Source organism: Flavobacterium sp. WC2416 (genome assembly GCF_041200095.1).
In the GTDB taxonomy this organism is placed as follows: Bacteria; Bacteroidota; Bacteroidia; order Flavobacteriales; family Flavobacteriaceae; genus Flavobacterium.
Genome location: NZ_CP165626.1, coordinates 2,595,216 through 2,652,886, shown reverse-complemented (window position 1 = coordinate 2,652,886; position 57,671 = coordinate 2,595,216). Strand labels below are relative to the sequence as shown.

The window sequence follows — 57,671 nt, the reverse complement described above, 5'->3', positions numbered from 1 at the left end:
GGTAGACGGAGACCGAATATATTCAGGTTCTTATAAAGAATTTGGGTATTGGTTTCGTAAAGGCGGTAAGATGCAATATGTTTCGCTATCGAAAGGGAACAAAGTATTTGATGACAAGAATAATGAAGAAATTTGGAAGATAATTAAATTTAAAGGACAAATTTATTTTCAGTCATTTAATAGTCTTTTCCTTTTTGACGGAAAAGCAATCAAGCAAATAAAATTTCCTTTTTTAGCTTCTTATTGCTTTGTTGTAGACAATCAACTATTGATAGCATCAGTAGAGAAAGGGATTTATAAAATGAATCAAGGGATTATTCAAAAAGTGAATGAATGGTCCATTTTAGAAAATAATGTAATCCATGCCATTCAAAAACACGACGGCAAGATCTATTTTTTTACTAAAAAAAATGGAGTTTATGTATTAGAAAATAATACTCTTATTCCATGGAAAAATGCATTAAACACGATGCTGAAATCAGCAAATATAAATGTGGCTGAATTCATTAAAAATAATAAATTAGTAATTGGTACCGCAAGTAAAGGAGTTTTTATTTTTGATTTAAATGATGGTTCTTATACAAACATCAATAGAAATAATGTATTGATGAATAATTCTATTTTGAGTATTGGCCACGATAAAGAAGATGATCTTTGGTTAGGCTTGGATAATGGAATTGCACATATCGAAGTCAACTCACCTGTATCTATTTTTTATGACAGCTCCGGTATTCTAGGATCGGTTTATTCTGTTGCCAGTATTCCAAAAGGGTATTTAATGGCTTCTAATCACGGGGTATACAAATATGTTGACAAACAGTTATCGCTAATTCCCAATTCAGAAGGTCAAGCATGGAATATTAGTAAAATCAATAATAAATTCCTTATTGGTCATAATGAGGGGACTTTTATTTATGAAAATGATTCCTTTTATAAATTGAGTTCTATAAATGGAGGTTGGAATATGACCAATAGTAGCATCAATAATTCTTTTATTCAAGCTACTTATAGCGGTGTGGTAATTTACAATGATGTTAACGATTTAAGCAAACATATTGTAGTGAAGGGAGTATTGAAACCAATTAAATATGTTGCGCAGAATAGAAAAAATGAAATATGGGCCGCTGATAATAACAGAGGTCTTTATCGAATAGTCTATAATGATGCATATGAAACACTAAGTGTAGATAATGTAACACAACTGAGTAAGATAACGAATGATTTTGGGGTTAAAATAGTGGAATTCCGTAATGAAATTCTTTTTTTAATACATCATACTTGGTATACGTACAATTCAATTACTAATCAATTAGAAGAAAACGAATTATTTAATGTGAATTTTAAAAACGTTTCTGATATAGTGACTATTGATGAAAATCATTTTATGGTGCTTAAAGATGGCCTTTTGTATCACATTTTTGCTAATAAAAATAAGTTTATTTGGAATATAGTTCAAGAAAAATATTACAAAGGTAAAATCATTAATGACAATTTGAATGTGTTTAAGAGTAATGATAATTATCTATTAAATTTAGATGATGGTTTTATAAAATTGCAACTAAAATACAATAATAAACCGATCCCAAAAATCAAGGTAGAAGCATTTAATGTAGATCAATTAGTAGTCAATAAATCAAAGATTGATTATAACTCAGAATTAAAACTGCATGTAATTTCAGGTATATATGGAGCAAATAAGCCTAGTCTATTTTATAAAATTAATGATTCAAAAGAATTTTTAGGTGTAAAAGAAGGAACGATCGTTCTTAATAATTTGGATAGTGGTGATTATGAAGTTTCTGTTTATAATCATGACGGTTTAAATTATAATAAAGTGGCTGAGTTTAATTATGAAGTAGCTAAGCCATGGTATTATTCTTTTTGGATGATTCTATTGTACCTTATTGTAATTAGTGTCATTTTATATGTGTATTATAGATGGAATAAAATTAGATACATTCAAAAATTGGCTTTAAGAGAAGAAGAGTTAAAGCATCAAAAGAAAATTCTTGAAATGGAATTGAAAGCGGAGAATGAGCTAAACAGTCAAGAGTATGAAAAACACATTCTAGAATTAGAATTGCAATCTAAATCATCAGAAGTTGCTGGAAAATCACTTTCGATAGCTAAGCAAAGTGAGATGATTGAAAAAATTCAAGGGATTTTAAATACGGAAACCGATATTAATAAATTAACGAGTGAAATTAAAAAGGCGATAAAAATTAACGCAGTTAATAAACATGAATGGGAAACTTTTGAAACTAATCTCAATCAGATTCATAATGAGTTTATAATAAATCTTTCTAAAAAGTTTCCAATTCTGACACCTAAAGATATCAAGCTTTGCATTTACTTAAAAATGAACCTTTCTTCAAAAGAGATCGCTCCCATGATGAATATTTCATATAGAGGGGTTGAATTACACCGTTACCGTCTTAGAAAGAAATTGAACCTTGTTCAGGATGAAAATCTATCCAAATTTTTATTAATGATATAAAAACAACTCTATTTTTATAGATAGTTTATTATTTACATTATTTTTTTACGGAATTACAACTCATCATTACTACATCATAACGATGTAGTCGAGTACTCATTTTCCTTGACAGCCTCTTTATAGCGTTGATTTGTTAGTTGTTTCTTTTCATTTGATGTGGCTATGTAGTAATTCCTTTATAGTTACTATAACGTTGTAATTATCTAATTTGGCTCCACTAACTTTAACAAATTATTAATACATGAGAAATTTTATTTTGAGCTTTATAGCACTCATCCTACTTCCAGCTTATATGTCTGGTCAAGTAATTAAGGGAAAAGTATTAGATAAAAATGGAATGGGAATACCAGGAGCAATTGTGGTATCTTCAAGTTCAAATACTGATACTGATTTTGACGGAAATTTTAATATCAATGCCAAAGTAGGCGAGACATTAAAAGTGACCATGTTGGGTTTTGAAGCTGTTTCTATAACTGCTACAGCTGCCCCAATGACTATAACACTGTTGGATTCCAAAGACACTGCACTAAAAGAGGTAGTAGTAATTGGGTATGGAACTAGAAAAAGATCCGATAATACTTCGGCAACTACTTCAATAAAGGCAGAAGAAATTTCGAAAACTAAAGTATTGAATGCATCACAAGCTATTCAAGGTAAAGCAGCAGGGGTGCAAGTTATTGCTTCTGATTTGCCTGGTTCAACTCCAACGGTTGTGATTAGAGGTTTAGGAACTGCTTTAGGAGGAAGATCTCCTTTGTATGTTGTTGACGGAATGCCAGTAGAAAACATAAATAATATTAATACAAATGATATTACTTCTTACGATATTTTGAAAGATGCATCTGCATTAGCAATTTATGGTAATAGAGCAGCAAATGGGGTAATTTTAATTACAACAAAAAAAGGGAGTGGAGAGAAAGCAACTGTTGAATTTGAATCTTATGCCGGTTTTAGAAATGCATTAAAGAATGTAAAAATGGCGGGTAGCAACAAGTATTCTTATTATTCTAATGTAGCTTTGGGAAATACTACTTTCTCACAAGACCAACCAACTAATACGGATTGGTACAAAGCAATTACTAGAACAGGATCATACACACAAAATAATGTTTCAGTTTCAGGTTCATCTGAAAATGTAAAATACTTTTTTAGCTTGGGTCACTATGATGAAAAAGGAATTTTGGATGGATTGGATTATAATAGGTTGACTTTAAGAAGTAACAATGATTTCAAAATTTCTAAAAGAATCAATTTATCTCAAAATTTCAGTGTAGGATTTACGCATTCAACTCCAAAACCGTTATCAGCATTTACAAATGCGTATAAGCAATCACCAATCGTTCCCGTGTATTTTCCTTCTGGACAATATGGTGTACCATTTGTTGGTTCAAACGGCTTTGCTTCTACAAGCGGATCTGCGTTTAATAATGTAGGTAATCCAGTTGCTCAATTAAACTTTTTTGATGAACAACAAAAAAGTATCACCATGCAAGGTGGTTTAAAACTGGATGTCGAGTTACTTAAAGGATTGAAATTTACTTCTCAGTTTAATGCGGAATATTATACTTGGAAAAATTACAATTATGAAGACACTCAAAAAATTTGGTTGGCTGCTGATCCAACACGAGTATCAAGTACATATTCTTCTACGGCAAATATTAATTTATTGACTAAAGAAAATGAAGATTATTTCAATTGGAATTTATCAAATTATTTAGTGTATAATAAAGTAATTGGAGAACATGATATCGAATTAATGGCTGGTGTGGAGCAATCATCAAAAGGCGCAAGAGAACACATAAAAATCTCAAGAAAAAATGTGAATGCAAATGAAAACTATTGGTCTTTATCCGGAGTTGATTATGCAGCTAACGTAACTAGTTTGACTGATGTTGTCAATAATGAAAGAAGTTTGTCTTCTTATTTTGGTCGTTTCCAATATAAATTGATGGATAAATATTTAATAACAGGTACAATAAGAAGAGATGGTTCTTCACAATTTGCCAAAGATTATCGTTGGGGAACTTTCCCATCCGTAGGATTAGGTTGGATTATATCTAAAGAAAGTTTTTTAGCTGATGTTAAAGGAATTGACATGTTAAAATTACGTGGAGGTTGGGGTAAATTAGGAAACCAAAATGTTCCATTGAATAATCAATCTTTTGCTTCTGGTTTAGACAGTTATTTAGGAGGTTCTATTTTATATCCAGGTGTAAGTGTTGATTCTCAAGTTGACCCTAGTTTATCTTGGGAAATTACGGAGGAAAAAACAATAGGTTTAGATTTTGAGTTTATGGACCGCAGATTAAAAGGAGCCATTGATTTATATGATAAAAAAACTAACAATGTAATTTTAGATACTAAACCTTATTTAACAGCAGGTGTAGGTTCTACCTCTCCAGCACATGTAGGTGCGGTTTCAAACAAAGGGTATGAATTATCATTACGTTGGGATGACAAAATAAATGATAATGTATCGTATTGGATTGGTGGTAACTTCTCAAATAATAAAAATGAGTTGACTAGTTTAAGTAACCCTAATTTACCTGATAAAATTGGTGGAGGTTTAGGAAATGGACAATGGACAAAATTATTGAATAATTCTTCAATAGGACAACCATTAGGTAGTTTCTTCTTGTATGAATATGCTGGTTATGATGCTAATGGACAAATGCAATATTTAAAAGCCGATGGTTCAATTGTTAGCCAAGGATTATTAAGTATTGAAGACAGAAAATACGTTGGTTCAATATTACCAAAATCGACCTACGGAATTTCATTGGGTGTAAATTATAGAAACTTTGATTTCTCAGTTGATGGATACGGAACTAATGGAAGTAAAGTATACAATGGTAAAAAAGCACAACGTTTTTCTGGTGAAAACATTGAAAATGTTTTGGCAACAGATTTCTTTACTGTTAATAATACTGCAGCTGTAAATCCAGCTCCTTTCAATCAAGTACCAGTAGCTTCTACTTACTATATGGAATCAGGTGATTTCTTCAGAGTAAATAATATTACTTTAGGATACAAACTACCTATAAAAAGTGAGTTTATTAATTCAGCCAGAATTTACTGCAATGCAATAAATCCTTTTATCACTCAAAAATTCTCAGGATTTTCACCTGAATTGAATGGTGATGGAGATCCTTACGGTTCGCAAGGCGTTGAACTAGATGCTTATCCTGTTTTGAGATCTTTTGTAATAGGTGCTAATTTAAAATTTTAATAAAATGAAAAAGATATATATATCAGCATTTGTCCTTTCGGCATTAATTTTCTCTGGATGTACTAATGATTTTTTAGATACAAAGCAAACAGAAACCATATCAACTACAGATTTAGCCTTGTTTAATAATGATGCTGGAGCTCAAGGTTTTGTCACGGCTATTTACAGTAAATTCACAGATTGGAACATGAGTTCTTTCTCATGGATAGGGCTATCAAGTATCACATCTGATGATGCGGACAAAGGTTCTTCTCCAGGAGATACAGGATCAGATAAAGATTTAATGGATGCATTAACTTACAACTCATCAAGTGGTTCAGTTGAAGAAGTGTTTACAGCTAATTATCAAGGTATTAATAAATGCAACCAGGCTTTATCCTTTCTTCCTCAATTAGACCAAGCCGATGCTAATTTGAGAGCTCGATTAATGGGTGAAGCCAAGTTTTTAAGAGCATTTATGTACTTTACTTTAGTAAAAACATACGGAGGTGTTCCAATTGTGGATCATTTACCAAATCCTTCTTCAGAGGAAGATAGAGTAATGCAGTTAACTCGTCGTAGTACAACAGAAGTTTATGCTTTTATTGTGAGTGATTTAACGGATGCTATTGCTGTTTTGCCTGCAAAAGGGACCTATAGTGCTTCTGAAAAAGGAAGAGCTTCTATAGGGGCTGCTTATGCTTTGTTATCTAAAGTGTATTTGTACCAAAAAGAATGGCAAAAAGCTTTGGAAAATGCAAATTTAGTTGTGGGATATAGCTTGGCAACAGATTATGCTTCACAATATAAAATCACAGGAGAAAATGATTCGGAATCTATTTTTGAAATTCAAGGAACTGGTTCGACTCCAGCCAAAGGAATTCAAGGATATTCTGCTACCCAAGGCGCTCGTGGTGCTGGTGGATGGGGTTGGGGATTCAACACGCCTTCAATGAGTTTAGTGAATGCTTATGAAGTAGGTGATGTTAGAAAAAATGCAACAATCATTTTTGCAGGAACCACTTTGTATGATGGTAGAGTAGTGCCACTAACCGTTGAAAATCCAAGATACAATTACAAAGCGTATTCTTCGGCTTATACTGATGCTTGGGATTCTGATGTAAATATTAAATACTTAAGATATGCCGAAGTTTTATTAATAAAGGCAGAGGCTATGAATGAATTGGGGCAAACGGCGACTGCAATTCCAATTTTAAACCAAATTAGAAATAGAGCAGGTTTAGCTAATACTACTGCCGTTTCTCAAGCAGATGTTAGAACTGCTATTTGGAAAGAAAGAAGAGTTGAGTTGGCTTTTGAACATGATAGATTCTATGATCTTGTAAGAACAGGTCAAGCAGCAGCTGCATTTGCTATTGATGGGAAAACATTTACTGTAGGTAAAAATGAACTTTTCCCAATGCCTCAAAAATTTATTAGTGAAGCAAATGGTTTATCGACTCAAAATCCTGGGTACTAATTTTTTAAAATTGTAATTATGAAAAAAAATAAATTTATATATTTTCTTGCCTCAATTGTTGCAGCTCCATTTTTTGTAAGCTGTGCTGGAGATAGCTTAGATACAGTTAATAGCCCAATTGCCTATGAAGCAATTGGTGGCTATGATAACTCAGATGATATTGCTGCAAGTAACTTACTTGTCAAATTAAGTTTTGATGATAATTTAACTGATAGTAAAAACAATATTACTGGATTAGTTGGTAAAAACGTTGGGTACACTCAAGGAATAAAAGGGAATGCCTATAATGGTTCAAGCTCTGAAGAGCGTTATGCAATTGGAAATGCTACAACTGCAATTACATCTTTAAACAATTATACAATTTCATTTTGGATGAATACGGCTAATACTGTTGATCCTGGAACTCCAGGTCAAGGTAAAGGGGCACAAGGTATTTTTTCTATTGTAAGACCACTTGAATTTTGGGGTGGAATTAATGTTTTTATGGAAAATCCTGATGGCGCTTTCCCAAACAGAATCAGATTAAAATTAGGTGTTGAGAATGGAAGAGCTGGAGTTGCTTGGAGAGGGCAAGGCGCTATCATGAATTTAGACAATAGTTTGAACCAATGGGTCCATGTTGTATTTAGTTATAATGCTACAAATAGTACAATTTCGGCCTATGTAAACGGTGAATTAGCTACTAATTTATCTGGTTTTGCTTATGCGCCTTCGGCTGGTGTTGCAGGTGTTGCTACATGGTATGCTGATAATCCAGGAAGTTTGGACAATATGAATAATGCTCCTAAATACGGAAATTTTGAAATGGCAGGCACCAATGGTAAAGTTGTTTTTGGAACACACCAATTTGAAACTACGCCTGCACTTAATAATGGTTCACAACAAGATTGGGCTACTAGTTATGCAGGATTAATGGATGAATTCAGAATTTATAATGTTTCCCTTTCTAATAATGATGTGAAAGCATTGTACTTGTTAGAAAAAGACAATAGATAAAAAATCAGATAAACCTCTAGTTTTTTAAACTAGAGGTTTAATTATTAATCCTATTATTTTATTACGATGAAGATTTCATTATGTTTAGTAGCCCTGATTAGTCTTTTTAATTCTTGCTCGTCTTCTAGCCCAGATACAAAAGGTGGTACGGGAACTCCATTACCTACTACTCCTACAGCACCTATAACTGCTTTAACAGATACGGAAGTTTTAGACCAAGTTCAAAAAGATGCCATAAAGTATTTTTGGGATTATGCTGAACCCAACTCAAAATTAGGAAGAGAACGATATCATACAGACAATCCTAGTTTCGAAGCAAACAAAGTCACAACTGGAGGTTCTGGTTTTGGGTTAATGTCATTGATTGTTGGAATTGATAGAGGTTTTATTCCAAGAGTTGAAGCCGTAACTAGAATGACTACTGCAATGGATTTTCTTGATAAAGCGGATCGTTTTCATGGAGCTTGGGCACATTGGATGGATGGAGCAACTGGTCACGCAATTTCATTTGGTAATAAAGATGATGGTGGTGATATCGTTGAAACAGCTTTCCTGTGTCAAGGATTGATTGCTGTAAGAGAATATTTTAAAAACGGAAATACCCAAGAAATGGCATTATCGGCCAAAGCTGATAATTTATGGAAAGGGGTAGAATGGAGTTGGTATACTAATGGAGAAAACGCCATGTATTGGCATTGGTCTCCTACCTATCAATGGGAAATGAAATTCAAATTAGAAGGGTATAACGAATGTTTGATTGCTTATATTCTCGGAGCAGCTTCACCTACTCATCCAATTCCTGCCGCGGCATATCATGAAGGATGGGCAAGAAGCGGAACTATTGTAACTGGAAAAACACAATATGGAATTCCTTTAATCTTTAAATACAATACGGTTTCTGGAAATGCAGGTCCTTTGTTTTGGGCACAATATTCTTACTTAGGATTAGATCCTTCTCAATTATCGGATCAATATGCAAACTATTGGGATTTGACTCAAAATCAAGCTAAAATTATTTATACTCATTGTGTTACTAATCCAAAAGGATGGAAAGGGTATTCAGATAAATGCTGGGGGCTTACCGCTAGTTATTCTCGAAATGCTGATGGAACAACCGGCTATTCAGCTCATGACACCGATAATGATTTAGGAGTGATAACACCAACAGCAGCGCTTTCATCATTTCCTTATACTCCAACAGAATCCATGAAGTTTCTACATTATTTATATGATGAGAAAAAATCAGATTACGTAGGAATTGCAGGACCTTATGATGCATTTTCACCGAATTACAACTGGGTTACACCGCGTTATTTAGCGATTGATCAAGGAACGATTGCTCCCATGATTGAAAATTACCGTTCGGGTTTAATTTGGAAATTATTTATGAATGCTCCAGAAGTAAAACCCGGCTTAGAAAAATTAGGATTTCATTCGACTAAATATAATTTTTAAAGAATTATGAAATATAAAATTGTATTAATTGCCCTTTTATTTTCTTTTATAACGTATGCCCAAAAAGATATAAATGGAATACTAAAAACCGAAATCGTGCAAAAACACGAAATGGGTTACGCCTTACATATTCCAGTGAATACAAAAGAGAAAAAACCATTAATCATTTTTCTTCATGGTTCAGGTGAAAAAGGAACGGACATTGAAAAAGTAAAAATTCATGGGCCTTTTAAATATTTAAAAACACATGATTTAGACGCCTATGTTTTAGCTCCGCAATGTCCTGAAAATGAAGAATGGGACAATGAAGTATTGTATCGATTGATTTTAAAAATTGAAAAAGAAAACAATATTGATCCAAACCGAATATACCTTACGGGATTAAGTTTAGGTGGTTGGGGATCTTATAATCTCGCGTTTGCACATCCTAATCTATTTGCTGCTCTAGTTCCAATTTCGGGTTTTGTCGATTTAATTCAATTAGAACAGGCTTGCACGATTGCAACTATTCCCACTCATATTTTTCACGGTTTAATGGATGATGTTGTAAATCTAGATTATGCAATTGCAATTTATAAAGAACTAAAAAAATGCAATGGAAATGTAGAGCTAACCATTTTTGATGATTCAGGACATGATAGTTGGTCTCGAGTATATGACAACAAAGAAATTTATGATTGGATGTTCCAACAAATAAAAAAACAATAAGAAATGAATAACAAATTTATCATAGTGTTTTTGTGTTTTTCAGTCTTTGGCTTCAGCCAAAAAAAGGGAAATAAAAAAGCAGAAATTATTAAACCAAAAGCAGAGTTTGTTGCCGAATTAATGGCAAAGATGACTTTGGATGAAAAAATAGGGCAATTAAACTTACCCACTTCAGGCGATATTACTACTGGTGCGGCCAATAGTTCCAATGTTGCTAAAAATATTGAAGAAGGTAAAGTAGGCGGTTTATTTAATATAAAATCGGTTCAAAAAATCAAAGAAGTTCAAAAGATTGCTGTTGAAAAAAGCCGACTAAAAATTCCATTGCTTTTTGGAATGGACGTTATTCACGGGTACGAAACCACTTTTCCTATTCCACTTGGATTGTCTTGTACTTGGGACATGAAGTTGATTGAAAGAAGTGCTCAAATTGCAGCACAAGAAGCAAGTGCCGATGGGATTAACTGGACTTTTTCACCAATGGTTGATATTTCACGTGATCCACGTTGGGGAAGAGTTTCTGAAGGTTCTGGTGAAGACCCATTTTTAGGAAGTGCTATTGCAAAAGCAATGGTCCAGGGATACCAAGGAAATAATTTAGCAAACAACAATACTATTTTATCTTGTGTAAAACATTTTGCTTTATACGGAGCTCCTGAAGCGGGTCGTGATTACAATACGGTCGATATGAGCCGAATCAAAATGTACAATGATTATTTTCCTCCTTACAAAGCGGCGATTGATGCTGGTGTAGGTTCTGTAATGGCTTCTTTCAACGAGATTGATGGAATTCCAGCTACAGGGAATAAATGGTTGATGACGGATGTATTGAGAAAACAATGGGGCTTTAAAGGTTTTGTAGTTACTGATTTTACAGGAATTCCAGAAATGATTCAGCATGGTATGGGTGATTTACAAACCGTATCAGCACTAGCACTAAATGCTGGAATTGAAATGGATATGGTAGGAGAAGGTTTTTTAACTACTTTGAAAAAATCATTAGACGAAAAGAAAGTAAGTTTAGCACAAATTGACAACGCCGTTAAATTGATTCTTGATGCAAAATATGATTTAGGTTTGTTCCAAGATCCATATAAATATTGTGATGTAAATAGAGCAAAAACAGAAATTTTTACCAAAGATCACAGAGCCGAAGCTAGAAATACAGCGGCACAATCCTTGGTTTTACTTAAAAATCAAAATCAATTACTTCCATTAAAAAAGACTGGAACCATTGCTGTTATTGGCCCTTTGGCTGATGCCAAAGAAAATATGGCAGGAACTTGGAGTGTAGCTACCAATATGGAAAAATCTATTTCTCTTGTTGCAGGAATTAAGGAAGTAACAGGAAATGCGAATGTGCTTTATGCTAAAGGAAGTAATCTTGATTATGATGCAACATTTGAAGAAAATGCAACCATGTTTGGTAAAACCTTGCACCGTGACAATAGAACAAGTGCGGAGTTATTAGCAGAAGCTTTAAAAATAGCTAGTCAATCGGATGTGATTGTTGCGGCTCTAGGAGAATCTGCTGAAATGAGTGGAGAAAGCAGTAGCCGTACTAAACTGGAAATTCCGCAAGCTCAAAAAGACTTATTGCAAGAATTACTTAAAACTGGAAAACCAGTTGTTCTGGTATTGTTTACAGGACGTCCCTTGGTTTTAGTACAAGAAAACGAAACTGTTCCAGCTATTTTAAATACTTGGTTTGCGGGTAGCGAAGCTGGTTCAGCAATTGCCGATGTTTTATTTGGTGATGTAAATCCTTCAGGGAAATTATCAGCAACATTTCCTAGAAGTGTAGGACAAGTGCCTATTTATTACAATCAAAAAAATACAGGAAGACCTCTTGGTAATAAAGAAGGAAAGTTTGAAAAATTCAGATCAAATTATATTGATGAAAGAAACGAACCTTTATATCCTTTTGGTTTTGGATTGAGTTATACCACATTTAAATATTCAAATTTAAAAATCTCATCGGAGAAAATGAACGTCAATGATACGGTAAAAGTAAGTGTTGACGTTACTAATGACGGAAATTACGATGGAAAAGAAGTAGTTCAATTGTACATTAGAGATTTAGTGGGTTCAGTTACCAGACCCATAAAAGAGTTAAAAGGATTTCAAAAAATATTCCTTAAAAAAGGAGAAACACAAACAGTGACTTTTGAAATATCAGAAGAAACATTAAAATTTTATAATTCCGAATTGCAATTTGCTGCTGAGCCGGGTGCTTTTGAGGCTTTTGTAGGTACAAATTCTGATACGGATATGAAAGTTGTTTTTGAGTTGAATAAATAGTTTGGTTTTTATTTTACTTGGTTTACCCTTCAGTTTAAGTACTGGAGGGTTTTTTTATGTAAAATTGTATGCTACTATCTGTTACTTATAAGGTAAGAATTTGCTATTTTAGCAATTCTAAAAACGTTACTAAATGAAATACTATTTCTCTTTTTTCCTTCTGTTTGCGATGAGTTTACTTCACGCACAAAGTATTCAATCTCCTTCCAATAAAATAACTTTAAATTTTAAACTTGCTGGAAATGGACAACCTGCTTACTCCGTTAATTATAAAAATAAGACAGTTATTCTTGAAAGTATTCTTGGAATAAAATTAAAAGAAAAACCAGCTTTAGACGCTAATTTTGAAATTACAACATCTACAAAAGCAACATTCAATGAGACTTGGCAACCCGTTTTAGGAGAACAAGCCAATATCGTTAATCATTACAACGAACTTACAATAGCACTAACTCAAAAAGGAACCAATGTAAAAATGAATATCATTTTTCGAGTTTTTGATGAAGGAGTCGCTTTTAGATATGATTTTCCAAGACAAAAAGAATTGAATTATTTCATCATTTCTGATGAAGAAACACAGTTTAATTTAACTGACGACAATAAAGTTTTTTGGATTCCTGGCGATTTTGACAGTAATGAATACGAATATAATGAAACCAAATTATCTGAAATTGATAATACCAAAATTAATATGAACAATGGAATTGGTGTAAAATCTATTCCAGGGAAATATATGGTTCAAACGCCATTGATGATGAAATCTCCGGCAGGATTATATCTCAATATTTTTGAAGCAGCAGTAGTGAATTATCCTGTGATGCATTTAAATGTGGATGTAAACAATTATAAATTAACATCTCAATTAGTTCCTAATGCGATTGGAGATAAAGCCTATTTACAAACGCCATGTGTATCGCCTTGGAGAACGATTATGGTGAGTGACGATGCAAGAGATATTGTGAGTTCCAAAATGATTTTAAACTTAAATGAGCCTTCAAAAATTGAAGATACTTCATGGATCAAACCAATGAAATATGTTGGAATTTGGTGGGAAATGCATGTAGGTAAATCAACTTGGGATTATGCAGGTTCTCAAAATGCTACCAATTTTGCCGATGCTCCCAAAGCGTCAGGAAAACATGGAGCGACTACTGAAAATACAAAAAGATATATTGATTTTGCTGCTAAAAATGGTTTTGATGGTGTTCTGGTAGAAGGATGGAATGTAGGTTGGGAAGATTGGAATGGAAACTGGAAAGAGGAAGTTTTTGATTTCACTACGCCTTATCCTGATTTTGATATAGCTGCTATTTCGGCTTACGCCAAATCTAAAAACGTGAAAATGATTATGCATAATGAGACTTCAGGTTCAGTTGCTAATTTTGAACGTCATTTAGATCGTAATTTTGAGAACATGGTGAAATACGGTTATCCAGCGACCAAAACGGGTTATGTGGGTAAAATTATTCCTCGCGGAGAATTTCACGACGGACAAACCATGGTGAATCATTTTAATTATGTTGCACGACGTGCCGCCGATTATAAATTAATGGTCAATTCACATGAATCATCACATCCTACAGGTTATGGTAGAACCTATCCTAATTATGTGGCTGCCGAAGCCGCTCGTGGAACGGAGTTCAATGCGTGGAGTATCGGAAATCCTCCAATGCATGAAACAATTTTACCATTTACAAGACTTCTAGGAGGTCCAATGGATTATACTCCAGGAATTTTTGAAATAAAAATGAGTTATTATGACAAAAATAAAACGGAACAAGTGCATACAACATTAGCAAAACAATTGGCTTTGTATGTGACTATGTATTCTCCAATTCAAATGGCAGCCGATTTGCCAGAGAATTATGAAAAATATCCCGATGCATTTCAGTTCATCAAAGATGTCGCTGTAGATTGGGATGAAAGCAAATACCTTGAAGCAGAACCGGGTGATTATTTAACGGTAGTCAGAAAAGCAAAAGGGAAAGAATCATGGTTTCTAGGTGCAATTACTGATGAAAACGCTAGAAAATCAACAATTAAACTTGATTTCTTGACTCCAGGACAAAAATACAAAGCAACAATCTACGAAGACGCAAAAGATGCCGATTGGAAAAAAAATCCAATTGCTTACAAAATAAAAACAATGGAAGTTATGAGTAAATCTAATATCAATTTGAACTTGGCTCCAGGTGGAGGAACTGCTATTAGTTTTGAACCAATAAAATAAAAAAAAACCTGCAATATTTAAAGTAATCAGGATTTTAAAATTCGGAACCTATTTTGAAATTAACTTAACTATTTATGAAAAAAACAACTTTATTAGCGCTATTATTAATTGGAAGTTCGGCTCTATATGCTCAAAAAACGGATGAACAAGTTCTAAAAGAAATTTACAAATCAGCATTAACAAATTCTAAATGTTATTCTTGGTTGGATCATTTGTCTAACTCAATTGGTTCCCGTTTATCAGGATCTGCAAATGCAGAGAAAGCAGTTTTGTATACTAAAGGGGAAATGGAAAAAATGGGTTTTGACAAAGTCTATTTGCAAGAAGTAATGGTTCCTAAATGGGTAAGAGGCGAAAAAGAAACCGCTTATATTTTAGATAATAAAACAAAAACTACGGTGCCTATTTGTGCTTTGGGTGGTTCTATAGCTACTGCTTCAAATGGACTAACTGCAGAAGTGATTGAAGTACATTCTTTGGAAGAATTAAAAACATTGGGAACAGAAAAAATAAAGGGCAAAATTGTATTTTTCAACAGACCCATGGATAATGAACAAATAGAATCGTTTCATGCGTATTCTGGTGCTGTAGATCAAAGGTACGCGGGTGCTAAAGAGGCTTCAAATTTTGGTGCTGTTGGGACCATCGTACGCTCCATGAATTTGAGATTAGATGATTTTCCACATACAGGAGCTCAGAGTTATGGTGATATTCCAAAAGCGCAATACATTCCAACCGCTGCAATAAGTACAAATGGAGCTGAATTATTAAGTAAAACACTGAAGAATAACCCAAAACTACAATTTCACTTTAAACAATCTTGTAAGCAGTATGATGATGTTTTGTCGTATAATGTAGTAGGAGAAATTACTGGTATGGAGCATCCAGAAAACATTATGGTTGTTGGAGGTCATTTAGATTCTTGGGATTTAGCTGACGGTTCTCATGATGATGGAGCAGGAGTAGTGCAAAGTATGGAAGTGATGAATATTTTTAAAAATCTAGGATATAAACCAAAAAACACGATGCGTGTTGTTCTTTTCATGAATGAAGAAAATGGTTTACGAGGAGGAAATAAATATGAAGAATTAGCTCAAAAAAACAAAGAAAACCACATATTTGCTTTAGAAAGTGATTCAGGTGGGTTTAGTCCAAGAGGTTTTTCATTAGAATGTGATGCCGTAAATTTTAAAAAAATCGCCAGTTTCACTACTTTATTCGAACCATACTTAATTCATAGTTTTGTAGAAGGACATAGTGGATCTGACATTGGTCCATTAACTTCTAAAAAAATAGTAAAAGCAGGTTTAAAACCAGACTCACAACGTTATTTTGATTACCATCATGCAGCAAATGATAAATTTGATGCAGTTGATAAAAGAGAATTAGAACTGGGAGCAGCAACAATGGCTTCTTTGATTTATTTAGTAGATCAAAATGGAATTGTAGAATAGTTTTAAGTTATAATACTAAATGCCACAAGTTGATTCTTGTGGTTTTTTTATGTTTTAAAATAAATTAAGGTTTTTCTTTTTTGTGAATGCCATCACCTAATAAAAGAGAGAGAGTTTTTAGGCTCTCAGTACGTTCAGCAATTAGTTTTATGATACTGATGAACGGAATAAACAAAATCATTCCCGCAGCGCCCCATAAAATGCCACCAGCTGTAATCATTAAAATGATAACAAGTGTATTTATTTTTAAACGGCTGCCTACGGCAAAAGGGAATATTACATAGGCTTCCAAAATTTGAACTATCGAAAAAACAAGAATAACACCTAATGGATACCAAATAGAGTTAAAGGTAATCCATGAAATCGCTATTGGTAATAGTGACGAAATCATTATGCCGATATAGGGGATAAAAGTAAGAATAGAGGCTATGAAACCAAACACGAAAGGGTGAGGGATTCCAATAATTGCAAGCCCAATACTGTTTAAAAGCCCAACGATTAGATACACTAAAGCCATTCCTTTTATAAAATTATAGTAAGCACTGATGGTTTCAACTAGGACTTCATGAACGGTTTCTTTTTTGTCAGATGGAAAAATTTGGTATAATACTTCAGCTAACATGCTACGATGATATAGAATAAGGGCTGAAAAAACGGGTATTATTAAAATAAAAAAAGCATACCCTGATAAGGAATATAAAATAGTTTTGAATGCTGAAAAAGTTTCTGATCCAGAATTATTTATTGCGTTTTTAAAAAAAATAGTCTGTTCTTCTGTAGTGATGCCGAAATGTTCAGAGGTGTAAACACTAACTTGAGCTAATGCTTCTAGTAACTTTATTTTAAACGGCTCCCATTCGGTTAAAAATTCATTTATTTGTAAAAAAAGCAGGTATAAAATGCCACTGCTTATAAAGAGCACCATAAAGATTGCGATTAGGATAGCAATCGTTTGACTCATTCCCTTATGTTCCATCCATTTACAAACGGGATAAAGAATGAAACTAATCAATAATGAAAAACTAAGGGGAATGAATAGTGTTTTACCAAAATAAAGAATAACACAAACGAGTACAACGGATTGTAATATCTTGGTTGTAGAAAATTTCCAACTGGTAGATCCTGTATTTGGTATTTTAGAAATTGGTATCATAAAAACACTTGAATTTTAAAGTTAGAGTTTCTTTTTTTACACAATTCCGTTTTTATAATTACTAAGAATAGTACAATATACTGCTATTAATCAGGAAAAGTTATAATAAATTTGGCTCCTTCATCTATTTTACTTTCTAAAGCGATATGACCACCTAGACTTGTTATATGGTTGTAAACTAAATATAATCCAATACCATTACTGTCAAGATTTGTGTGAAATTTTTGGTGCAAGCCAAAAATCTTATCTTTTACTTTATCCATGTCAAAACCTATTCCATTATCTGTAATAATCAATTGTTTTACTCCATTATCTAAATTAGAAGAGATAGTAATAACTGGTGATTTATCTCTTTTACCATATTTTATAGAGTTGGTAATTAAGTTTAAAAAAATGCTTTTTAAATAGGCCTTATTAAAATTAACTGTTTCAAAATTTGAAAAATCAATATTTATTAATGTCAATGAATTTTGAATTAATGAATTAATGGAAAGCAGTACTTCTTGTAAAGAGTCGTTTAAATTTATTTTTTCAATTTTGGCAATGAGATCATTTTTTTTGTCCAAAATTTTAACATAATCATTTAGGGTATTTTTTAACCCATCGGATGTTGTTTTTAGTATTGAAATTAATTCAAGTGTTTCGGAATTTGTTATTTGTGAAGTATCCAAAAGTTCAAAAACGGAAAGTAAATTATTTACAGGTGATCTTAAATCATGTGCAGAGGTATAAGTAAGCTGTTTGTAATCTTCATTGATTTTTGTTAGTTCTGCAATATGGATGTTTCGTTCATGTTCAATTTCTTTTTTGTAAGTTATGTTTTTTGCTATTGCATAAACTAATTGATCATGGTCTATAGGTAAAGACGTCCATAACAACCAAACGATTGTCCCATTTTTAGTTAAATACCTGTTTTCGAAATTGAATAATGGAATTTTCTTTTTTAGCTCATTTCGAGCCGATTCAGTACTGTTTTTGTCATCAGTGTATACAAAATCATTGATAGGTCTTGACAGTAATTCTTCTTCAGTATATCCTAGTAATTTAGAAACGGCAGGGTTTATCCTCTTAAAAAAACCATCATAACCAGCGACACATAATAAATCAGGAGACGTATCGAAAAAAATCTCAAAATTTTTGAATGTTTCTGGGTCATGATTTACCGCTTTTCCTTCAGCTCGTATCATTTTGTTTAATTTTTTATTTTACAGAATTTTTTATAAATTAAAACTAAAACCATCTTTTAATATTACTAAAGTAACAATTATAAATTAAATAGCACCCAATTTATGAGCCAAAACTATTATAAAATAAGGGTTTTTGCTTATTTTAGAGTATAAATACCTATAGATTTAAAATAAAAAAGGAGATTGTTAGAATTAACAATCTCCTTTTTTTAAGCTAAACAACTTTAATTATATTTTAAAAATCCCTCCAAAAGCAATTAGTCTTTGAAAAAAGAAAAAGTCTTGTGAAGCACGATCTTCGGCACTTTGTGTTGTACGAATATCTTGCATATTTATATAACCACCTTTTAATTCTCCCTGAACATAAAAATGTTTGAAAAAAGTGACATTTAAACCTGCTTTCAATGAAGTTCCATATCCTGAAACATGAAAATCATCGTGGCGTTCTTTACCTAATAGTGTTGTATTCGTTTTGGGATATAATAAACCTACACCAACACCTTCAGTTAAATTTACTTGGATTTTATCAGTATTCCCTATTTTAAATAATGATGAAATATCATCATGTCTTGAAAATTCAGTGTTCACATAATTCAAACCATCTGTATGTTCATACATCAAGAATTTTTCAGTCATTACTGTTGGAGTATTGTTGTACGTCCCATCAAACTCTGATCCAGTTGCGATTGTTCCAGTCACATTTACGGTTTGATCTTGTGTCATAACATACTTCATATGGTCCACACCAAGAGCAATGCTATAATGGTCATTAATGAAATACCCCATTCTGAAATTCGTTTGAGGAATAGTCATTCTTGTAGGATTAATATAGTCCACATGCCATCCTTTTGGTTTGTCATGTGCAGTCATGTTATCCAAAGTAAAATTGTAATCTTTACCTCTAAAATTCACATCCGATTTGGTGTAGCTCTCTCTATTTCCTCCCCATGACACAAAGAATTTTCCTTTGTTGTGAGCAGTATATTTATCTTGTATTTTAATTTCTTCTTGAGCGTTTGCTATATTACAAAGGCATAAAGCTAAGAATGCTGTATATAAAAATATCTTTTTCAATGCGTGTATTATAAAAATTAAAATTTATTAACCGTTTGTCTAATAGCGACTAACTTGGTCATTAAAGCTTCAAAATAATCTAAATGTAACATGTTAGCACCATCACTTTTTGCATTTGCTGGATCAAAATGAGTTTCAATAAAAATACCATCTACACCTACAGCAATTCCTGCTTTGGCAATCGTTTCAATCATGTCTGGTCTTCCACCAGTTACACCAGCAGTTTGATTGGGTTGTTGTAAAGAATGTGTTACATCTAGTACTGTCGAAGCATAATGTTGCATAGTAGGAATTCCTCTAAAATCAACAATCATGTCTTGGTAGCCAAACATAGTTCCACGATCTGTAACCATTACGTTCTCATTATTGCAATCCAATACTTTTTGTACTGCATGTTTCATGCTTTCTGGACTCATGAATTGTCCTTTTTTCAAGTTGACTACTTTACCAGTATTGGCAGCAGCCACAACTAAATCCGTTTGACGTACTAAAAAAGCTGGGATTTGTAAAATATCTACATACTGAGCTGCCATTGCCGCATCCTCATTTGTATGAATATCAGTCACAGTTGGAACTCCAAAAGTCTCCGAAACTTTTCTTAATATTTTCAATGCTTTTTCATCACCAATTCCTGAAAAACTATCAATTCTAGAGCGATTCGCTTTCTTAAAAGATCCTTTAAAAACATAAGGAATTTGTAATTTATCAGTGATACCAATCAGTTTTTCAGCAATTCTCATAGCCATTTCTTCGCCTTCAATGGCACAAGGACCAGCTAATAAAAAGAAGTTTCCGCTATCAGTATGCTTAATTTGTGGGATATGTTGTATGTTCATTTGAGTATGATTTTTTAAAGTGCAAAGGTAGTTATGATTTACGATTTAGTCTTTACTTATTAACATTTTTTATAGAGAATAATAGTATGTTTTGGAGCTATTTCCTGCTATACGCTTGTATCTTCTTGTTTTTAAAGAAAAAACAAGAAGGATACCGCTTCTATCAGGGCTAGGGGAGTTGTTTATTGATTATTTTTCTTCAATCCAAAGCCAACTGGAACTTTCAAAATTCCTTTTTCATAAATGTTCATATACAATAGAATAGGTTTTTTTAAACCATCCCATTTTACTTCATATACATCAAGAAATCCTGCACCCATTTCGCTTCTTTTTGTTGGGAATGGACAACAACTTTCTAATTTACTAAAGCTTATTTTTTCCCCTTTTGGTCCAGTTAAGGCATTCAAAAAACGTTCTTGATTGATGGTTTCATTTCGCGTGCTATAATAAAATACATTGATCGGATAATCTTTATCATATCCGTATTTTTTGTCTTTACTATACTCGGTAATTACAAAAGTATTATCAGAGGTTAATTTTGGAATTGGGGCATTATCATCAACGTTTTTCAAAGTTGACTTGGTACTTACACATGAAATGGCAAATGATACTAATGCAAAATAAAGCAGGACTTTTTTCATGATTGTGATGAAATTAGATTCTTTTAAATTTATTGTAGTACAAATATACTGAGAACTATATAGGGGATTACTACTACAATAAATATTTGTGATGAAATTCTTAGAATTGTAAATAGTAGAATCCTTACTTTTGCATCAAAATAGAATTAATTATGGGTATCTTTTTTCAAACTTGGCCTTGGTACATATCTGGTTTTTTAATTGGATTGATCATGCTATGTTTAACTTATTTTGGTAAATCGTTCGGAATGTCATCTAATCTTCGGTCAATGTGTACGATATTAGGGGCAGGGAAGCGCACTGCTTTTTTTGACTTTGACTGGAAATCACAGCGATGGAATTTAGTTGTAGTTTTAGGTGCTATGTTAGGTGGCTTTGTAGCAGTACATTTCATGAGTGATCCATCAAATGTTTCAATTAACCCAAAGACTATTGAGCAATTAGCTCAACTAGGAATTGATGCTCCAAATGGGAAGTTAGTTCCTGATTCACTCTTTGGCCCTCAAGTTTTTCAATCACCCAAAAGTATCCTGATTCTTCTTATTGGTGGTCTACTTATTGGTTTTGGTACTAGATATGCCGGTGGATGTACTTCTGGGCATGCTATTTCGGGATTGAGTAATTTACAAATTCCTTCTTTAAAAGCAGTTATTGGTTTTTTTGTTGGTGGTTTAATTATGGCTTATTTTATATTCCCATTAATTTTTTAGAAAATGAAAGTATTAAAATATTTATTAGTTGGTTTTGTATTCGGAATTGTATTAACAAAGTCGGAAGCCGTTTCTTGGTACCGAATTTATGAAATGTTTCAGTTTCAATCTTTCCATATGTACGGAATCATTATGGTCGCAATTGGTACGGGTGTTATTGGTATCCAAATTATAAAAAGAAAAAACATTAAAGACATAAAAGGGAGGCCAATTGAAATTGTAGATAAAGAACCGGGATCAATCCGCTACTGGGTTGGTGGTATTTTATTTGGATTGGGTTGGGCATTAGTTGGTGCTTGTCCAGGACCTATTTATATATTATTAGGAGCTGGTTTTTGGAGTATTCTTATTGTGCTTTTTGGCGCTTTATTTGGAACGTATTTGTATGGCGTTTTTAAAGATAAATTACCTCATTAACATTTATTATAATTGCATTATTGATAGCATTTTCTATAAAAAGGGAATGCTATTTTTTTTATTTAATTTTAAAATTCCCACTACAATCAAATATTGAGCAATTAGATAGGTTATCATAATGAAAAATGAACTCATTACTATAGGGGTATAAAACTTATTGAACGCCAAAATACTATCTGAAGTTACAAAAGCGATTGCACCAATCAAAATGTACCAGTTGCCTGGTTCTTCCCAGTTCAAAAAACCTTTAAAGGCAAATAAAAGCATGGTAGAAATAACTAGAGCATACACAAATACAGGTATTGTTAAATCACCTAGATTGGGTAGTAGAATAGAAATCATAATGATTAAGTACATTATAATTGTAGTAACTCCAATCCAGAATACCGCTTTATTTTTTCTGTTTTTATATCTTAATTGTTTATTAAATAGTAATATATAGATAATATGTGAGATTAAAAAAGCAATTAATCCTACTATGAAAAATAGTTCGTCACGATCTGCAAAAAGGAGAATGATATCTCCAAACCATGAAAAAGTTAATGCTGCTAAAAGGTATTTTTTAGAAGAAAACGCTCCACTAAAATAAACTCCTAAAATAAGAAACGGAAGCAAAAGGGGTTTCATAAACCAAGCAATTGATTCTTGATCAACAAGGAGAAGGAGTAAATAAACAATACTTAAACCCAAATATCCAATTAATAATTTATTATTTTTCATGTTATGAGTTTATAAGTTAACAGATACAGCACTTTTTATTTTGAAATCAAATAGCGTAAAATAAATTGCTATTCCCAATGAAAATAGGAGGTAAGTAATTATTATATAATTACCCATAGGTAAAATAGAATTTAGTCCAAACCAATCTCCAAAGTAAATTAAAATCCCAAGACCAAATAACAATCGGAAGGTTTCCCAATAGATTGAAAATCTATTTTTATCCATTAATTCCGTATAGCTGAAAATAGTTATAAAAATAAAAAATCCATAAATAAAGATATTGGGCAAACCTATTTGGGCTATATTGTTAAATAAATAGCTAACAAATAGTAAAGTAATCAGTGCTTGAATAATAGACCAACTAATTAATTTAGTTGAGTTCTCGGCACCATATTTTTTAAAATTATAAACATCTGATATTTTTTTTACTGGATATTTTTCTTCAAAATGCTCTGGTCGCCAGCCAGTGGGTTTAAACCAAATTGTCAATTTGTCTTTCCAGCTTTCGGTACGCCAAGCATCCATAATTAATAGTCCTAAATGTTGATAATTTATTCGAATAGGGTTCCAAGTTCCGGCTGGTCTAGTTATTCCAAAAACGGGTGGTACTTCGTCTAATTCTTCTTGAAAAGTACCAAACCATTTGTCCCAAATAATAAAAATTTGTGAATGATTTTTATCAAGATATTCTGGATTTATAGCGTGATGAACTCGATGATGTGATGGAGTTACAAGGACATGCTCTAAAAACCCCATTTTTTTAATATGTTTTGTGTGGTACCAAAATTGTAAAAATAGTTGAATAGGTAGTGTTATTGCAATTACTTTAGCAGGAACGCCCAGAAGTGCTGCTGGAATAAGTATAAAAGTAAATAGATTAATAAAACTGGAAACCGTTTGACGTAAAGCACAAGCTAGGTTAAACTCCTCACTACTATGATGTATAGCATGTTTATTCCAGAAAAAATTTACTTGATGTGACAATCGATGTGTCCAGTATCCATAAAAATCGATGACAATAAAAGCTACTAAATAGGTTGCAATAGTATTTTCAATATGATAAATAGCTATTTTTGAAACGATCCATTCATAAGAAATAAAAGTAATACTAAGTCCTAATACATCTTTAACTGCGTTTGTAATTCCGGAACTAATACTGGAAACGCTGTCCATTAATGGAACATGATTCTCCCCTTTGTATAAATCATACATTTTTTCAATAATAATTAGTACCAAAAAAAGAGGCATCGCAATGATTAATATTTTACCATATTCTTCCATAAAAAAAAACGTTCTATTTTATTCAAATATAGAATAAAATAGAACGTTTAATGAATTATCGTTAAATAAAAAGCTATTTAATTGCCTTATTGTTTGAAATCAAACAATTTCAGCACTTAATCCTGCTTCTAGTAATTGTGTACATTGTGGTTTCAATTTATCAATAGGTCCTGTTTTCACAGTACATTTCCCATTATAATGTACAATTAAAGAACATTGTTCCGCTTGTTCAGGTGTATGTTCACAAACACGCATTAGAGTGTCGATTACATGGTCAAAAGTATTTACATCATCATTATACACGATAATTTCGTTGTTTAATGTAGGTGCTTCTTTTCGACTTACTTTTTCTCTTATTTTTTCTTTAGTACTCATTTTGTAGGTTTTTTGTACTTTCGTTATTAATAAAACTAATACTAATTTACGTATTTTAATGAAACCCAGTTATTTCTTTCAAATTTTTTAACATAAGTTAACCCTTTTTCTGTACATGAAGCATCTATAAAAGGGATGTCTTCCGTGTAAAAACCACTTAAAAGAAGGGTTCCTTTTGGATTTAGACAATCTACGTACGCTTGCATATCGTTCAACAAAATATTTCGATTGATATTGGCAATGATTAAATCATATTTTTTTCCTTCTAATAATGAAGCTTCACCTTCATAAACTGTAATGTGTTTGCAGTGGTTGCGCTCTGCATTTTCAATAGAATTCAAGTAACACCAGTTATCGATATCTATTGCATCGATAGGTTGCGCCCCTTTCATTTCAGCAAGAATTGCTAAAATAGCAGTTCCACATCCCATATCTAGGGTTTTCATACCAGTTACGTCAATTTCTAATAAATGTTGAATCATCATATGTGTAGTTTCATGATGACCTGTACCAAAACTCATTTTTGGTTCAATTAAGATATCAAATTCAGCATCCGTTTTTGGGTGAAAAGGTGCACGTACATGACAGTTTCCTTCTACATCGATAGGTTCAAAATTCTTTTCCCATTCCTCATTCCAGTTAACTTGATCTATTTCTTCAAAGGTATAGTCAATTTCAAATTCTTCCGATTTTAAAATATTGATGTTCTCCAGAATCATTTCATCCCATAAATCTTTTTGTACAAAAGCGGATATACCAGATTCAGTTTCAGTAAAACTTTCAAAAGCAGTTTCACCTAACTCTGCAATTAATATTTCTGAACCCAATTCTTTTGGTTCAATTGTAAAATGGTATCCTATATAAATATTTGACATGTTTAATTTTTTTGCAAAGGTAGTATTTCTCTTTTTATGGAATTATATAAAAATAAAAAAAGCGGTAAAATACATTTTACCGCTTTTTTAATATGTTAATTTTATTTTAGATTGCATTTACAATTGCAACAAAATCATCAGCTTTTAATGCAGCACCACCAATAAGACCACCGTCTACATCTGGTTTAGAGAAAATTTCTTTTGCATTTTCTGGTTTAACGCTACCTCCATAAAGGATTGAAACATCTTCAGCAATATCACTTCCGAAAGCTTTGCGAACCGTTTCTCTAATGAATTCATGCATTTCTTGTGCTTGTTCTGGTGAAGCAGTTTCTCCAGTTCCTATTGCCCATACTGGCTCATAAGCCAAAACAACATGTTCCCAATCTTTTGCTTCGATTTGGAACAATCCATCTCTTAGTTGGTTTTCAACAATGTTGAAATGGTTTTGAGATTGACGATCTTTCAATTCTTCTCCAAAACAGAAAATAACCATCATGTCATGCTCCAAAGCAGTATTTACTTTACTTGCAATTAAAGCATCCGTTTCATTGAAAATAGCTCTACGCTCAGAGTGTCCAAGTATAACGATATCTACACCAACACTTTTTAACATATCTGCTGAAATTTCACCTGTAAAAGCGCCACTTTCTGCTTGATGTACATTTTGTGCAGCAACGTCGATATTAGTAAACTGTAAATGATCAACTGCTGAAGCTAGGTTTACGAATGTAGGAGCTACAATAACTTTAGCATCTGTATCAGTAGGTATTTTAGCAATTAATTCATTCAATAAATCTTCTGTTTGCTCTGCATTTTTATGCATTTTCCAGTTTCCTGCAACTATCTTTTTTCTCATTTTAGTTTGTATTATATTTCAATATTTGTTTTTAGTTCTTTATTGTGTAACGTTTATTTTAATTTAGCTAATGTGGCATTGATTTTATCAAAATCAGTTTCAATTGCTCGGTATAAAACTATTTTTCCTGTTTTGTCAAGGATAATATATCTTGGAATCCAATCTAAATCAATAGCATTTCCAAAAACACCTTTCATTTGATCATTAGCCATATAATGATCCCCTTTAAGTTCGTGTTTTTCAATTCCTGCGATCCATTTATCAGCTGTTTTGTCCATTGAAATGAATATGTAGGCTACATCAGGATTTTTGGCTTGTAATTCTTTTATTTTTGGCATTGCTTTTACACAGTCACCACACCAGGAAGCCCAAATTTCAATAACTACCGTTTTTCCTTCCGCTTTTTTGATTATATCTTGAAAAGCTACTTGGTTTCCTTCTGGAGTTAATAATGTTTCAGATAATGCTTCTTTTGTAAATTCCGTTTTTTGTGCATTTGAACATGAAAATGTAGCGAATGCAACGAATAGAGCCAGTATTTTTTTCATTAAATAAAAATTTTAGTAAAGTTAAACAAACAATTGGAAAGTAATATATAGAATATCATTTTTTGAAAATAGAATTTGAAATTACAAAAACAATATCGATATAGTTAGTAAAAATAACAAAATAGACACAAAACGATTGAAAAAAGCCACGATGATTTGAGTTCATACGTGGCTTATTCGTTTTTTTTTCAGAATTAGTTACGGAACAAAAATTTTATAAATTCCTGTATTTTGATTGAATTCAAAATCAGAATTCTTTATGGCAACTTCATTAAATTCGGTGTAACTACAACCATCACTTATTCTGGATGCATCTACATATAAACTAAAAAGTGCTTTTTCTTGTATTGTAATAGAATAATTTATTTTTTCTGTTTTCCAACCAATAGTATGGATACTGATGATGTTTTGTCCGTTTTCCGCAATAAATGTAAAAGGCACTTTGCTATTGTTTGATAAGTCAATTATTGTAATTTGATTGGATTGATACGTTCCATTTGTGAATAGATTTTCTCCTGAAGTTTTATTTACAATTTCAAAATTAAAACCACTTGGTGGAGTGAAACATAATTTTCGATTTGATTCTAATTGATTGGTACATCCTACAAATACAACCATTAAGACTAGCAATAAAATTTTAAATAAATTTTGCATAAATTATTTTTTTTAAAGAATCAAATTAATAGCAATTTGTAAAACCTATATTATTACAACTTTAAATCTTTAATATCATTATAATGCACTTTTTGTTTGATAGTTCCTTTTTCAAGAATTACAATACTAGGATTTGCTCTTTCAATTGTTTTTAAGGCTATTGCGTCACATGTATAAAAGTCAAATTGAAGTCCGTATTTTTTCTTTGCTTTAGCAATTTCTTCTAAAGAGGAGTTCGTCATCCCTATTACTTTATATCCTTTAGCAGTAGCTTCTTGATTTAACTTTTCTAGTTTTACCATACCACCTTCTTCAGCTGTAATTAAATCATAAGTAACAATCATCAATAATTTAGGTTCTTGTAACAATTCTTCTTTATAGTCTGAATCGTCTTTCATCATCGTAAAATCATGAATAGGAGGAACGTAACCTTCAGTGATAACTTTGTCTTTTCTATCAACAAATTCAGCTCCTTCAGGCAGATTCATCAAATCATTTTCTGAGAATTCTTTGTCAACACCATTCACTTTGTATATAAAAGTCATTTCCACAACGGATTTTGGAGCGCCTTCTGGAATTTCCATTCCTTTTTCAATATTGTTTCCTACTTTATAAGGTCGGAAATCAATAATAGGCAAGTGATTTAGTACCCAAACCGCCATCAGCATGCATAAAAGAATACTTGCATAGGCAATAATATTTTGTATGCTATTTTGAAATAAAGGTTTTACTAGTCGTTTGTTGATGAATAAAATTAATATAAAAAACAATAAAACAATATCCTTAGCAAATGATTGCCATGGAGTTAAGTGTAGTGCGTCACCAAAACAACCACAATCCTTCACCACATCATAATAAGCAGAATAGAATGTTAAAAAAGTAAAAAACACAATCATAAGAAGCAAACTCCAAATAGTAAACTTTGATTTATATCCAATGAGTAACATGACACCCAAAACCACTTCTACAATTACTAGAAACAAGGCCAAACCTAAAGCAAATGGCACTAAAAAAGGCATGTTAAATACAGGTTCACTAAAATATTCGGCTAATTTATAAGAGAAACCTACAGGGTCATTTAGTTTTATTAATCCTGAAATAATAAATAGTAATCCTACGAAAATCCTAGAGAATTGAGTAATTAAGTTTTTCATTATTTTCCTTTAAAATTCATTAATATAAGTGCAAAAATCGAATAGTTAATCATATCTTGATAATTGGCATCAATTCCTTCAGATACGATGGTTTTCCCTTTATTATCTTCTATTTGTTTTACTCGAAGTAATTTTTGTAAAATTAAATCGGTCAAAGAACTCACACGCATTTCACGCCAAGCTTCACCGTAGTCATGATTTTTGGCTTCCATTAATTCTTTGGTTAATTTAATTTGGGCATCATATAATTCGGTAGCTTTTTCAACATTCAAATCAGGTTGGTCGACTACGCCCAATTCTAATTGAATTAATGCCATTATCGAATAGTTGATAATTCCTATGAATTCACCGGTTTCATCTTCGTCGACTTTACGGATTTCATTTTCTTGTAAACTTCTAATTCTTTGTGCTTTGATGAAAATTTGATCGGTTAATGATGGCAGTCTTAATATGCGCCAAGCACTTCCATAATCTTTCATTTTATTGATAAATAGTGATCGACAAATTGCGACTATGTTATCATATTCTTGAGAAGTATTCTTCATTATTGATGTATATTTGTCTAAAATTTTCTCAAAAATAGGGATAAAATTTAAAAAAAATTAGCGTTTAAAGTTTAAAGTTGCAGGAATGCATCCGTTTTATTGGTCAAGATCATTAAACTTTAAACTAGAAACTTTAAATAAAGAAGTAATGACAATAAATTGTAAAGGGCAACTGATTGATTTAGCGCATCCAAAAGTGATGGGAATTTTAAATGTAACGCCTAACTCTTTTTTTGACGGAGGAAAGTACAATGATGAAAATGAAATACTTTCTCAGGTTAAGAAAATGCTAAATGAGGGGGCTACTTTTATAGATATTGGTGCCTATTCTAGTAAGCCTAATGCGGAGTTTGTTACTGAAGAAGAGGAAATTGCCCGAATTGTTCCTGTCATTCAATTAATTTTAAAACAGTATCCAGAAACGTTACTTTCTATTGATACTTTTAGAGCTGGAGTTGCAAAGGCTTCTCTAGAAAATGGTGCTGCACTTATTAATGATATTGCCGCAGGCAACCTAGATGAAAAAATGTTTGAAGTTGTAGCAGAGTATAATGTTCCTTACATCATGATGCAAATGAGAGGTACACCTAAAACGATGCAAACCATGACAAGTTATAATGATATTGTCAAAGAAATGCTTTTTTATTTTTCTGAAAAAATTGCCAAAGCTAGAAGTTTTGGAATTAATGATTTAATTATTGATCCAGGTTTTGGTTTTGCTAAAACATTGGAGCAAAATTATGAGGTGATGAAAAAAATGGAATTATTTCAAATGTTAGATTTGCCATTATTGGTAGGAATTTCTAGAAAATCTATGATTTATAAAGTATTAGAAACAACTGCTAATGAAGCTCTAAATGGAACCACTTTTCTAAATACAATTGGACTGACAAAAGGTGCAAATATATTGAGAGTTCATGACGTAAAAGAAGCGGTTGAGTGTGTGAAATTATATGAAAAATTGAATTTTTAAATATGAAATATTTAAGCCTGATTGTTGTGTTTTTATTTCTTTCGTGCGGAAACAAAGAGGATATCTTATTGCCAAAATCGAATGTTACGATCGTAAAGGATGTGCAAGATCATTCACCTATTTATATTTTTTTTAGAACTAAAGATAAAGACACTCTAGCCGAGGTCAATAGAAAAAACAGTATTATCACTACCAATTGGATTCTGAATATAGACAAGCGTTTGCCTTTACGAATCGTGATTCCGGAGGTTATGAAACTACAAGACAAAAAACGCAAAGAAAAAGCACATAAAAATGAAAAAGCCGAAAACTACTATTCCTATGCAGATAGTATAGGTAAAAATATGGCTTTTATTCCTTTTACAAATGTGTATTATAAAATAACGAAGCCTTTGAATGGAGGTTTAATATTGAATTTTAAAAAGCAATCAGATTCTATCTTAATTGATAATCTTATAATGAAAACAAATGAAGTTGTAGATTATATACATAGTATTAATTACGCAGTAAATCCAAAAATTATTTTAGTTTTCGATAAAAACATGAGTTTTGAAGAATATTTACAAATTAAGATTTTGATAAAAGAATTAGACACTTTTAATAAAGAAGTGCCCCAAGAATTCATCTACTAAACTTCAAACTTTAAACAAAGAAAACTTGAAACTAAAAACTACTGATGATGATACGGTTCATTTCTTAAAATCGTAAACCCACGGTACAATTGTTCGATAAAAAACAAACGAACCATTTGATGAGAAAAAGTCATTTGCGAAAGCGAGATTTTACCTTTTGCAGAAGCATAAACGGTATCCGAAAAACCATAAGGTCCTCCAATAACAAAAACTAATGTTTTTACACCAGAATTCATTTTCTTTTGCAATTCCTCTGAAAAACCCACACTAGAGAAGTTTTTTCCATTTTCATCCAATAAAATAAGTTGGTCTGTTGGTGCAATTTTGGACAAAATTAATTCCCCTTCTTTTTCTTTCTGTTGGCTTTCCGATAAATTTTTTACATTCTTGATATCCGGAATAATATCTAAATCAAACTTGATGTAAAAAGACAAACGTTTCGTGTAATCGTCAATTAAAGATTGTAATGCTTTGTTATCGGTTTTGCCAATGGCGATGAGTTTGATATTCATTTTTGATTTTTTACAGGATTACAAAAGTAATCAATCAAGATTTTTGAGTTAAGCTAGTTTTATTTTTTCTAAAATGATTTCATAATGTTCCACTATAGGGAAAGGATCATAATAATGATGTAGTAGCTTTTTCCATTCTAAATATTGTTCAGATTGTCTAAAAGCAATAGTATGGTCTTCTAGTTTCTCCCAATCTACCAGTAGTAAATATTTATTTTCTTGTTCGATACATTTTCTTAAACTGTGTCCAAGATAGCCATCTATTGCGCTAATGTATTGACCTGCAATTTTGAAATCATGTTCAAATTGTTTTTCTTCTCCTTTTTTTACATAAAGAATTGCCGTTTCTAAAATCATATTTTATTTAATTAGAAGGAAAATTAGCTTCAAAGGTTTTAAATCGTAAATCTAAATCTGATATTAATTGTTTTTTTAATTGCTCGTCTTTTATAAAACTATAATAGATACTGTTATATACATATTGTTTGATATTGACATACGAAACTTGCTTGTAACGTTTGGCAAGTAACACATATTGTTCCGTCATGTTTGTTCGAAGAATACCAGCATCGTCAGTACTGATTACAATTGGAACTCCAAATTCTTTATACAATGTTATAGGATGGCGACTGTCTTTTACTTTTAAAATAAATTCATTGCTCACTAAGTTAATTTCGATCGCAATGTTATTTTTAGCCATATATCGTAAAAGTTCATATGATTTTTCTTCATAGGCCATATCTACACCATGACCTATGCGGTAGGCTCCCGCTGTATATACAGCATCTCGAATATGCCAAGTTAAATCTTCAGGTTGAACTAATCCTAAGGTAAGTTCACCTGCATGCATGGAGTATTTTACTGTTGGGAATTGAGAATGACAATACTTAAACATCACCATGTGCAACCAATAATCTTTCATTGCTGTTTCGCCATCTTCAGGTGAAACGATATTTACACCTGCCATTAGCGAACTCGTATCAGCTGAAATGAAAGCAACTACTAAATTTTTAAAAAGGTCAACGGGTTCCATAAAGCGCAATACAAAGTTTTGGTAACGCATGGTGAAACGATCATCGTCAATTTTAAGATCATTATGCAATTTAGCGACAAAATTGGTGTTGAAATCTTCGGCATAAACGGCAGCGTCCCTTTGTAATAAAGTTCCATAAATGGAATCGAGTAGTTGGGTAACTCCAGCTTCATCTCTATTTATAGCCAGTGCTCTTAATTTAGCATTAAAATCAGTTAGATCGTCCGTGTTTATATTGGAAGGAATAGTTGAAAGTTGGGTTTCAATATAACTTACATTTTCAGTAATAGCTCTATTTTTTAGTTCTAATAATCCTTGTCCAAAATTACCTACTATTGCGGGACTAAATTTACCGAAAGATTCAAAAAATAATTTATCAGAAGGGTAGTCAACATGATTGTAGTCCTTCACGGACCATTTTTCCATTATTTTTTGTTTGTAGCTATTCAATTCTCCGCGACTTTTTAGTGTAGAAAAAAGTTCCCAGTTTCCAGTTGTAGGCTTTTCTTTTAGAACTTGCATAGTTGCTGTATTTAAGTAAAAATCAGCTGATATGGCATCTTCTAATAAGGGTTCGGCATAAATTGAGCCACTATAATGGTGATGTAAATCCCCACCTTTTGGCATCTGAGAAAAGAAAGCGGTCAATGCGGCTTCATTGTTTCTAATTTTTTCGAAGTATTGATTTACTGAAGATTGTGAATATCCAATATTAAGTATAACTGAAAAAATTAATGTATATAATAACTTCATAGCGTTTTTTTAAGATATAACCTTGATTTATATATTAACAAACTAGAAACTCATTGTTTTTAGTTTACTTTTTTTGTTCAAAATTGAGACAAATATAAGTTATAAATAGAATAAAAAAAACCGCTGATAAATACATGTTAGCAGTACATTTTGTTTTATTAAAAGAATAAAACAAAATGTTTCTAGCTATTTTAAAGTTTAAAAATTTAAAATGAAACGTTAAATAGTGTTGTCATTTTTAAAATTCACATTAAAAGGGGGTGTTTTATAATTTTTATCCAAATAGTTTTCTGGAATTGTGGTTTTATTCCCGTCTCTTGCTGCACGATAATGTGGAGACATAATTTCAATGTTTCTTTCATTGCAAACATCTTGAATGTTTTGGTGCAAATTAGAATAGATAACTGCTTGTTTATTAGGTTCTTTTATGTATGCATTGATTTCATACGAGACATAAAAATCATCTAAACTAGTTTGTAATACAAAAGGTTTTGGTTCTTGTAATACAAACTCTGTTTTAGAGGCAGCATCTATTAAAGCTTGATGCATCTCTTTCCAGAGTACATCATAACCGATGGTAACAGTCGAGTGGATAATCAATCCTTTTTCAGGAGCATCACTACTGTAATTTATAGTATGACTACTCATTACAGTTGAGTTTGGAATAGAAATAATTTCATTTTTTATGGTTCTAATTCGGGTTACCAACAATGATTTTTCGATAATATCCCCCACGACTTCGCCAATTTTAACTCGGTCTCCAATTTTAAATAATCGCATATAAGTAAGGATTAAACCAGCAATGATATTCGAAAGCGATCCTGCTGAACCAAAAGTAAATAAGAAACCTAGAAAAACGGAAACCCCTTGAAAAACGGGAGAATCACTACCAGGCAAGTACGGGAAAATTACCACTACCATAAAAGCAAAAACGATTACTCGTACAATTTGATACGTAGGGTTTGCCCAATCGGCATAAAAACCAGGTAGTTCTAAATTTCCTTTTTCGATTTCATTTTTTAGAAAATGAATTCCTTTTAAAACATATCTAAATACAAAAATGATAACTAGTATAGTAATTAAATTAGGAAGATAATTCCAAAAACCTAAAGCTATTTTTTTAAGAGGATTTAGTATATAACCAAAAAGAGTAGCTGCGAAATCTTTTGTCCAAGGAAAAATTCCAAAAAGTATAGGTAAAGCAATATAAACTAATAATAAGATGAGAACCCATTTTAAAGTGGTGTTAACGTTCAATAAAGCATTTACTTGCTGTTTAGCATCAAATAGAGTGAAGTTTCGGATCTTAATTCCTTGAATGCGTTTGTTTTCTTCGTGTTCTATTTTTTGTGCAGTCCAGCGAAAAAACCTTCTTAAATTTGATATTAAAAAAAACATTATTACTAAAACTAAAAGTGCCAATCCAATTTCTTTTGCTAAAGTCGACACACTAGTTTCACTTTTATACAGAGCTAAAGCTTTCTTGATAATGTCTTGATATTTTTTTGCCAATTCTAATTTGGTACTGTTATTCCAAATCGCATCATTTTCAGAAACGCTAATAATAATACCTTCTTTATATACTAGATCTATAGTGGTTTCGGCATCAACAATTTTTATTGAGTCACCCTTAAATCTAAATTGATCAGAGAGATTTTTAATTCGAACACTTATGGCATCTGCTCTGTCTTTTGCCGAAAAGCTTCCCAATTTACTATAAATAGTGAATAAGGTATCGTTGAAAAATCCAGTTACTGGGTATCCTTTTGCGGTTAAGCGCAAAGAATCAATTTGAGCTTTTTTTTCGGCAAGCCTTTTATATTCTTTCGTATTTAATACTTCTAATTCTTTTTGTAGCGCTTCTTTTTTTAAATTATCGGTTGTTTTTAATGATAAAAGCTGTGTCTCTAATTCTGATTTTTTAATGGAATCACTGACACGCTGTCCTTCAATTATTGCCAATTTTTCATTGAAATTTTTAATTATGGAAGTGTTTAACGAATCATTCTTTTTATTGATACTATCTTGTTGTGCTACTGTTTTTTGAGCAAAAAGAACCACAAAAAAACTTAGAATAAGAGTTTTTACGGTGATGGATAGTGCTATTTTTTTTTAGATCGAAACATAAAATAATTTGATTGGAAAGTTATGACTTTTATACAAATAAACAGTTTTCTTTTAAAAGTAGTATATCTGCTTCAAGTTTCATTTCCATTTTTGCTCTTTCAAATGCTTGTTTAGAATTATAAAAACTAGATTTTTGAATCGCTGTATTGCTATTTTTAGAAAGAATTTGAAAACATTTTTGGAGTCTGATCATTACTTCAATGTTTGATGCACCATCGCGGGCTATAGGTCTAAACGCATCTTCAAATAAATCGGATAGTTCTAATTGAGGAACAGCAATACGATCAAAAAGGTCTTCTTTAACTGGAATTGTTTCTTTAACGGAATTCCATAAGGAGAACAGTCTAATGTGGCTACTTATGATTTGAATTGCCGTTCCTGGATCATTGACAGCAGGTGAAAGAGCTCGACTAGCAATCTCAGTTAAGGTGATTAAACCAAAACGGGGGTCTTGGTCAAAATAACGCATATTACCAACCGTAAATGCATTTTTTATAGTATTGTAGTCTATTTTTTCCTCTTTGTTTTTTAAAGCAATAAATAACAAGGGCTGATTTATGGAAACGAGTTTTCCAGGGATCGCATTTATAGTAAAAACGGCGTCCATCTTTTTGGCTATTTTTTGCAATTCAGACATGTTAATTTGTTGAACGTAGCCTGTTAGGTCGCTATACAAGGCTTCCCCTTTGCTTTTTGAAGGATGGACTGCAATTCCGTTTAGAGTAGGTGATTCTAAGCGATTTTGAATGGCATTTGTAGTTGCGTCTTCAACTAATTGAATTGTATGTCCCATTCTGCCCAATTTAGATATTCGCTCTACCCATCGTAAGAAAGTTAGAATTACTAAACTAAAAAATAAGAGTGTAAAAATAAATAGTGTGAAATAACCTGCTCTGCCGTAATAACCATTTTTAAGCGCTACTAGAGCAACAATGCTAAATATAAAAGAGCCAATAAAAACAGATAATGCATTCTGAGAAACATCATCTGCGATAATTAATTTAAAAGAGCGGGGTGTAGCAGTATTGCTTGCTGCAGCAAATGCGGATATCATGATCCTACAGTAAAAATGGCAATCACAAGCATGCTTGCTGAAATTATATTGAGTAACTCAGATAGTGATTCGGTTTTAATATCCGGAACAATTTCATGTAGTCTTGTACTATCGGCAATTTGAGCAATTAAAGCAGCTAAAATCGAAACAAAACAAAAAATTGAGGGTCTGAACCATAATTTTTCTTTTATACGTTGCATGACAAAGAGTAAGTTTTCTTTCATAAATATAGCTTTGGGACTAAATTAACACCTTTTTATTTAAATAGCTAAAAATTGTTACGCGTTGTATTTACTTAAAACGCCTAATCCTTTTGTAGTTTTGAGTATTAGTGTGACTTTCAAGCTTTACTGACACCAATTTTTTAATTAACAAGTTTACTGTAATCGTACCTAGCGTTTATGAGATCTATTTCATCTTTGATAGAAATTAGAAGAGTACTAACTTATTAAAAAGAAATGGAGCGCGTAGGTTATTCTAGTTTCATTTTCAAGAGTCTAAAGTTTCATTTTAAAGAAAAATAGTCTAATATAAATTCAAACATTATTTTTAGGTTTAATGAATTTAAATCCTACTGCCACCACGTTGCTCTATTAAAGTACTTATTTTTAATGATTTATTAAAATGATAGTACAGAAGTTGTAATTTATTAGAAAAGGGTTTTATAACAAGTTTTTCAATCCACAAAAAAACTACTACATTAGCAGTAAATATAATTTTTTGAAAAATGATTAGTGAAGCACAATTTCAAGACGAGTTACAAATACTAATATCTAATGCTATCCGCGAAGATGTAGGGGATGGTGACCATAGTTCATTGGCTTGTATTCCAGTAGAAGCACAAGGTAATGCAAAACTTTTAGTTAAAGACAATGGAATCATAGCAGGAGTTGCATTTGCGAAAATGATTTTTAATTATGTTGATCCAAACATGAAAGTTGAAACTTTTATTGAAGATGGTACTCCAGTTAAATATGGAGATGTTGTTTTTCATGTTTCGGGAAGTTCACAATCTATTTTAAAGGCAGAACGAATGGTATTAAATTCGATGCAAAGAATGTCTGCGATAGCTACTAAGACAAATAGTTACGTAAAATTGTTAGATGGAACAAATACAAAAATATTAGATACTCGTAAAACGACACCTGGTTTTCGGGTAGCCGAAAAATGGGCTGTAAAAATAGGAGGTGGAGAGAATCATCGTTTTGCTCTGTATGATATGATTATGCTTAAGGACAATCATATTGATTTTGCAGGTGGAATTACTTTAGCAATAGCTAAAACAAAAGAGTATCTTAAGAAAGAGAACCGTGATTTGAAAATTATAGTGGAGGCCAGAAATATAGAGGAAGTAAAAGAAATATTGGACTGTAAAGGGGTGTATAGAATTCTACTAGATAACTTTGATTATGAAACAACTAGAAAAGCGGTAACTTTGATAGGAGATTCCTGTCTAACAGAATCCTCGGGAAATATTAATGAAGATACGATTCGTAGTTATGCACAATGTGGTGTTGATTATATTTCATCAGGAGCATTAACTCATTCTATTTATAACATGGATTTAAGTTTAAAAGCGATTTAAATAGAATTGCAACTAATAAAAGAACTTAATTTTAAAGTGATTTATATTTAATGTCAGCAGAAATAGAAGAAAGTATTCAAAGAATACCAGTACTTAGGGATTTAGCCAGCTATCTAAAAAAGGTAAAATTGCCTTGGTTAGAAGGATTGACGCTTTATGACTTATTAGAGCTATATGGAATTGGTATTGCTGAAGGAGCTTTATCTAATCGTGCAGGTTCTATTGCATTTAGTTTTTTTATGGCATTATTCCCTTTTACATTATTTATTTTAAATCTTATTCCTTATATTCCTATCGAAGGTTTTCAAGAAGATTTTTTGAAATTTGTTTCTGAAGGAGTTCCTCCAAATACTTATTATGCAATTGCAAATATTATTGATGATATTCTACACAACAGTCATTCAGGATTGTTGTCTTGGGGATTTTTATTGTCTATTTTATTGATGGCAAATGGATTGAATGCTATTTTAGGAGGTTTTGAAACTTCTCGTCATGTATTAGTGAAAAGAGGTTTTTTTCAGCAATATTTTGTAGCAGTTGGTATGTCAGTATTGTTATCAATTTTATTGATACTTACGGTTGCGATAATCGTTGTTTTTGAGGTTTTTATTCAAAAATTAAACGCGCATCAAGTTCTAAATGATCAAATTCCTTTGATCGTTATGGGGAGATATGGTTTTTTAATTCTAATGATTTTAATTACAACTTCTATCCTTTTTAAGTTTGGAACCAAACATGATAAATCGAGGGCATTTATATCAATAGGCTCCGTTTTCACAACAATATTGACGATAATTATCTTCTTATTTTTTCGGAATTTGGGTAATACGGTTTTCACAATACAACCAGCTTTATGGCTCAATAGGTACTTTGTTAATCGTAATGTTTTATATTTGGATTAATTGCATGATATTATTATTAGGTTTTGAATTGAATGCAGCGATAAATAAATTAAAAAAGAAAAATAATAGTTCTAAAATTGCAGAAATAATTTAGCTAACTTTATAGTTGTGGTCACTAAAATTAAGAACTATTTTGATTTTAACCTTTAGAGATACAAGCAATTTTACAATCTTAGTTTAATCAAAATTAAAAATTAAAGTCATGAAAAATACAATTACAATTATAGCACTCTTTATTAGTACGTTTTTTTTTGCTCAAAATCATAGTGTTACGGGAAAATGGAAAACAATAGATGATGAAACCGGTGAAGCCAAATCAATTATAGAAATTTATGAGAAATCAGGAAAAGTTTATGGGAAAGTAATTGATATTTTGGATAAAGAACATAAAAAAGATCTTTGTCATGAATGTGGTGGAGAAGATTATAACAAACCTATTATTGGCATGACTATCTTAAAAGGACTTTCGAAAGATGGTAACGAATATAATTCGGGGAAAATTATGGATCCTAAAACTGGAAAAGTGTATAAATGTTATATTGTTTTAGAGAGTAATGAAAAACTTAAAATTCGTGGTTATATTGGATTTGCATTATTAGGAAGAACACAATACTGGTATAGAGTGAAGTAGCTTTTTCTTCTTGTCTTTTTTAATTATAACATTTTATTGAATGCTTTTTTTTGTCGAAGTTATTTTACCGCTTTCCCTTGCTAAAACCTTTACTTATTGCGTTTCGGAATCAGAGTATCTTTATGTTAAAAAAGGAATGCGAGTTGCAGTTCCTTTTGGTAAAAATAAAATCTATACCGCTCTGGTTATAGATAAACATCAAGAGAAACCAACCCTGTACGAAGCAAAAGAAATACATCAAATTCTTGACGAAAATCCTATTGTTACTGAAATTCAAATTGCGCATTGGCAATGGATTGCCAGTTATTATATGTGTGCCATTGGGGATGTATATCGTGGGGCAATGCCAAGCGCTTTATTATTAGAAAGTGAAACTATAATATCTCAAAAAGCAACTGATTTTGTTGATGAAAGTTTACTTTCAGATGAAGAGTATTTAATTTATCAGGCGCTACAGTTGCAATCTTCACTTAAAATAAATGATATCGCATCAATTTTAAATAAGAAAAATATTTTTCCTGTTATTCAGAAACTGATTGATAAAGGAATTATAGTGCTGCAAGAAGAAATGTTGGAAAACTATAAACCTAAATTGGTGCGGTATGTTCGGCTACATTCAAAATACGAATCTAATAACGGTTTAGGGGAATTGCTGGAAACCCTTAAGAATGCGAATAAACAAAAAGAGATTGTTCTTACTTATTTTCAATTACTTGCTACAGAAAAGAAGCCATTAACAGTAAAAAAATTAATAGATACTGCTAATTCTACTTCTGCAATTATAAAAGCATTGATTGACAAAGAAATATTTGAAGATTATTATTTGCAAGAAGACAGAGTGAGTTTTTTAGGGAATGGTAAGGAGGATCAGTTGCAATTGAGCGAAATTCAACAAAAAGGTTTTGATGAAATTACAGCATCTTTTAATAAAAAAGAGGTGTGTCTTTTGCATGGTGTAACTTCAAGTGGTAAAACAGAAATTTATATAAAATTGATTGAAGAGTATCTTCTTTCAGGAAAACAAGTTTTGTATTTGTTACCAGAGATCGCGCTTACCACACAATTAGTAAGTAGACTGAGTGCTCATTTTGGAAATAAAGTGGCTGTTTTTCATTCGAAATATAATAATAACGAACGTATTGAGGTTTGGAATCAAGTATTGCAAAATTCAGAAAAAGCACAGATAGTGATAGGAGCGAGATCGGCATTATTCTTGCCTTTTCTTAATTTAGGGTTCATCATTGTAGATGAAGAACATGAGCAAACTTTTAAGCAAATGGATCCTGCTCCTAGGTATCATGCGCGGGACGCTGCAATAGTTTTAGCCAATTTTCATAAAGCTAAAGTTTTGTTGGGTTCAGCAACACCAAGTATCGAAACCTATTTTAATGCGAAGTCAGAAAAGTATGGATTAGTTGAAATCACAAAACGATATGGGAATGTCATGATGCCTGATATTGAACTGGTTGATTTAAAAGATAAATATTTTAGAAAACGAATGAATGGACATTTTAGCGATGTCTTAATTGAAAGTATAACTAATGCCGTATCGATTGGGGAGCAGGTAATATTGTTTCAAAACAGAAGAGGATATTCCCCTTTATTAGAATGTTTGACTTGCGGCCATGTGCCACAATGCCAGCAATGTGATGTGAGTTTAACGTATCACAAGCATAAAAATCAATTGCGTTGTCACTATTGTGGGTATTCTATCGCAAAACCTACACATTGTCATAGTTGTTCTAGTGTTCATTTGACCACTAAAGGTTTTGGAACAGAGCAAATTCAGCAAGAATTGACAATTTTATTCCCAGATTATAAAATTGGTAGAATGGATCAAGACACAACCAGAGGAAAATTTGGTTTTGAAAAAATTATTGATAGTTTTAAAAACAGAGAAGTTAATATTTTGGTAGGAACCCAAATGCTGGCCAAAGGATTGGACTTTGATAATGTAAGTTTGGTAGGAATCATGAACGCAGATAATATGTTGTATCATCCCGATTTTAGAGCCTTTGAAAGAAGTTTTCAAATGATGATGCAGGTTTCAGGGAGATCAGGACGATCTGGTAAGCAAGGAAAAGTAATTATTCAAACTTATAATCCGGATCATAATACCATACAGCAAGTTACTAAGAATGATTATATAGGGATGTATAATGAGCAATTGTATGATAGGCAAATTTATAAATATCCACCTTATTTTAGAATTATAAAAGTCACCTTAAAACATCGTGATTTTGATAAATTAAAAGAAGGTGCAATGTGGTTGTATCAAGTTATAAGTCAAAATTTGAATGTACCTGTACTTGGACCAGAAGAGCCAGCAATAAACAGAATTAGGAATGAGTATATCAGAACTATAATTATTAAAATTCCACAAAACTCGTCTATAGTAAACACAAAAAAAACTATTCAAAAGATGTTGAATAGTTTTGATGCAGTTGCTCAATACAGAGCTATAAAAGTTATGATAAATGTAGATTTTTATTAAAAGTAGTTTTTATGCAAATGATAAGGCTTTTACTAGATCTTCTTTTTTGTTTCTACTCAAAGGTATTTTAGTAACGCCAATTTCAGCAAACTTACTATTGAAACGTTCTACCTTATCAATATTAATAATATATGACTTATGAACTCTTACAAATTTCTTTTTAGAAAGATCATTCTCAAAAGATTTCATTGTAGAAAGAACTAAATTACTATCATCTTCAGTAACGACTCTTACATAATCACCAAAAGCTTCAATCCATTTTATTTTAGCAGTGAAAACTTTTAGTTTTTTTAAATTACTTTTAATGAATATGTGTTCTCCTTCTTCTTCTTTAATATCCTTTTTATATAGATGTACATCTACAGCTCTTTTAACAGAAGCGTTGAAACGATCTATTGCAATAGGTTTTTGAAGATAGTCGGTAGCATCATAATCAAAAGCTTTCATAGCGTATTCCGCTTTGGAAGTAATGAAAATGATTTGTGGTTTAATTTTTAATCCATCCAAAAAATCAAAACCACTTATAACAGGCATTTCAATATCAAGAAATATTAGGTCTACATTATGTATAGACATACAACTTCTTGCCTCAATAGCATTAGAAAAGTCTCCTATTAAGTGTAAGTTTGGATGATTATTGACTAACTTTGCGATGATCATTCTTTGTATAGAACTATCATCGACAACGACACAGTTTAGTTTCATAATTTCATAATTTAAGATTTGGAATAGTAAATATAATTTAAAATTTTAAAATATTTATACTTTATCTTGTTTTTTTTACCTTTTAACGATTAAATAGAAAAAACATTAGGTTATTCAGAAATAAAGACTACTTTTGCACCCAAAATAACAAATAAATATATATTTATGAATCATTATGAAACTGTTTTCATTTTAAATCCCGTTTTATCTGATGTTCAGGTAAAGGAAACAGTAAGCAAATTTGAAGATTTTCTTACTAGTAGAGGAGCAGAAATGGTATCTAAAGAAGACTGGGGTCTTAAAAAGATGGCTTACGAAATCCAAAACAAGAAAAGTGGTTTTTACCATTTGTTCGAATTTAAAGTATCAGGTGAAGTTCTTATTGCTTTTGAAACTGAATTTAGACGTGACGAAAGAGTTATGCGTTTCTTAACTGTAAGTCTTGACAAACATGCTATCTCTTGGGCTGAAAGAAGAAGAGCAAAACTTAAATCTCAAAAAGCTTAATTATCATGGCAACATTACAACAATCTGCTTCAGGAAAAAAAGACGGGGATATCAGATATCTTACACCTTTAAACATAGAAACTAACAAACAAAAGAAATACTGTCGTTTCAAAAAATCAGGTATTAAATATATCGATTATAAAGATGCTGATTTCTTATTGAAATTCGTAAATGAACAAGGAAAAATTCTTCCTCGTCGTTTAACAGGAACTTCATTAAAATACCAAAGAAAAGTGTCAGTTGCTGTTAAAAGAGCACGTCACTTAGCTTTAATGCCATACGTGGCTGATTTACTTAAATAATATTAAAAATAAAGTTTGTTGTCCCGATAACTATCGGGACTAACTTCTATAATAAAGGACAACAACATGGAATTGATTTTAAAACAAGACGTTCAAAATTTAGGTTTTAAAGATGATGTGGTAACGGTAAAAAATGGTTACGGTCGTAACTTTTTAATTCCTCAAGGTCACGCACAATTAGCAACTGCTTCTGCAAAGAAAGTATTGGCTGAAAACCTAAAACAAAGAGCACATAAAGAAGCTAAAGTAGTAGCAGATGCAAATGCATTAGCTGAAACTATTAAAGCTATCGAAATTAAAATTACTGCTAAAGCAGGTGGAGAAAAATTATTTGGTTCAATCACGAATATTGACATCGCTGAAGCTTTATCAAAAGGTGGTCAAGTAATTGACAGAAAATTCATCACTAGCGGTATCGTTAAACGTACTGGTAAATACACTGCAAGTGTTCGTTTACATAGAGATGTAATTGTTGAATTACCTTATGAAATTATCGCAGAATAATAACAGTTTGTTAACTGTTTGTTAATAAAATGTAAAAATCACTCTTCGGAGTGATTTTTTTTTGTCTAATTTTGCGCTAAATAACGCAAAATATAACAAATGAAAAAAATTATTACTTTTTTGGTTCTGGTTTTTGGTCTGCATTCCATGATAGCCCAAACTACTACGTCGAGTATAAAGGGAACTGTAAAAAGTTCTGAAACAGAGTCACTTCCAGGAGCAACTGTGCTTGCAATTCATATTCCAACAGGATCTAAGTATTCTTCATTATCAAATGAAGACGGAAGATATAATATGTTGAATATGAGAGTGGGAGGCCCTTACAAAGTTATTGTGACTTTTATTGGTTTTCAAACTCAGGAATTTAATGATATTTTCTTAGAATTAGGAAAACCATTTAATTTAAATGTTCTTCTGAAAGATGAAAGTCAGCAACTAAATGAAGTTAAAATTACAGGATCTAAGAACAAAGTTTTTCAAAGTGGAAAAACCGGTGCTGAAACTACAATTGGTAGAAGAGAATTGTCGGCTTTGCCTACGATTTCTAGATCAGCTGATGATTTTACTCGTTTAGAGCCTTCTGCAAGTGGTGGTTCTTTTGGTGGGAGAAATAACAAATACAACAATTACTCTTTGAACGGTGCCGTGTTTAATAATCCTTTTGGGTTAGACGCTGCTACTCCAGGAGGGCAAACAGGTTCTCAACCAATATCTCTTGATGCAATTGATCAAATTCAAGTGGCTACGGCACCATATGATGTAACATTATCTGGATTTACAGGTGCTTCTGTAAATGCCGTTACCAAGTCAGGAACGAATGAATTTCATGGAACAGCTTATGCTTTCTATAGAAATCAAGATTTAACGGGTAATAAAATAAAAGGAGAAAAAATATTTGTTCCTTCATTGGAGCAAACTCAAGCTGGTTTTAGCATTGGTGGACCAATTGTTAAAAACAAATTATTTTTCTTTGCAAATTATGAAATAGATCAAAGAAGTGATTTAGGTTCTAATTTTGTTGCTAACGATGGAAATGGAACTACAGATGTAAATGAGTCTAGAGTGCTAGCAACTGATTTAATGCATGTTTCTACAGAGTTGGGTAAATTAGGTTATGATACTGGTGCTTATCAAGGTTTTACTCATAATTCTAATTCAAATAAAGGAATTATCAAGTTTGATTGGAATATTAATGACAATCATAAGTTAGCATTTATCTATAATTTTTTAGATGCATCTAAAGACAAGCCAGCACACCCTACTGCAATTTTACGTAGAGGACCTGATGCTAATACATTGCAATTTCAAAATTCAGGATATCAAATAAATAATCAAATTAGTTCTTTTTTGGTTGAATTGAATTCAAAATTCAGTGAAACAGTTTCTAATAAACTACAAGCGGGTTATACGCATTTCAATGACTTTAGAGACCCGTTTTCTGCTCCAGCTCCAGTAATTAATATAACAAAAGATGGTTCTCCATATATTATTGCTGGACATGAACCATTTTCTATCAACAATAAATTGGATCAAAAAGTAATTCAAATTACAAACAATTTAAATATTGTAAAGGGTAATCATATTTTTACAGCTGGTTTCTCTTTTGAAAAATTCAGTTTTAAAAACTCTTTTAACCTTAAAGGATATGGTTTTGATGTGTTTGGTAGTACTGATATGGCTGGTTTTGATGCTAACATTGCAAGTGGATATTACGCGTCTGCAATTGCTGATGCGCAAGCAACCTACGATACAAAAAACAAACTTCCTGATGGTTCAAATGGTGGTTGGAATTTAGCTGAACTGAATGTAGGTCAATTGGCTTTTTATGCTCAAGATGAATGGAATATTAATGACAACTTCAAATTGATTTACGGTTTAAGAGCTGATAAGCCTTTATACTTTAATACTTCAAAATTAATTCAAAAATTTATTGACACAGATAATTCAGAAGGATATGTTCCAAATATTGAATATTACAATCCAAATGACGGTAGTGTTAAGAAATTTGATTCAACAAAATTACCTGGAAATGCTTTATTGTGGTCTCCTAGATTAGGTTTTAATTGGGATGTGAATGGAGATAAAACGACACAGTTAAGAGGAGGTACTGGTATTTTTACTGGTAAACTACCATTTGTGTGGATAGGTAATCAAGTAGGTGGTACTGATCCATTTTTCTATGAAGTGGTTGATGAAAACTTTAAATTCCCTCAAGTTTGGAGAACAAGCATAGGAGTTGATCATAAATTTGACAATAACTTTATTGTTACAGTTGATATGTCATACAATAAAGATATAAATGGAGTACACATTCAAAACTGGGGATTGAAAAAACCAACTAGTACTTTAGCAGGTGCTGATAACAGAGCTATATACGGCGATTCTGATTATGGTGTTTGGACTGATTATGGTTTTCCAGCAAGAACTAATGGATATGTATTAACAAATACAAATAAAGGAAGTGCTTTTAATACGTCAGTAAAAGTTCAAAAAACATTTGACAATGGTTTATTTGCTAGTTTGGCATATAACTATTTAAAATCAAAAGATGTGAACTCGATTGAAGCAGAAATTACAGGTGATGCTTTTTCATTTAATCCAGCTTTAGGAAATGTGAATGATGCTGTTTTAGCAAATTCTAAATATGGAGATACACACCGTTTTATTGGAGTGGCTTCTAAAGTATGGAAATACGGTAATGACAAATGGGCAACTACAGTTTCTACATTTTTTGAATATGCTCAAGGTGGACGTTTTAACTATACTTACGGAGGAGATATCAATAATGATGGAGCATCTGGAAATGATTTAATTTATATTCCAACTACTGCTCAAATTAGTACAATGATTTTCTCTGGGGCTGGACAAGGTGTGGCTTTTGATAAATTCATCAGTCAAGATAATTATTTAAGCGGAAGAAGAGGTCAGTATGCAGAACGCTATGGTGCTTTGTCTCCATGGAGAGGAAAATGGGATCTTAAATTAATGCAAGATTACAACTTTAAACCTTCTTCTAGTTCTAACAAAACGAATACAATTCAACTTAGTTTAGACGTGTTGAACTTAGGGAATTTAATTAATTCTGACTGGGGATTAGTTCAAGTTCCAACAAGTGTGCAGCCAATAGGTGTTTCTGTTGATCCAACAACAAAAATTCCAACATATACATTTAGTGGTAGTCAAACTAAAACATTCAATTATGACGCTAGTTTGTTGTCTAGATGGCAAGCTCAATTTGGAATTAGATATATTTTCTAAATTTAAATAAATAATAAAATAAAAAAGCGTTCCTGCAAAGGAGCGCTTTTTTATTTTATACGATTAAATGAGATTTTATTCTTAGATAAATTTGTTTTCATAGTATTGATTAGATGGTGTTTAAAAAAAAATATTTTTTTTTAAAACCATATCCGTTTTCTTAGCGTAAATGCTTTTATATAACTTAATAAATAGATTTATGAAAACTAGAAAATTTTTATCAGTAGCATTATTTGCATTAGTATTTGGAGCAACATCTTTCGCTCAAAAAACAGTTATGGTTGGTGGAGCAGCTATGTATCCTTCGAAAAATATTATCGAAAATGCAGTTAATTCTAAAGACCATACTACATTAGTTGCCGCAGTAAAAGCAGCAGATCTTGTTGAAACGCTACAAGGAAAAGGACCGTTTACTGTTTTTGCACCAACAAACGAAGCATTTGCTAAATTGCCAATGGGTACTGTAGAAACGCTATTGAAACCAGAGAATAAAAAAATGTTGCAAACGATACTTACGTATCATGTAGTTGCAGGAAAAATGAATTCTTCAGATATTGCTATGGCGATTAAGAAAGGTCATGGTAAAGCCATGTTGAAAACCGTTAGTGGTGGTACATTGACTGCTTGGATGAAAGGTAAAAAATTATACATCACTGATGAAAAAGGAGGTATGTCTCAAGTTACAATTGCTGATGTTAATCAATCAAATGGTGTAATTCACGTTGTAGATGCGGTTTTATTGCCTAAAAACTAATTGATCTTAAAAGGTTGGTTTTTTAATTGAAAAGTCTTGATTTAGTCAAGACTTTTTCAATTAAAAAAAATCCCAATTCTATTTTTAGAATTGGGATTTTTATTTTACAAATAGTTTAACTTATCTTAAGATTGCTCCAAGTTCAGATTCAAAATTATGTTGCAGTTTGCCCATGATTTTATCAATTTGTGCATCAGTCAATGTTTTTGTACTATCTTGAATGATAAAGCTTAAAGCATAGGATTTTTTACCTTCTGGAAGATTTTGCCCTTCGTAAACATCAAATAAATTAATGTCTTTTAAAAGTGTTTTTTCTGTTTTTCTAGCAATAGCATAAATGTTATCATAAGTAACACTTTGATCAATTAGTAAAGCTAAGTCTCTTCGAACTTCAGGATATTTTGGAATTTCAACAAATTTGATTTTACTTGAAATCATTTTTATAATTACATCCCAATTAAAATCAGCATAAAACACTTCCTGTTTAATGCCAAAATGTTTTAGTATTGATTTTTTAACTACTCCAAATTCAACCAAAGCATTGTGTCCAGTTCCTATTGCTATTCCTTCTGAGAATACATCTGATGTTACTGGGCTGTTTTGTGTCTTTTGTATTCCAAATCGGGCAAGAATTGCATCTACGTATCCTTTAAATAAAAAGAAATCAGATGGTTTTTGAGCACTTGTCCAGCTTTCTTGATTTCTATTTCCTGTAAGAAATAAAGTTAAATGCTTGTGTTCTTCAAATCCAGAAAGGAATTTATGGTATGTTTTTCCAAATTCAAAAAGTTTTAAATCACTATTTTTACGATTGATATTGTATGATAAAGCTTCTAATCCAGAAAACAATAATGATTGTCTTAAAGTAGCTAAATCATTACTCAATGGATTCAACATAGTCACATTGTATTCTTCTTTCAACATATCCGAAAGTTGAACATAATACGCAGTTGTCAATGAGTTGGCCATCATTTCATTAAATCCTTGAGAATTTAATTGTGTAGCAATTATATTTTGTAATTTATAATCTTCATTTCTTGGTGAATTAGAAACAGTGGCATTGAATTTTTTAGAAAAGCTAATGTTATTGTATCCATACACTCTAAGAATTTCTTCAATAACGTCAATTTCTCTTTGTACATCTACACGGTAAGAAGGAATTGTTAATCCTAATCCTGCCTCTGAAACGCTATTTACTTTTATTTCTAGAGAAACTAAAATTTGTTTAATTGTATCTTTTGGAATTTCTTGACCAATAATTTTTGCCACATTAGCAAAATTTAGAAACACTGAAAAATCTTCAATTTTCTTTTGATATACATCACTTACATCCGATGTGATTTCTCCACCTGCCATTTCTTGAATTAAAATAGCAGCGCGTTTTAAGGCATATGCCGTAATGGTTGGGTCGATTCCTCTTTCAAATCTAAAAGAAGCATCGGTATTCAATTGATGTCTTTTGGCTGTTTTTCGAATACTAACAGGATTGAAATAAGCACTTTCTAAGAAAATAGAAGTAGTATGTTCAGATACTCCTGAATTTTTCCCTCCAAAAACTCCTGCAATACACAAAGGTCCTTTTTCGTCACAAATCATTAAATCTTCCTCATGTAACGTTCTTTCTACATCATCAAGAGTTGTAAACTTGGTTCCTGCAGGTACTGTTTTTACAATAATTTTCCCGTTTATTTTTGATGCATCAAAAGCGTGAAGCGGTTGTCCCAATTCATGTAAAACATAATTAGTAACATCGACAATATTATTTTTTGGATTGATTCCAATCGCTTTTAAACGATCTTGCAACCAACTAGGTGATGGTTTTACTGTAATTCCAGAAATAGTCACACCACAATATCTAGGAGCTAATGTTGTCTCTTCAATAATAGTATCTATTTTTAAGGTTCTCATGTCCACTCTAAAATTACTAACAGAAGGCGTAATCAATTCAACGTTTACACCACTTTGTAATAATCCAGCTCTTAAATCTCTGGCCGTACCTAAATGACTCATCGCATCCGCACGATTGGGCGTTAATCCAATTTCGAATACTTCATCATTTTCTATTTTAAAAACTTCAGATGCTTTTGTTCCAGGAACTAAAGACGCATCAAGAATCATGATTCCATCATGGCTTGTTCCAAGGCCTAATTCATCTTCGGCACATATCATTCCATGACTTTCTTGTCCGCGTATCTTCCCTTTTTTAATAGTAAAAGCAGCTCCTTCTTTGTCATATAAAACGGTTCCTATAGTTGCAACGGGTACTTTTTGCCCAGCATCTACATTAGCAGCTCCACATACTATTTGTATAGGTGTGCCAGTTCCAAGATCAACTGTTGTTAATTTTAGTCTGTCAGCATCTGGATGGGGAACACAAGTAAGTACATGCCCTACTACAATACCTTCTAAACCTCCTTTTACGGATTGGTATTTTTCAACTACTTCTACTTCTAAACCTAGATCAGTAAGTAAAGCTGCTGTTTCTTCGGAATTCCAATCTGTTTTAAGGAACTGTTTTAACCAGTTGTAAGATATTTTCATCTGTCATTTTTAATAAGGTTGCAAATATAAGGATTGCAGTTTGTAGTAAGAAACAATTTTTTTGGTTTTTTGGTACATTATTTTAATGTCTATAATGACTTTAAAATAGAAATAGTGTAATTTTAATCTAAATTATTTACGAATAAATTATTAATATTATGTTAAATAAACGAATATGTAAATTTTATGCTATTAACTGAATGAATAATGCTACATAAATAGAAATGGTAAAGGTAAATTTGATAAAATTAAAATCGATATAGTATGAGCAACATAGCAAAAAGACCTGAATTTAAGGCAACTTATGATAATTACATTGGAGGAAAATTTGTAGCACCAATCGGAGGTCAATATTTTGATGTAGTTTCTCCTATTGATGGAAAAGTATTTACTAGAGCAGCACATTCAACCAAAGCAGATTTGGATGTAGCTGTGGATGCAGCACATGAAGCGTTTCAAACTTGGGGTAAAACCTCTGTGACGGAACGTAGTAATTTATTAAATAAAATTGCTCAAGTAATAGAAGATAACTTAGAATATATTGCTACAGTAGAAACGGTTGACAACGGTAAAGCGATTCGCGAAACATTAGCTGCCGATATTCCTTTGGCAATTGACCATTTCAGGTATTTTGCAGGAGTAATTAGAGCTGAGGAAAGTTCGATAGCCGAACTGGATTCACAAACAGTTTCAATTGCATTAAGTGAACCATTAGGAGTAATAGCACAAATTATACCTTGGAATTTTCCAATTTTAATGGCCGTTTGGAAATTAGCTCCAGCATTGGCTGCTGGAAATACAGTAGTTTTAAAACCTGCTGAAAGTACACCAATTTCAATACTTGTATTAATGGAATTGATAGGGGATATATTACCTCCAGGAGTGATTAATATAGTAAATGGTTTTGGTGCTGAGCTAGGTAGAGCCTTGGTAACTAATAAAAAAGTATCTAAAGCTGCTTTTACAGGATCTACAACGACAGGACGTTTAGTAATGCAATACGCTACTGAAAATATAATTCCAGTAACGCTGGAACTAGGAGGGAAGTCTCCTAATATTTTTATGAAATCAGTAGGTGATGCTGATGATGATTTCTTTGACAAAGCGGTTGAAGGTGCAGTAATGTTTGCTTTAAATCAAGGAGAAATTTGTACTTGTCCTTCTCGATTATTAGTGCATGAAGATATTTATGAAAAATTCATAGCTAGAGTAATTGAAAGAACGGCAGCAATCAAAGTAGGTAATCCACTAGATAGAACGACTATGATGGGAGCACAAGCTTCATTGGTTCAAAAAGAAAAAATCATGTCTTATATAAAACTAGGTAAAGAAGAAGGTGCCGAGTTATTAATAGGTGGGGATGCCAATCATTTTGGAGGTGACCTAGAAGGTGGATATTACATTCAGCCAACACTTTTTAAAGGAAATAATAAAATGAGGATTTTTCAAGAAGAAATTTTCGGACCAGTATTAGCCGTTACTACTTTCAAAACAACTGAGGAAGCTATCGCTATTGCAAATGATACTATGTATGGATTAGGTGCAGGAGTTTGGACACGTGATGCACATGAAATTTATCAAGTACCAAGAGCCATTCAAGCGGGTCGTGTTTGGATCAATCAATACCATTCTTATCCAGCAGGCGCTCCTTTTGGAGGATACAAACAATCAGGCATTGGACGTGAAAACCATAAAATGATGTTAGGTCATTACCGTCAAACAAAAAATATGCTGATTTCTTACGATAAAAAGAAATTAGGTTTCTTTTAGTAGATTGAGATTATTGTTAATGATAAACCTGACAGATTGTATGATTTGTCAGGTTTTATTTTAAATATAGAAAAATGATAAAAAGAATTGATGCCACAGAAAACGCGATAGAATTAATCAAAATACTCAAAGAAAAACATGGTGATTTAATGTTTTATCAAGCAGGTGGCTGTTGTGAAGGAACGCAACCACAGTGTTTTGAAAAAGGAGGTTTTTATCAAAGAATGGGCGACGTATGTATTGGAACCATTGAAGAAACCGAATTCTGGGTAGATAAAGATTTATTTGAATACTGGAAACATGCGCATTTTACTTTAAAAGTAATTGATGCATTTGGAGTAGGTGGATTTTCACTAGAAACACCTTTGAAGAAAACCTTTCAAATTGAATATCGGATTTTTACTCCTGAAGAAGAACTCACTTTAGAACCCGTAAAATATATTGAATAAATTAATTTACATACAATAACTGGTATTGTTTAGGGGTAATTCCTTCGTGTTTTTTAAACAATCTAATGAAGTAATTGCTGTCTTCAAAACCCGATAAATGGCAAACTTCATTAATTTGTATGCTTGGATTTTTTAGTAATTTCTTAGCACAACGAATTTTTTCATTGATAACAAATTCAATCGGACTCATTCCTAACTCTTTTTTAAAGAAACGATAGAATGAAGTGGTGCTCATGCAGGCTTTTTCGCTTAAATTTTTAAGACTGATGTTCTCTCTTAAATTCAATCGGATGTAGTCGATTACGGGAGTTATCGGAGAGTTTGGATCAGCATATAAACCATCATCAATGGATTTTGCCGTTTGGGTTTGAATAATTCGAATCAACAATTCTTGTAAAGTCAAGTCGGCCAAAACATCTTTCGTTACTGATGTACTCATGCATTCCTTGATTAATTTATTGATGGTTGTCGCCAGTTCTATGTTATTATAGAAATAGTAATTTTGATAATTTAAATGCCAAAACTGCTTGTTTCCCTCCTTAGGATAACGCTCGTTCAAGAAATCCAAAGTATCTGTAATTTTTTGTTGATCAATTGCCAGTGCTAAACATTGTGTAGGATTATGTATTGAAGCCTCAGGAAAATCAATTTTCATTTCTACATTCGAAGGAATCATTACCGTTTCTCCAGGTAAATATTCAAAACCTGGATCGTCAAAAAGATGCATTACTTTTTTACCTCTCAACATACTCGTCACCACTAAATCATTAAATTTCAAAGGAACCAATTCGGATGCTTTATACGTCTCAAAAAGATTCAATTCACAATGATTTAAATTGTAAACCGTTCTGTTCTCTACTAAGGTTTTTAGTGATTTTTCATTCGATAAATGAGGAGGAGTAATGTAGGTACGATTCATTGTTAGCGTTTGTAATCAGGATTTATAAACTTACTGAAAATAAATGTATTAACGAAATGCTTTTTTGTTAAAAAGAATATAATTATGATTTAATGAATACAATAATAATAATAACCTTTAATCCTAGTGTTTTTTGGAGCAAAACGAATCAACATTTAAGAGCGTCAATTCCTGCTGTACGCTATATTCCCGATTACAAAAACTACGGCTAAAAAGCCTTATTTTTCTATATCGGGAGATGCCGCTACCATCAGGGCTAGGGGAGAACGCATCTTTTTCAATAGAACTATAAAAAAGACGTCACTAATTATTTTAAGTAATTGTGTTTTCTACAATCTCGTCTTCCCACAGAGAGCGAAATGGTATAAATAATTAATTTAATAACTATATATGCTTTATTTACAAGTTGTTAAGTGACTTTACTTAACTAATTTGTAAATGTATTAATTGATAAAAAAAGGAGGCTATTAAGCCTCCCAAAATATTTAAATTGTTTTAACAAAATCCAAAAATACTTTTTTGTGCAATTCCAAATCCATATTTGGAGAAAGGGAGGCACGAACAATATAATCTTTGTCTCCTTCTTTAGTCGTTCCTTGAGTAGAAGTTGCAGGTATCGTCCAGTAACAGCCTTTTAACTGTCCATAACTCACGCAAAACTTACTTTCATTAGGAATTTTAGTAATCATTAAGTTAATAAGTTTAAGATTCAAGGCTCTTTTATTCGCTTCTCTTTCCTCATCCGTATTCCCTTTAGTAGGAAGGTCTAACGAAAAAACAGAAGGTGTAAATCCTTGTTGTGCTAATTCTTCTGAAACAAAATTGATTTTCGCAGCTGGTAATACTTCATGGATAAAGTTTACAAATTCACGGGTATTGATATAAGCATCAGTAATCCTTTGATTCATCGATGGTAATTGTTTTGCTAATATTTCATATTGTAGTGCTGTAGCTTCGTTATCGCAAAGGAGTAAGTGCTTTTCTATTTTCTCCATCAAAGCTTCTGTTTTTTTATTTCCTACACAGTAGCCAGCAGTACATTGCCCGCCACTTGGAAATTTTGATCCACTTGCAAATGAAATAGTTCTAACCGCTGATAGTACTTCGCCTTCACCCAAAAAGTGAACGTTAGGGCAAAAAGTTTGATCTAAAATAAAAACAGGATCGATCGCCATTGCACCATTAGCAGTGGTACGTGCTTTACTTAAAACAGCTTTTAACTGCATTAAATCTGGTACTTCTACTCTTGGGTTTGTTGGAATTTCAGCAATGATATATGGTACAGCATCCTCGTTAGCCATTTTTGCTAAAACAGAATCAATGCTTTGAACCATATCGTTACCACCATCAACAGCTAAATCCACAATTTCTACATTAGCAACACTTGCAGCAACCCGTCTAGCTTGGTCATTGGTTCCACCATAACAATTGGGAGGAACGATAATTTTAATCGCTTTTCCTTTGTGTTTTTCTAGCGCATCGTCAATAAGCCCCATCAAAATCGCATATTGAATTGATAGTCCACTAGAAGCAACTAATGGTTTAGTAGATGTACCAGTAATTTCTCTAATTGAATGTAAGACTAATGGTTTATTTGTCTCGACATTACTTTTTGTAGTATCTAAAGCGGATTTATCTACTAGCAATTGTAAAGCAGTAAGACAATTGGCAGGTGTCATGGAGATGGTCTCTCTTCGTCTTACATGCTGAATGTCTGAGATATAAGGTTCATTTCCCTTGTTCACTACTAATATACTTCCAAGGTCAGCATAAAGATTGATATAAAAATCAATATTTGGATTGAGATCAATAGCATTCATTTCATCCTGTTCTGAAACGAAAATAGTACTTCCTTCAAAGACTGGAATCGTCTCGGAGTTTTCAACATGTTTTAAATCAAATTGATATCCATAAACGTGTTTTAGAACTTCCGCATCAAAAAAAGCGGGTAATTTCCCAGTATAAAGAATTTGAGTGTTTTTATGGTCTAATGCATTTTTTCTTAGAATGGCCAAAACAGGAACTGTCTTTGATGAAAAACTAATTGTATTTTCTGGCTTTAGCTGTTTCAACTTAGCCATTGCCCATTCTAGAACACAAGATAAGGGGTGACCTAACCGAATATAGTCGTAAGCAGTAGGTAATTCACTTAGTGCTGCTGATGTTGCATTATTGTTATTAAATAAGGTTTCAAATTGGTCTAAAAATTGAGTTTTAGCCAATTTTTCATCATAAATATCTAGTCGATGGGTTGTGATATTCAACCAGCCAGCAGGTTTGTTTTTTAAAACTTCTTTTATATAATTAAGCATTTTATTGACTTCCATAATTTCATTTTTGAATAGAGTAGCAAGGTACATGAATTCCATTTATTCTAAAAATGTAACAAGATGTTTTTATAGCAGTTTGTCTAAAGTCTCCTTAACTTTAGATGTGGTTAAAATGCGTTTATTTGTTCAAATCAATTAAAGTGGAGCTGTGGACTATTTTTTGTGTAAAGGAAGTATAATATTGAAAAGCAATACATCTTATAAAATCGAAATTAAATCTAAGGGATGATCTAAAACTTTTTTAGCACCATTAGATAGCAATTCTTCTTTTGGTCTATAGCCCCAAGATACACCTACGGCATACATATTAGCATTAGTAGCTGTTTGCATATCTATTCCTGAATCGCCTACAAAAATAATTTCTTCGGGTTTCAGTTCTAAATTTTGGCTTATTGCTGTAGCTTTAAATGGATTGGGTTTTTTAAGAGGCTCCGTTGTTAAACCTATAACTGGATTAAAATAATTAGGAAATAGGGCGGTAGTGATTTCTTGAGTCAAATCCTCAGCTTTATTTGAAAAAATACTCAGTTTAATTCTACGCTCAATCAGTTGATCCAGTAATTCAAAAACACCATCATACTGTTTTGTTTTACGCGTACAAATAGTACGATATTCCTTTACCATCAGTTGGTAACAACAATCAATTTGGTTCTCATCCTTATGGTTCTCGGGCATGGCTTTACTAACCAAATTGCGGAGACCACTACCTATAAAATATTGATAATCGTCATAACTATGAGTAGCGAAGTCTAGGCTTTGTAGCACATTATTCATCGCATCAGCAATGTCTTCAAGTGAATTAACTAATGTTCCATCTAAATCAAAAATTACTCCTTTAAATCTCATTTGTTATTGTTTTATTTAATCGAAAGGACATGCATTTCAATTATATTTGGAAATGTCCCAAAGATAGGAATATTGTTATTTTTAGTCCTGCCTTTTTTAATATTATTGTTGCTTTTAAGTACCGTGGCATTGGAATAATTTATACAAACTACCACCAAACAATAAAAAAAGACAAATAGTCTTCCTTATATTTTTGCCAGCACAATACCGATTGTTTTTCCTTTAGGCATGTATTCATTTGATTTTCGATGCCTTTATAATCATTCCAAATTTCATTTTCAGAAGGATTTATTCCCCATTCCTTTTTTGATGGTAAATAATATTGTTTTTCTGGATTGTCAATGCTATTGAAAGTCTCTAAATTGAAGTAATATCCTTTTACTGCTTTCTGATAGGCAGGGGGTAGTTTTGTGTTAAATTCATAAGGAATAAACAAACTCACTAGCAAGCATAAAGCTTGCGAAATAGTGTTTATGTCAATGGTGCTAAATTTTGATTTTGCACAGCTATGGTATAATAGAGGGAATTGTTTACTTTTTAATTTATCTAATTTTTGGTGTAAAGAATCGTTTCTGTTGGGACCAATCCAGTTGTTTATGAATTCCGAAGAAATGCTTGGATCAAGCAAATAAAATTTATAAGCTAATTCCATGTGAATTAACTTCTTATCTATGCTGTTCTCTACTATAAAATCAATTTCGCCTATGGTTTTTTGGTCTTCAATTATTTGAG

Annotated in this window: 49 protein-coding genes and 1 pseudogene (2 of these 50 cut by a window edge); 24 read left to right on the top strand and 26 right to left on the bottom strand. The window is 32.0% G+C overall.

The annotated features are described in order from the left end of the window. From AB3G39_RS11275 to AB3G39_RS11235, 9 genes are all read left to right on the top strand, one after another. Positions 1-2,497 carry the 3' portion of a LuxR C-terminal-related transcriptional regulator gene (locus AB3G39_RS11275; protein ID WP_369769356.1) on the top strand. The gene continues 248 nt to the left of window position 1, outside the view, so the window shows 2,497 of its 2,745 coding nt (coding positions 249-2,745); its start codon lies beyond the left edge, outside the window; its stop codon occupies positions 2,495-2,497. Positions 2,498-2,738: 241 nt separating this feature from the next. Beyond that, complete coding sequence (locus AB3G39_RS11270; RefSeq protein WP_367769498.1) at positions 2,739-5,726, top strand: SusC/RagA family TonB-linked outer membrane protein; 2,988 nt, start codon at positions 2,739-2,741, stop codon at positions 5,724-5,726. A 4-nt stretch (positions 5,727-5,730) separates the two neighbouring features. Then, entirely contained in the window at positions 5,731-7,185 is a 1,455-nt protein-coding gene (locus AB3G39_RS11265) for a RagB/SusD family nutrient uptake outer membrane protein (protein ID WP_367769501.1), read from the top strand. Positions 7,186-7,203: 18 nt separating this feature from the next. Further along, on the top strand, positions 7,204-8,181 hold the full coding sequence (locus AB3G39_RS11260) for a LamG-like jellyroll fold domain-containing protein (protein ID WP_367769504.1): 978 nt from the start codon (positions 7,204-7,206) through the stop codon (positions 8,179-8,181). Between the two features lie 66 nt (positions 8,182-8,247). Continuing rightward, positions 8,248-9,636, top strand: coding sequence for a glucoamylase family protein (locus tag AB3G39_RS11255; protein WP_367769507.1), 1,389 nt, complete (start codon positions 8,248-8,250; stop codon positions 9,634-9,636). 6 nt (positions 9,637-9,642) lie between these two features. Next, positions 9,643-10,344 carry a prolyl oligopeptidase family serine peptidase gene (locus AB3G39_RS11250; RefSeq protein ID WP_367769510.1) on the top strand — a complete coding sequence of 234 codons (702 nt, stop codon included), beginning with the start codon at positions 9,643-9,645 and terminating at the stop codon, positions 10,342-10,344. 3 nt (positions 10,345-10,347) lie between these two features. Continuing rightward, positions 10,348-12,645 (top strand): beta-glucosidase BglX, encoded by a 2,298-nt coding sequence (gene bglX, locus AB3G39_RS11245; protein WP_369769355.1) that lies wholly within the window; start codon positions 10,348-10,350, stop codon positions 12,643-12,645. Positions 12,646-12,778: 133 nt separating this feature from the next. Beyond that, positions 12,779-14,875, top strand: coding sequence for a glycoside hydrolase family 97 protein (locus tag AB3G39_RS11240; RefSeq protein ID WP_369765177.1), 2,097 nt, complete (start codon positions 12,779-12,781; stop codon positions 14,873-14,875). 74 nt (positions 14,876-14,949) lie between these two features. Further along, entirely contained in the window at positions 14,950-16,329 is a 1,380-nt protein-coding gene (locus AB3G39_RS11235; RefSeq protein WP_369765176.1) for a M28 family peptidase, read from the top strand. 64 nt (positions 16,330-16,393) lie between these two features. Here the strand turns inward: AB3G39_RS11235 and AB3G39_RS11230 are convergent, their stop codons facing one another. The 5 genes from AB3G39_RS11230 to AB3G39_RS11210 form a co-directional block, all read right to left on the bottom strand. Continuing rightward, a complete protein-coding gene (locus tag AB3G39_RS11230; protein WP_369765175.1) occupies positions 16,394-17,482 on the bottom strand; it encodes an AI-2E family transporter in 1,089 nt (362 codons plus the stop codon). A gap of 86 nt (positions 17,483-17,568) precedes the next feature. Further along, the gene (locus AB3G39_RS11225; protein WP_369765174.1) at positions 17,569-18,669 is read right to left on the bottom strand and encodes a PAS domain S-box protein; all 1,101 of its coding nucleotides are present in this window, start codon (positions 18,667-18,669) and stop codon (positions 17,569-17,571) included. A gap of 228 nt (positions 18,670-18,897) precedes the next feature. After that, a complete protein-coding gene (locus tag AB3G39_RS11220) occupies positions 18,898-19,743 on the bottom strand; it encodes a hypothetical protein (protein ID WP_369765173.1) in 846 nt (281 codons plus the stop codon). Positions 19,744-19,760: 17 nt separating this feature from the next. Further along, a complete protein-coding gene (gene kdsA / locus AB3G39_RS11215) occupies positions 19,761-20,579 on the bottom strand; it encodes a 3-deoxy-8-phosphooctulonate synthase (protein WP_367752755.1) in 819 nt (272 codons plus the stop codon). 182 nt (positions 20,580-20,761) lie between these two features. Further along, positions 20,762-21,220, bottom strand: coding sequence for a 2-dehydro-3-deoxyphosphooctonate aldolase (locus AB3G39_RS11210; protein WP_367769529.1), 459 nt, complete (start codon positions 21,218-21,220; stop codon positions 20,762-20,764). Between the two features lie 152 nt (positions 21,221-21,372). Between AB3G39_RS11210 and AB3G39_RS11205 the strand changes: the two genes are divergently transcribed. Next, complete coding sequence (locus tag AB3G39_RS11205) at positions 21,373-21,930, top strand: YeeE/YedE family protein (protein ID WP_367769531.1); 558 nt, start codon at positions 21,373-21,375, stop codon at positions 21,928-21,930. A 3-nt stretch (positions 21,931-21,933) separates the two neighbouring features. Then, positions 21,934-22,347 (top strand): DUF6691 family protein, encoded by a 414-nt coding sequence (locus AB3G39_RS11200; protein ID WP_367769533.1) that lies wholly within the window; start codon positions 21,934-21,936, stop codon positions 22,345-22,347. Between the two features lie 33 nt (positions 22,348-22,380). Here the strand turns inward: AB3G39_RS11200 and AB3G39_RS11195 are convergent, their stop codons facing one another. From AB3G39_RS11195 to AB3G39_RS11155, 9 genes are all read right to left on the bottom strand, one after another. After that, positions 22,381-23,067: a lysoplasmalogenase gene (locus AB3G39_RS11195; protein WP_369765172.1), complete on the bottom strand. Its 687-nt coding sequence runs from the start codon at positions 23,065-23,067 to the stop codon at positions 22,381-22,383. A gap of 9 nt (positions 23,068-23,076) precedes the next feature. Continuing rightward, the gene (locus AB3G39_RS11190) at positions 23,077-24,348 is read right to left on the bottom strand and encodes a sterol desaturase family protein (protein WP_367769538.1); all 1,272 of its coding nucleotides are present in this window, start codon (positions 24,346-24,348) and stop codon (positions 23,077-23,079) included. A 99-nt stretch (positions 24,349-24,447) separates the two neighbouring features. Further along, complete coding sequence (locus AB3G39_RS11185) at positions 24,448-24,723, bottom strand: ATP-dependent Clp protease adaptor ClpS (RefSeq protein WP_367752767.1); 276 nt, start codon at positions 24,721-24,723, stop codon at positions 24,448-24,450. A 41-nt stretch (positions 24,724-24,764) separates the two neighbouring features. Continuing rightward, on the bottom strand, positions 24,765-25,598 hold the full coding sequence (gene prmA, locus AB3G39_RS11180) for a 50S ribosomal protein L11 methyltransferase (RefSeq protein WP_367769541.1): 834 nt from the start codon (positions 25,596-25,598) through the stop codon (positions 24,765-24,767). 106 nt (positions 25,599-25,704) lie between these two features. Continuing rightward, positions 25,705-26,457: a triose-phosphate isomerase gene (gene tpiA, locus AB3G39_RS11175; RefSeq protein WP_367752771.1), complete on the bottom strand. Its 753-nt coding sequence runs from the start codon at positions 26,455-26,457 to the stop codon at positions 25,705-25,707. A gap of 53 nt (positions 26,458-26,510) precedes the next feature. Further along, a complete protein-coding gene (locus tag AB3G39_RS11170; protein WP_367769544.1) occupies positions 26,511-27,005 on the bottom strand; it encodes a TlpA family protein disulfide reductase in 495 nt (164 codons plus the stop codon). Positions 27,006-27,203: 198 nt separating this feature from the next. Further along, complete coding sequence (locus tag AB3G39_RS11165) at positions 27,204-27,659, bottom strand: hypothetical protein (protein ID WP_369765171.1); 456 nt, start codon at positions 27,657-27,659, stop codon at positions 27,204-27,206. A 53-nt stretch (positions 27,660-27,712) separates the two neighbouring features. Next, positions 27,713-28,813, bottom strand: a complete 1,101-nt coding sequence (locus AB3G39_RS11160) for a BT_3928 family protein (protein WP_367769550.1) — start codon at positions 28,811-28,813, stop codon at positions 27,713-27,715. After that, a complete protein-coding gene (locus tag AB3G39_RS11155) occupies positions 28,813-29,358 on the bottom strand; it encodes a DUF1599 domain-containing protein (protein WP_367752779.1) in 546 nt (181 codons plus the stop codon). Before AB3G39_RS11155 ends, AB3G39_RS11160 begins: the two co-directional genes overlap by 1 nt. Positions 29,359-29,506: 148 nt before the next feature. Between AB3G39_RS11155 and folP the strand changes: the two genes are divergently transcribed. Then, positions 29,507-30,331, top strand: coding sequence for a dihydropteroate synthase (folP, locus tag AB3G39_RS11150; RefSeq protein ID WP_367769553.1), 825 nt, complete (start codon positions 29,507-29,509; stop codon positions 30,329-30,331). A 2-nt stretch (positions 30,332-30,333) separates the two neighbouring features. Continuing rightward, positions 30,334-30,963, top strand: coding sequence for a hypothetical protein (locus tag AB3G39_RS11145; protein WP_369765170.1), 630 nt, complete (start codon positions 30,334-30,336; stop codon positions 30,961-30,963). Positions 30,964-31,001: 38 nt separating this feature from the next. On the opposite strand, the gene rlmH is transcribed toward AB3G39_RS11145, so the two are convergent. The 6 genes from rlmH to AB3G39_RS11115 all read right to left on the bottom strand — a co-directional run bounded on the left by rlmH (position 31,002) and on the right by AB3G39_RS11115 (position 36,666). Then, positions 31,002-31,475 carry a 23S rRNA (pseudouridine(1915)-N(3))-methyltransferase RlmH gene (rlmH, locus tag AB3G39_RS11140; protein ID WP_367769557.1) on the bottom strand — a complete coding sequence of 158 codons (474 nt, stop codon included), beginning with the start codon at positions 31,473-31,475 and terminating at the stop codon, positions 31,002-31,004. 48 nt (positions 31,476-31,523) lie between these two features. After that, a complete protein-coding gene (locus AB3G39_RS11135; protein ID WP_367769560.1) occupies positions 31,524-31,832 on the bottom strand; it encodes an antibiotic biosynthesis monooxygenase in 309 nt (102 codons plus the stop codon). 7 nt (positions 31,833-31,839) lie between these two features. Next, complete coding sequence (locus AB3G39_RS11130; protein ID WP_367769563.1) at positions 31,840-33,261, bottom strand: adenosine deaminase; 1,422 nt, start codon at positions 33,259-33,261, stop codon at positions 31,840-31,842. Positions 33,262-33,480: 219 nt separating this feature from the next. Then, positions 33,481-35,322 (bottom strand): mechanosensitive ion channel family protein, encoded by a 1,842-nt coding sequence (locus AB3G39_RS11125; RefSeq protein WP_369769354.1) that lies wholly within the window; start codon positions 35,320-35,322, stop codon positions 33,481-33,483. 94 nt (positions 35,323-35,416) lie between these two features. Continuing rightward, a complete protein-coding gene (locus tag AB3G39_RS11120) occupies positions 35,417-36,442 on the bottom strand; it encodes a DUF2254 domain-containing protein (protein WP_369769353.1) in 1,026 nt (341 codons plus the stop codon). Further along, positions 36,439-36,666 carry a DUF2254 family protein gene (locus tag AB3G39_RS11115; protein WP_369769352.1) on the bottom strand — a complete coding sequence of 76 codons (228 nt, stop codon included), beginning with the start codon at positions 36,664-36,666 and terminating at the stop codon, positions 36,439-36,441. Before AB3G39_RS11115 ends, AB3G39_RS11120 begins: the two co-directional genes overlap by 4 nt. A 503-nt stretch (positions 36,667-37,169) precedes the next feature. Here AB3G39_RS11115 and nadC point away from each other — a divergent pair. From nadC to priA, 4 genes and pseudogenes are all read left to right on the top strand, one after another. Next, complete coding sequence (gene nadC, locus AB3G39_RS11110) at positions 37,170-38,027, top strand: carboxylating nicotinate-nucleotide diphosphorylase (protein WP_369765167.1); 858 nt, start codon at positions 37,170-37,172, stop codon at positions 38,025-38,027. 50 nt (positions 38,028-38,077) lie between these two features. Further along, positions 38,078-39,023, top strand: a pseudogene (locus AB3G39_RS11105) (YihY/virulence factor BrkB family protein). A gap of 108 nt (positions 39,024-39,131) precedes the next feature. Further along, positions 39,132-39,560, top strand: coding sequence for a DUF2147 domain-containing protein (locus AB3G39_RS11100; protein WP_369753702.1), 429 nt, complete (start codon positions 39,132-39,134; stop codon positions 39,558-39,560). Between the two features lie 40 nt (positions 39,561-39,600). Continuing rightward, a complete protein-coding gene (priA, locus tag AB3G39_RS11095; RefSeq protein ID WP_369765166.1) occupies positions 39,601-42,054 on the top strand; it encodes a primosomal protein N' in 2,454 nt (817 codons plus the stop codon). A 9-nt stretch (positions 42,055-42,063) separates the two neighbouring features. On the opposite strand, the gene AB3G39_RS11090 is transcribed toward priA, so the two are convergent. Continuing rightward, a complete protein-coding gene (locus AB3G39_RS11090) occupies positions 42,064-42,759 on the bottom strand; it encodes a LytR/AlgR family response regulator transcription factor (RefSeq protein WP_367752803.1) in 696 nt (231 codons plus the stop codon). A 165-nt stretch (positions 42,760-42,924) separates the two neighbouring features. Here AB3G39_RS11090 and rpsF point away from each other — a divergent pair, with 165 nt between their 5' ends. From rpsF to AB3G39_RS11065, 5 genes are all read left to right on the top strand, one after another. After that, positions 42,925-43,266: a 30S ribosomal protein S6 gene (gene rpsF / locus AB3G39_RS11085; protein WP_072944700.1), complete on the top strand. Its 342-nt coding sequence runs from the start codon at positions 42,925-42,927 to the stop codon at positions 43,264-43,266. Positions 43,267-43,271: 5 nt separating this feature from the next. After that, positions 43,272-43,568: a 30S ribosomal protein S18 gene (gene rpsR, locus AB3G39_RS11080; RefSeq protein ID WP_066077030.1), complete on the top strand. Its 297-nt coding sequence runs from the start codon at positions 43,272-43,274 to the stop codon at positions 43,566-43,568. A 66-nt stretch (positions 43,569-43,634) separates the two neighbouring features. Beyond that, positions 43,635-44,072, top strand: coding sequence for a 50S ribosomal protein L9 (gene rplI / locus AB3G39_RS11075; protein WP_367769578.1), 438 nt, complete (start codon positions 43,635-43,637; stop codon positions 44,070-44,072). Between the two features lie 99 nt (positions 44,073-44,171). After that, entirely contained in the window at positions 44,172-47,330 is a 3,159-nt protein-coding gene (locus tag AB3G39_RS11070) for a carboxypeptidase regulatory-like domain-containing protein (RefSeq protein ID WP_369765165.1), read from the top strand. A 199-nt stretch (positions 47,331-47,529) separates the two neighbouring features. Continuing rightward, entirely contained in the window at positions 47,530-48,084 is a 555-nt protein-coding gene (locus tag AB3G39_RS11065) for a fasciclin domain-containing protein (RefSeq protein WP_367769584.1), read from the top strand. Positions 48,085-48,204: 120 nt separating this feature from the next. Here AB3G39_RS11065 and pheT read toward each other — a convergent pair whose 3' ends face one another. Further along, the gene (gene pheT / locus AB3G39_RS11060) at positions 48,205-50,625 is read right to left on the bottom strand and encodes a phenylalanine--tRNA ligase subunit beta (protein WP_369769350.1); all 2,421 of its coding nucleotides are present in this window, start codon (positions 50,623-50,625) and stop codon (positions 48,205-48,207) included. A 264-nt stretch (positions 50,626-50,889) separates the two neighbouring features. Between pheT and AB3G39_RS11055 the strand changes: the two genes are divergently transcribed. Both AB3G39_RS11055 and AB3G39_RS11050 read left to right on the top strand, forming a co-directional pair. Next, positions 50,890-52,395 carry an aldehyde dehydrogenase family protein gene (locus tag AB3G39_RS11055; RefSeq protein ID WP_367752814.1) on the top strand — a complete coding sequence of 502 codons (1,506 nt, stop codon included), beginning with the start codon at positions 50,890-50,892 and terminating at the stop codon, positions 52,393-52,395. A 74-nt stretch (positions 52,396-52,469) separates the two neighbouring features. Beyond that, positions 52,470-52,844, top strand: a complete 375-nt coding sequence (locus AB3G39_RS11050) for a DUF779 domain-containing protein (RefSeq protein ID WP_367769590.1) — start codon at positions 52,470-52,472, stop codon at positions 52,842-52,844. A 1-nt stretch (position 52,845) separates the two neighbouring features. Here the strand turns inward: AB3G39_RS11050 and AB3G39_RS11045 are convergent, their stop codons facing one another. From AB3G39_RS11045 to AB3G39_RS11030, 4 genes are all read right to left on the bottom strand, one after another. Then, positions 52,846-53,763, bottom strand: coding sequence for an AraC family transcriptional regulator N-terminal domain-containing protein (locus AB3G39_RS11045; RefSeq protein WP_369765163.1), 918 nt, complete (start codon positions 53,761-53,763; stop codon positions 52,846-52,848). A 485-nt stretch (positions 53,764-54,248) separates the two neighbouring features. After that, positions 54,249-56,090, bottom strand: coding sequence for a cystathionine beta-synthase (locus AB3G39_RS11040; protein ID WP_369765161.1), 1,842 nt, complete (start codon positions 56,088-56,090; stop codon positions 54,249-54,251). A 201-nt stretch (positions 56,091-56,291) separates the two neighbouring features. Beyond that, positions 56,292-56,939, bottom strand: coding sequence for an HAD family hydrolase (locus AB3G39_RS11035; RefSeq protein ID WP_369765160.1), 648 nt, complete (start codon positions 56,937-56,939; stop codon positions 56,292-56,294). A 148-nt stretch (positions 56,940-57,087) separates the two neighbouring features. Then, a protein-coding gene (locus AB3G39_RS11030; RefSeq protein ID WP_369765159.1) for a DUF1853 family protein crosses the window boundary here: on the bottom strand, positions 57,088-57,671 show its 3' portion. The gene runs 214 nt beyond the window's last position; the window shows 584 of its 798 coding nt (coding positions 215-798); its start codon lies off the right edge, out of view — the gene reads right to left on this strand; the stop codon is at positions 57,088-57,090.

Coding starts and splice junctions, on each gene's coding strand:
- AB3G39_RS11145 (WP_369765170.1), top strand. CDS start 30,334: ATGAAATATTTAAGCCTGATTGTTGTGTTTTTATTTCTTTCGTGCGGA.
- AB3G39_RS11205 (WP_367769531.1), top strand. CDS start 21,373: ATGGGTATCTTTTTTCAAACTTGGCCTTGGTACATATCTGGTTTTTTA.
- AB3G39_RS11250 (WP_367769510.1), top strand. CDS start 9,643: ATGAAATATAAAATTGTATTAATTGCCCTTTTATTTTCTTTTATAACG.
- AB3G39_RS11210 (WP_367769529.1), bottom strand. CDS start 21,220: ATGAAAAAAGTCCTGCTTTATTTTGCATTAGTATCATTTGCCATTTCA.
- AB3G39_RS11155 (WP_367752779.1), bottom strand. CDS start 29,358: ATGAAGAATACTTCTCAAGAATATGATAACATAGTCGCAATTTGTCGA.
- AB3G39_RS11235 (WP_369765176.1), top strand. CDS start 14,950: ATGAAAAAAACAACTTTATTAGCGCTATTATTAATTGGAAGTTCGGCT.
- folP (WP_367769553.1), top strand. CDS start 29,507: ATGACAATAAATTGTAAAGGGCAACTGATTGATTTAGCGCATCCAAAA.
- AB3G39_RS11240 (WP_369765177.1), top strand. CDS start 12,779: ATGAAATACTATTTCTCTTTTTTCCTTCTGTTTGCGATGAGTTTACTT.
- tpiA (WP_367752771.1), bottom strand. CDS start 26,457: ATGAGAAAAAAGATAGTTGCAGGAAACTGGAAAATGCATAAAAATGCA.
- AB3G39_RS11055 (WP_367752814.1), top strand. CDS start 50,890: ATGAGCAACATAGCAAAAAGACCTGAATTTAAGGCAACTTATGATAAT.
- rpsF (WP_072944700.1), top strand. CDS start 42,925: ATGAATCATTATGAAACTGTTTTCATTTTAAATCCCGTTTTATCTGAT.
- rlmH (WP_367769557.1), bottom strand. CDS start 31,475: ATGAATATCAAACTCATCGCCATTGGCAAAACCGATAACAAAGCATTA.
- AB3G39_RS11065 (WP_367769584.1), top strand. CDS start 47,530: ATGAAAACTAGAAAATTTTTATCAGTAGCATTATTTGCATTAGTATTT.
- AB3G39_RS11265 (WP_367769501.1), top strand. CDS start 5,731: ATGAAAAAGATATATATATCAGCATTTGTCCTTTCGGCATTAATTTTC.
- AB3G39_RS11040 (WP_369765161.1), bottom strand. CDS start 56,090: ATGGAAGTCAATAAAATGCTTAATTATATAAAAGAAGTTTTAAAAAAC.
- AB3G39_RS11270 (WP_367769498.1), top strand. CDS start 2,739: ATGAGAAATTTTATTTTGAGCTTTATAGCACTCATCCTACTTCCAGCT.
- AB3G39_RS11115 (WP_369769352.1), bottom strand. CDS start 36,666: ATGAAAGAAAACTTACTCTTTGTCATGCAACGTATAAAAGAAAAATTA.
- AB3G39_RS11230 (WP_369765175.1), bottom strand. CDS start 17,482: ATGATACCAATTTCTAAAATACCAAATACAGGATCTACCAGTTGGAAA.
- rpsR (WP_066077030.1), top strand. CDS start 43,272: ATGGCAACATTACAACAATCTGCTTCAGGAAAAAAAGACGGGGATATC.
- bglX (WP_369769355.1), top strand. CDS start 10,348: ATGAATAACAAATTTATCATAGTGTTTTTGTGTTTTTCAGTCTTTGGC.
- AB3G39_RS11255 (WP_367769507.1), top strand. CDS start 8,248: ATGAAGATTTCATTATGTTTAGTAGCCCTGATTAGTCTTTTTAATTCT.
- priA (WP_369765166.1), top strand. CDS start 39,601: ATGCTTTTTTTTGTCGAAGTTATTTTACCGCTTTCCCTTGCTAAAACC.
- rplI (WP_367769578.1), top strand. CDS start 43,635: ATGGAATTGATTTTAAAACAAGACGTTCAAAATTTAGGTTTTAAAGAT.
- AB3G39_RS11070 (WP_369765165.1), top strand. CDS start 44,172: ATGAAAAAAATTATTACTTTTTTGGTTCTGGTTTTTGGTCTGCATTCC.
- AB3G39_RS11165 (WP_369765171.1), bottom strand. CDS start 27,659: ATGCAAAATTTATTTAAAATTTTATTGCTAGTCTTAATGGTTGTATTT.
- AB3G39_RS11090 (WP_367752803.1), bottom strand. CDS start 42,759: ATGAAACTAAACTGTGTCGTTGTCGATGATAGTTCTATACAAAGAATG.
- pheT (WP_369769350.1), bottom strand. CDS start 50,625: ATGAAAATATCTTACAACTGGTTAAAACAGTTCCTTAAAACAGATTGG.
- AB3G39_RS11045 (WP_369765163.1), bottom strand. CDS start 53,763: ATGAATCGTACCTACATTACTCCTCCTCATTTATCGAATGAAAAATCA.
- AB3G39_RS11200 (WP_367769533.1), top strand. CDS start 21,934: ATGAAAGTATTAAAATATTTATTAGTTGGTTTTGTATTCGGAATTGTA.
- AB3G39_RS11120 (WP_369769353.1), bottom strand. CDS start 36,442: ATGATATCCGCATTTGCTGCAGCAAGCAATACTGCTACACCCCGCTCT.
- kdsA (WP_367752755.1), bottom strand. CDS start 20,579: ATGAACATACAACATATCCCACAAATTAAGCATACTGATAGCGGAAAC.
- AB3G39_RS11260 (WP_367769504.1), top strand. CDS start 7,204: ATGAAAAAAAATAAATTTATATATTTTCTTGCCTCAATTGTTGCAGCT.
- AB3G39_RS11195 (WP_369765172.1), bottom strand. CDS start 23,067: ATGAAAAATAATAAATTATTAATTGGATATTTGGGTTTAAGTATTGTT.
- AB3G39_RS11185 (WP_367752767.1), bottom strand. CDS start 24,723: ATGAGTACTAAAGAAAAAATAAGAGAAAAAGTAAGTCGAAAAGAAGCA.
- AB3G39_RS11135 (WP_367769560.1), bottom strand. CDS start 31,832: ATGATTTTAGAAACGGCAATTCTTTATGTAAAAAAAGGAGAAGAAAAA.
- AB3G39_RS11190 (WP_367769538.1), bottom strand. CDS start 24,348: ATGGAAGAATATGGTAAAATATTAATCATTGCGATGCCTCTTTTTTTG.
- AB3G39_RS11170 (WP_367769544.1), bottom strand. CDS start 27,005: ATGAAAAAAATACTGGCTCTATTCGTTGCATTCGCTACATTTTCATGT.
- prmA (WP_367769541.1), bottom strand. CDS start 25,598: ATGTCAAATATTTATATAGGATACCATTTTACAATTGAACCAAAAGAA.
- AB3G39_RS11050 (WP_367769590.1), top strand. CDS start 52,470: ATGATAAAAAGAATTGATGCCACAGAAAACGCGATAGAATTAATCAAA.
- AB3G39_RS11100 (WP_369753702.1), top strand. CDS start 39,132: ATGAAAAATACAATTACAATTATAGCACTCTTTATTAGTACGTTTTTT.
- AB3G39_RS11225 (WP_369765174.1), bottom strand. CDS start 18,669: ATGATACGAGCTGAAGGAAAAGCGGTAAATCATGACCCAGAAACATTC.
- AB3G39_RS11130 (WP_367769563.1), bottom strand. CDS start 33,261: ATGAAGTTATTATATACATTAATTTTTTCAGTTATACTTAATATTGGA.
- AB3G39_RS11160 (WP_367769550.1), bottom strand. CDS start 28,813: ATGAAAAACTTAATTACTCAATTCTCTAGGATTTTCGTAGGATTACTA.
- AB3G39_RS11035 (WP_369765160.1), bottom strand. CDS start 56,939: ATGAGATTTAAAGGAGTAATTTTTGATTTAGATGGAACATTAGTTAAT.
- nadC (WP_369765167.1), top strand. CDS start 37,170: ATGATTAGTGAAGCACAATTTCAAGACGAGTTACAAATACTAATATCT.